Annotated in this window: 48 protein-coding genes and 10 pseudogenes; 27 read left to right on the top strand and 31 right to left on the bottom strand. The window is 69.5% G+C overall.

The window, feature by feature from the left end; all coding sequences use genetic code 11:
- Positions 1-67 precede the first annotated feature (67 nt).
- The gene (locus AB0F11_RS24585; protein WP_362177576.1) at positions 68-385 is read right to left on the bottom strand and encodes a hypothetical protein; all 318 of its coding nucleotides are present in this window, start codon (positions 383-385) and stop codon (positions 68-70) included.
- A 731-nt stretch (positions 386-1116) separates the two neighbouring features.
- Here AB0F11_RS24585 and AB0F11_RS24590 point away from each other — a divergent pair.
- Complete coding sequence (locus AB0F11_RS24590; RefSeq protein ID WP_362177579.1) at positions 1117-1581, top strand: hypothetical protein; 465 nt, start codon at positions 1117-1119, stop codon at positions 1579-1581.
- 39 nt (positions 1582-1620) lie between these two features.
- On the opposite strand, the gene AB0F11_RS24595 is transcribed toward AB0F11_RS24590, so the two are convergent.
- The gene (locus tag AB0F11_RS24595; RefSeq protein WP_362177581.1) at positions 1621-2169 is read right to left on the bottom strand and encodes a histidine phosphatase family protein; all 549 of its coding nucleotides are present in this window, start codon (positions 2167-2169) and stop codon (positions 1621-1623) included.
- A gap of 339 nt (positions 2170-2508) precedes the next feature.
- Between AB0F11_RS24595 and AB0F11_RS24600 the strand changes: the two genes are divergently transcribed.
- Both AB0F11_RS24600 and AB0F11_RS24605 read left to right on the top strand, forming a co-directional pair.
- Positions 2509-3162, top strand: a complete 654-nt coding sequence (locus tag AB0F11_RS24600; RefSeq protein WP_362177584.1) for a response regulator transcription factor — start codon at positions 2509-2511, stop codon at positions 3160-3162.
- On the top strand, positions 3159-4301 hold the full coding sequence (locus AB0F11_RS24605; protein WP_362177587.1) for a histidine kinase: 1143 nt from the start codon (positions 3159-3161) through the stop codon (positions 4299-4301). The genes AB0F11_RS24600 and AB0F11_RS24605 overlap by 4 nt, the downstream gene beginning before the upstream one ends.
- A 336-nt stretch (positions 4302-4637) precedes the next feature.
- On the opposite strand, the gene lepB is transcribed toward AB0F11_RS24605, so the two are convergent.
- From lepB to AB0F11_RS24620, 3 genes and pseudogenes are all read right to left on the bottom strand, one after another.
- Positions 4638-5270 carry a signal peptidase I gene (lepB, locus tag AB0F11_RS24610; RefSeq protein ID WP_362177589.1) on the bottom strand — a complete coding sequence of 211 codons (633 nt, stop codon included), beginning with the start codon at positions 5268-5270 and terminating at the stop codon, positions 4638-4640.
- A 282-nt stretch (positions 5271-5552) separates the two neighbouring features.
- A pseudogene (locus AB0F11_RS24615) lies at positions 5553-5718 on the bottom strand (IS701 family transposase); the annotation flags it as partial.
- Between the two features lie 760 nt (positions 5719-6478).
- Positions 6479-6895, bottom strand: a complete 417-nt coding sequence (locus tag AB0F11_RS24620; protein WP_362177591.1) for a CBS domain-containing protein — start codon at positions 6893-6895, stop codon at positions 6479-6481.
- A gap of 504 nt (positions 6896-7399) precedes the next feature.
- On the opposite strand from AB0F11_RS24620, the gene AB0F11_RS24625 reads away from it, so the two are divergent.
- The gene (locus AB0F11_RS24625; RefSeq protein ID WP_362177594.1) at positions 7400-8110 is read left to right on the top strand and encodes a hypothetical protein; all 711 of its coding nucleotides are present in this window, start codon (positions 7400-7402) and stop codon (positions 8108-8110) included.
- A 25-nt stretch (positions 8111-8135) separates the two neighbouring features.
- On the opposite strand, the pseudogene AB0F11_RS24630 reads toward AB0F11_RS24625, so the two are convergent.
- The 3 genes and pseudogenes from AB0F11_RS24630 to AB0F11_RS24640 form a co-directional block, all read right to left on the bottom strand.
- Positions 8136-9002 (bottom strand): annotated as a pseudogene (locus AB0F11_RS24630) (IS5 family transposase); the annotation flags it as partial.
- 92 nt (positions 9003-9094) lie between these two features.
- A complete protein-coding gene (locus AB0F11_RS24635; RefSeq protein ID WP_362177596.1) occupies positions 9095-9493 on the bottom strand; it encodes a VOC family protein in 399 nt (132 codons plus the stop codon).
- Positions 9494-9613: 120 nt separating this feature from the next.
- On the bottom strand, positions 9614-10024 hold the full coding sequence (locus AB0F11_RS24640) for a VOC family protein (RefSeq protein WP_362177599.1): 411 nt from the start codon (positions 10022-10024) through the stop codon (positions 9614-9616).
- A 79-nt stretch (positions 10025-10103) separates the two neighbouring features.
- Here AB0F11_RS24640 and AB0F11_RS24645 point away from each other — a divergent pair, with 79 nt between their 5' ends.
- Entirely contained in the window at positions 10104-10982 is an 879-nt protein-coding gene (locus tag AB0F11_RS24645) for a sigma-70 family RNA polymerase sigma factor (RefSeq protein WP_362177602.1), read from the top strand.
- 190 nt (positions 10983-11172) lie between these two features.
- Here AB0F11_RS24645 and AB0F11_RS24650 read toward each other — a convergent pair whose 3' ends face one another.
- Positions 11173-11784 (bottom strand): amidohydrolase family protein, encoded by a 612-nt coding sequence (locus AB0F11_RS24650; protein WP_362177605.1) that lies wholly within the window; start codon positions 11782-11784, stop codon positions 11173-11175.
- Between the two features lie 52 nt (positions 11785-11836).
- Here AB0F11_RS24650 and AB0F11_RS24655 point away from each other — a divergent pair.
- Positions 11837-12254, top strand: a pseudogene (locus AB0F11_RS24655) (helix-turn-helix domain-containing protein); the annotation flags it as partial.
- A gap of 283 nt (positions 12255-12537) precedes the next feature.
- Here AB0F11_RS24655 and AB0F11_RS24660 read toward each other — a convergent pair.
- Both AB0F11_RS24660 and AB0F11_RS24665 read right to left on the bottom strand, forming a co-directional pair.
- On the bottom strand, positions 12538-13167 hold the full coding sequence (locus AB0F11_RS24660) for a class I SAM-dependent methyltransferase (RefSeq protein ID WP_362177608.1): 630 nt from the start codon (positions 13165-13167) through the stop codon (positions 12538-12540).
- A gap of 121 nt (positions 13168-13288) precedes the next feature.
- Entirely contained in the window at positions 13289-13669 is a 381-nt protein-coding gene (locus tag AB0F11_RS24665; RefSeq protein WP_362177611.1) for a hypothetical protein, read from the bottom strand.
- On the opposite strand from AB0F11_RS24665, the gene AB0F11_RS24670 reads away from it, so the two are divergent.
- Together AB0F11_RS24670 and AB0F11_RS24675 are read left to right on the top strand one after the other, a co-directional pair.
- Positions 13653-14381: an SDR family oxidoreductase gene (locus tag AB0F11_RS24670; RefSeq protein WP_362177613.1), complete on the top strand. Its 729-nt coding sequence runs from the start codon at positions 13653-13655 to the stop codon at positions 14379-14381. The two genes, AB0F11_RS24665 and AB0F11_RS24670, sit on opposite strands and share 17 nt — an antisense overlap.
- A gap of 200 nt (positions 14382-14581) precedes the next feature.
- Positions 14582-14785: a YozE family protein gene (locus AB0F11_RS24675; RefSeq protein ID WP_362177616.1), complete on the top strand. Its 204-nt coding sequence runs from the start codon at positions 14582-14584 to the stop codon at positions 14783-14785.
- 73 nt (positions 14786-14858) lie between these two features.
- On the opposite strand, the gene AB0F11_RS24680 is transcribed toward AB0F11_RS24675, so the two are convergent.
- Positions 14859-15239: a helix-turn-helix domain-containing protein gene (locus tag AB0F11_RS24680; RefSeq protein WP_362177618.1), complete on the bottom strand. Its 381-nt coding sequence runs from the start codon at positions 15237-15239 to the stop codon at positions 14859-14861.
- 139 nt (positions 15240-15378) lie between these two features.
- Here AB0F11_RS24680 and AB0F11_RS24685 point away from each other — a divergent pair, with 139 nt between their 5' ends.
- On the top strand, positions 15379-15786 hold the full coding sequence (locus AB0F11_RS24685) for a Rid family hydrolase (RefSeq protein WP_362177621.1): 408 nt from the start codon (positions 15379-15381) through the stop codon (positions 15784-15786).
- 41 nt (positions 15787-15827) lie between these two features.
- Here the strand turns inward: AB0F11_RS24685 and AB0F11_RS24690 are convergent.
- The 3 genes and pseudogenes from AB0F11_RS24690 to AB0F11_RS24700 all read right to left on the bottom strand — a co-directional run.
- Positions 15828-16684: pseudogene (locus AB0F11_RS24690) on the bottom strand (IS5 family transposase).
- Positions 16685-16706: 22 nt separating this feature from the next.
- Positions 16707-17255, bottom strand: coding sequence for an SMI1/KNR4 family protein (locus tag AB0F11_RS24695; protein WP_362177624.1), 549 nt, complete (start codon positions 17253-17255; stop codon positions 16707-16709).
- 133 nt (positions 17256-17388) lie between these two features.
- Positions 17389-18335: pseudogene (locus AB0F11_RS24700) on the bottom strand (IS481 family transposase); the annotation flags it as partial.
- Between the two features lie 1006 nt (positions 18336-19341).
- Between AB0F11_RS24700 and AB0F11_RS24705 the strand changes: the two are divergent.
- Both AB0F11_RS24705 and AB0F11_RS24710 read left to right on the top strand, forming a co-directional pair.
- The gene (locus AB0F11_RS24705; RefSeq protein ID WP_362177627.1) at positions 19342-20223 is read left to right on the top strand and encodes an SDR family NAD(P)-dependent oxidoreductase; all 882 of its coding nucleotides are present in this window, start codon (positions 19342-19344) and stop codon (positions 20221-20223) included.
- A 66-nt stretch (positions 20224-20289) separates the two neighbouring features.
- Positions 20290-20871: a helix-turn-helix domain-containing protein gene (locus AB0F11_RS24710; RefSeq protein WP_362177630.1), complete on the top strand. Its 582-nt coding sequence runs from the start codon at positions 20290-20292 to the stop codon at positions 20869-20871.
- A 492-nt stretch (positions 20872-21363) separates the two neighbouring features.
- Here AB0F11_RS24710 and AB0F11_RS24715 read toward each other — a convergent pair whose 3' ends face one another.
- The 3 genes and pseudogenes from AB0F11_RS24715 to AB0F11_RS24725 all read right to left on the bottom strand — a co-directional run.
- On the bottom strand, positions 21364-21840 hold the full coding sequence (locus AB0F11_RS24715; protein WP_362177633.1) for a hypothetical protein: 477 nt from the start codon (positions 21838-21840) through the stop codon (positions 21364-21366).
- Positions 21841-21913: 73 nt separating this feature from the next.
- Positions 21914-23050 (bottom strand): PP2C family protein-serine/threonine phosphatase, encoded by a 1137-nt coding sequence (locus AB0F11_RS24720; RefSeq protein ID WP_362177636.1) that lies wholly within the window; start codon positions 23048-23050, stop codon positions 21914-21916.
- A 204-nt stretch (positions 23051-23254) separates the two neighbouring features.
- A pseudogene (locus AB0F11_RS24725) lies at positions 23255-23470 on the bottom strand (integrase core domain-containing protein); the annotation flags it as partial.
- Positions 23471-23690: 220 nt separating this feature from the next.
- On the opposite strand from AB0F11_RS24725, the gene AB0F11_RS24730 reads away from it, so the two are divergent.
- The gene (locus tag AB0F11_RS24730; protein WP_362177639.1) at positions 23691-23894 is read left to right on the top strand and encodes a CsbD family protein; all 204 of its coding nucleotides are present in this window, start codon (positions 23691-23693) and stop codon (positions 23892-23894) included.
- Positions 23895-23944: 50 nt separating this feature from the next.
- On the opposite strand, the gene AB0F11_RS24735 is transcribed toward AB0F11_RS24730, so the two are convergent.
- Positions 23945-24340, bottom strand: a complete 396-nt coding sequence (locus tag AB0F11_RS24735; RefSeq protein ID WP_362177642.1) for an STAS domain-containing protein — start codon at positions 24338-24340, stop codon at positions 23945-23947.
- A 264-nt stretch (positions 24341-24604) separates the two neighbouring features.
- Here AB0F11_RS24735 and AB0F11_RS24740 point away from each other — a divergent pair, with 264 nt between their 5' ends.
- The 3 genes from AB0F11_RS24740 (at position 24605) to AB0F11_RS24750 (ending at position 25481) form a co-directional block, all read left to right on the top strand.
- Positions 24605-25012, top strand: coding sequence for an ATP-binding protein (locus AB0F11_RS24740; RefSeq protein ID WP_362177645.1), 408 nt, complete (start codon positions 24605-24607; stop codon positions 25010-25012).
- Positions 25013-25130: 118 nt separating this feature from the next.
- A complete protein-coding gene (locus AB0F11_RS24745) occupies positions 25131-25307 on the top strand; it encodes an STAS domain-containing protein (protein ID WP_362177648.1) in 177 nt (58 codons plus the stop codon).
- Positions 25308-25346: 39 nt separating this feature from the next.
- On the top strand, positions 25347-25481 hold the full coding sequence (locus AB0F11_RS24750; RefSeq protein WP_362177650.1) for a hypothetical protein: 135 nt from the start codon (positions 25347-25349) through the stop codon (positions 25479-25481).
- Here AB0F11_RS24750 and AB0F11_RS24755 read toward each other — a convergent pair.
- The gene (locus AB0F11_RS24755) at positions 25453-25689 is read right to left on the bottom strand and encodes a hypothetical protein (RefSeq protein ID WP_362177653.1); all 237 of its coding nucleotides are present in this window, start codon (positions 25687-25689) and stop codon (positions 25453-25455) included. The two genes, AB0F11_RS24750 and AB0F11_RS24755, sit on opposite strands and share 29 nt — an antisense overlap.
- Positions 25690-25857: 168 nt before the next feature.
- Between AB0F11_RS24755 and AB0F11_RS24760 the strand changes: the two are divergent.
- Positions 25858-26273: pseudogene (locus tag AB0F11_RS24760) on the top strand (transposase); the annotation flags it as partial.
- Between the two features lie 67 nt (positions 26274-26340).
- Here AB0F11_RS24760 and AB0F11_RS24765 read toward each other — a convergent pair.
- A complete protein-coding gene (locus tag AB0F11_RS24765) occupies positions 26341-28623 on the bottom strand; it encodes an MMPL family transporter (protein ID WP_362177656.1) in 2283 nt (760 codons plus the stop codon).
- A 175-nt stretch (positions 28624-28798) separates the two neighbouring features.
- Between AB0F11_RS24765 and AB0F11_RS24770 the strand changes: the two genes are divergently transcribed.
- From AB0F11_RS24770 to AB0F11_RS24785, 4 genes are all read left to right on the top strand, one after another.
- Positions 28799-29971, top strand: a complete 1173-nt coding sequence (locus AB0F11_RS24770; RefSeq protein ID WP_362177658.1) for a histidine kinase — start codon at positions 28799-28801, stop codon at positions 29969-29971.
- On the top strand, positions 29946-30608 hold the full coding sequence (locus AB0F11_RS24775) for a response regulator transcription factor (protein ID WP_362177661.1): 663 nt from the start codon (positions 29946-29948) through the stop codon (positions 30606-30608). The genes AB0F11_RS24770 and AB0F11_RS24775 overlap by 26 nt, the downstream gene beginning before the upstream one ends.
- A 457-nt stretch (positions 30609-31065) precedes the next feature.
- Positions 31066-32097, top strand: coding sequence for a hypothetical protein (locus AB0F11_RS24780; RefSeq protein WP_362177664.1), 1032 nt, complete (start codon positions 31066-31068; stop codon positions 32095-32097).
- A gap of 941 nt (positions 32098-33038) precedes the next feature.
- Positions 33039-33320: a GlsB/YeaQ/YmgE family stress response membrane protein gene (locus AB0F11_RS24785; RefSeq protein ID WP_362177667.1), complete on the top strand. Its 282-nt coding sequence runs from the start codon at positions 33039-33041 to the stop codon at positions 33318-33320.
- A gap of 219 nt (positions 33321-33539) precedes the next feature.
- On the opposite strand, the gene AB0F11_RS24790 is transcribed toward AB0F11_RS24785, so the two are convergent.
- A complete protein-coding gene (locus tag AB0F11_RS24790; RefSeq protein ID WP_362177670.1) occupies positions 33540-33788 on the bottom strand; it encodes a chaplin in 249 nt (82 codons plus the stop codon).
- A 455-nt stretch (positions 33789-34243) separates the two neighbouring features.
- On the opposite strand from AB0F11_RS24790, the gene AB0F11_RS24795 reads away from it, so the two are divergent.
- Entirely contained in the window at positions 34244-35113 is an 870-nt protein-coding gene (locus AB0F11_RS24795; RefSeq protein WP_362177673.1) for a helix-turn-helix transcriptional regulator, read from the top strand.
- Between the two features lie 468 nt (positions 35114-35581).
- Positions 35582-36292: a hypothetical protein gene (locus AB0F11_RS24800; protein WP_362177676.1), complete on the top strand. Its 711-nt coding sequence runs from the start codon at positions 35582-35584 to the stop codon at positions 36290-36292.
- 117 nt (positions 36293-36409) lie between these two features.
- Here AB0F11_RS24800 and AB0F11_RS24805 read toward each other — a convergent pair.
- Positions 36410-37000: pseudogene (locus AB0F11_RS24805) on the bottom strand (transposase); the annotation flags it as partial.
- Positions 37001-37221: 221 nt separating this feature from the next.
- Between AB0F11_RS24805 and AB0F11_RS24810 the strand changes: the two are divergent.
- Together AB0F11_RS24810 and AB0F11_RS24815 are read left to right on the top strand one after the other, a co-directional pair.
- Positions 37222-38025 (top strand): polysaccharide deacetylase family protein, encoded by an 804-nt coding sequence (locus tag AB0F11_RS24810; RefSeq protein WP_362177679.1) that lies wholly within the window; start codon positions 37222-37224, stop codon positions 38023-38025.
- A 293-nt stretch (positions 38026-38318) separates the two neighbouring features.
- Positions 38319-38459: a hypothetical protein gene (locus tag AB0F11_RS24815; RefSeq protein ID WP_362177758.1), complete on the top strand. Its 141-nt coding sequence runs from the start codon at positions 38319-38321 to the stop codon at positions 38457-38459.
- Here the strand turns inward: AB0F11_RS24815 and AB0F11_RS24820 are convergent.
- The 8 genes and pseudogenes from AB0F11_RS24820 to AB0F11_RS24855 form a co-directional block, all read right to left on the bottom strand.
- Entirely contained in the window at positions 38456-38758 is a 303-nt protein-coding gene (locus tag AB0F11_RS24820) for a hypothetical protein (protein WP_362177760.1), read from the bottom strand. The two genes, AB0F11_RS24815 and AB0F11_RS24820, sit on opposite strands and share 4 nt — an antisense overlap.
- 58 nt (positions 38759-38816) lie before the next feature.
- Positions 38817-38999 (bottom strand): annotated as a pseudogene (locus AB0F11_RS24825) (ATP-binding protein); the annotation flags it as partial.
- 184 nt (positions 39000-39183) lie between these two features.
- The gene (locus tag AB0F11_RS24830; RefSeq protein WP_362177682.1) at positions 39184-39477 is read right to left on the bottom strand and encodes a pentapeptide repeat-containing protein; all 294 of its coding nucleotides are present in this window, start codon (positions 39475-39477) and stop codon (positions 39184-39186) included.
- Positions 39478-40605: 1128 nt separating this feature from the next.
- On the bottom strand, positions 40606-41028 hold the full coding sequence (locus tag AB0F11_RS24835) for a hypothetical protein (protein ID WP_362177685.1): 423 nt from the start codon (positions 41026-41028) through the stop codon (positions 40606-40608).
- A 428-nt stretch (positions 41029-41456) separates the two neighbouring features.
- On the bottom strand, positions 41457-41771 hold the full coding sequence (locus AB0F11_RS24840; protein ID WP_362177688.1) for an Imm21 family immunity protein: 315 nt from the start codon (positions 41769-41771) through the stop codon (positions 41457-41459).
- Positions 41711-41941, bottom strand: coding sequence for an Imm21 family immunity protein (locus AB0F11_RS24845; RefSeq protein ID WP_362177691.1), 231 nt, complete (start codon positions 41939-41941; stop codon positions 41711-41713). Before AB0F11_RS24845 ends, AB0F11_RS24840 begins: the two co-directional genes overlap by 61 nt.
- Before the next feature lie 138 nt (positions 41942-42079).
- Positions 42080-42415: a hypothetical protein gene (locus tag AB0F11_RS24850; RefSeq protein ID WP_362177693.1), complete on the bottom strand. Its 336-nt coding sequence runs from the start codon at positions 42413-42415 to the stop codon at positions 42080-42082.
- A gap of 370 nt (positions 42416-42785) precedes the next feature.
- Entirely contained in the window at positions 42786-43814 is a 1029-nt protein-coding gene (locus AB0F11_RS24855; protein ID WP_362177696.1) for a hypothetical protein, read from the bottom strand.
- On the opposite strand from AB0F11_RS24855, the gene AB0F11_RS24860 reads away from it, so the two are divergent.
- From AB0F11_RS24860 to AB0F11_RS24870, 3 genes and pseudogenes are all read left to right on the top strand, one after another.
- Positions 43752-45647, top strand: coding sequence for an amino acid transporter (locus AB0F11_RS24860; RefSeq protein ID WP_362177698.1), 1896 nt, complete (start codon positions 43752-43754; stop codon positions 45645-45647). The two genes, AB0F11_RS24855 and AB0F11_RS24860, sit on opposite strands and share 63 nt — an antisense overlap.
- Before the next feature lie 324 nt (positions 45648-45971).
- Positions 45972-46666: pseudogene (locus AB0F11_RS24865) on the top strand (dienelactone hydrolase family protein).
- A 217-nt stretch (positions 46667-46883) separates the two neighbouring features.
- Positions 46884-47186 carry a chaplin gene (locus AB0F11_RS24870; protein WP_362177701.1) on the top strand — a complete coding sequence of 101 codons (303 nt, stop codon included), beginning with the start codon at positions 46884-46886 and terminating at the stop codon, positions 47184-47186.
- Positions 47187-47379 lie beyond the last annotated feature (193 nt).

Raw genomic sequence — 47379 nt, forward strand, 5'->3', positions numbered from 1 at the left:
GCCTCCCGATTGGGTAGGGCGGGGGGACCCTACGCGTGGCTTCCGGGAGCCGTCCCGGTTTCAGGGCTCAGAGCGAGTCGAAGAAGGCGAAGGCGTTCGACTGCGTCACGTCGGTGCTGGAGGTGCTCGCGGCGGAGTTGTTGTCCCCGTTGACGCAGGTCTGCTGGATCGAGTTCGACTGCGCCGAGTTCGACTGCGTCACGATCGACTGCGTCACGGTGCCGAAAACGGCGACTGCGACGTTCACCGGGACATTGACCTCGACGGACGTGTTGCTGGCAGCGGCTGCCTGCGTGCACTCCCTCTCGGCAGCATCCGTGCCGTAGCCGTGGGCAGAGGCCGCTCCCGCCCCGGCCATGCTGAGGCTCCCGATGATGGCAGCCACAAGAGCAGCCTTGCGAAGCATGCGCATTACATCCCTTCCTGTCGTATTGGCATGTTTCGTTTTCTACCGAAACAGGTTCAGTACTCTAGGTGATGATCATCCCTTTTGTGCCGAAACGCGCCGATGTGCCGCCTGTGGTGGCCCTGGCCTTCTTTAGCCGCACAGAGGCCCCGGGTCGGCAGCAACCGCTCGCGAGGCCGCGCCCGGCCTCTGCGGAAGACCCACCAAGACCGGTGCGGGCCTGACCGCCGTGCCGGACGTCACCTCGAGAGGTCCGCGCGGACGTCGCGCCATGTGAGGGGGCGGCGCACGAGGGTGAAACGACCCGTTGATGGTGCGCTTCGACCGGCACCGCTGCCGACGTAGTGCCTCTTTCACTGCATCCGCCACCCGTTCGTCTCTCCGTCCTGCAGGGGCGGGTCCGAGGGTGGTGCCGTGGTCGACCAGCCCCCACAGGCCCTGCTTGCGGTAGGCCAGGCGCATGCGCCTCACCGTCGCCCGGCACCCACCTGCTCAGCCTGCGCCCCTGCCGGCTTGAAGCCAGGATCGTTGTCCGGTTCCTGCGGTACGGGCGGAGCCCGGGCCGGCGGCCAGGGTGAGGCTGTGCTCCGGTGGTGCCCAGGAGCAAGCGCGCTCAGCTTCTTTATGGTCGGGACCGGGCCGGCGGCGACATGCGGCAGACGGGTCGGCAACCGCCCCGAGTAAACCCGATGGCACCGACAGCTTCGGGTATGAACACCTTCAAGCGTGGACTCGCGGTCGCCGCTCTCGGAACGACCGCCCTTCTCGGAGCCGTCTCACCCGCCGTCGCTGATGGCGGCGAGATGTGGCGGAATTGGTCGCCGGGCTCTGCCTCCGTCTCCACCAGCACTCCGAACTGGGAGTGGACGGTCAGCAACCAGTACGACTCCAACGTCCAGCACTCCAACGGGCTGGCCAACATCGCAACGGGCGGCAACATGTGCCTGGGCACGCTGGGAGTGCTGGCCCCCGACAACAACTGCCCCTCCTCCTGGAAACCGTCCGTCCAGCCGGGGGTCGTCCGAGTTGTTTTGTATGAAGTCCTTGATGCGCAGGGCCAAGGTTCGGCGGTGCGTCTCCGGGGTCAAGGACCGGTCGGCGTCGAGCACTCCGGCGAAAGGGAGGCGACGAGGTCGGCCAGCACCGTGCTCAACCGCGGGTTGCCGCCCGGCTGATGGGAGTAGTCCTTCGCCAGCTGGGTGAGGAACGTGGCTTCACAGCGTGATGCCGTTGAGGTTGACGTCCCAGCGGTCGGCGTGTGAGGTGACGGTCACGGTGGACAGGGGAGGCACCTTGATGTGCCAGAAGGCCGTGGCCGGAACGGACAGGGCGTGCAGGATCGTGGCGCGGATGACGCCCGGTTCGGTGATGGCCAGAGCGTCCTCCTCGTCCTGCGGCAGCTCGTACAGCCATGTGGCGGTCCTGCGGCAGAGTTGCCGGACGGATTCCCCTCCATGCGGTGTGGCGTCGGGGTCCGTAAGCCATGCGCTGAAACCGTAGGGGTATGTGGCGGCGATCTCGTCTATCCGGCAGCCGCCCCACTCGCCGTAGTCGAGATCGCGCAGGGCCGGCTCGGGTCTGGCCTTCAGTCCGAGCTCGTCGGCAGTGATCGCGCAGCGGCGCGAGGGAGCCCGGAGGGGGGACGAGAGGGGTGGCGGGGCCATGGTCGCCGAGTACGGCGCCCGCGAACCTTGGGGCCGCTCGCCGAAGATGCCGGCGGTGCTCCCCACGGCCGCACACACAAGTGTCAGGCGGACCGTCATGTGGCTGCCCTCCTTCTGAGCCAGGCGTGGCGCCGGAGCGTGACCGCTGCACCGGCCGGTCGACCGGTGCGGCGGGAGTGGTCGCGGCGTATGGGCCGTACGCCGTCGCTCCTCGACAGAGTCACCGGTGCGGGCTCGGTCCCGGGGGGCCCCGGGATGTGCGCGCACGCTCAGGTTCGGCGACCCTTGCCGCCGCAACCATCCGCCACAAGTCCCGAATGCCCCCGCCGATCGGCTGGTGGGAGCCTGCTGAGCGGTGGGTCCTGCCGCGGGCACCTGCGCGAAACCTCTCGGCGTGGTACGAATCGGACCGTGGTCCAGACGTCGAATGGAGCACGCGTGATCCGGGTTCTGGTGGTAGACGACGAAGCGCTGATCCGCATGGGCTTTCAGCACATCCTTGACGCCGCGGACGGTATCGAGGTCGTGGGGGCCGTTTCCGGCGGCCAGGCACTGCAGGCGGTGCGCGAGACGGCGCCCGATCTGGTGCTCCTGGACATCCGGATGCCGGATGTGGACGGACTCACCGTCCTGGCCGAGCTGCGCCGGCTGCACGCTCCGCCGGTGGTGGCCATGCTGACGACATTCGACATGGACGAGTACGTGGAGACGGCACTGCGCTCCGGCGCGGCCGGTTTCCTGCTCAAGGACACCGACCCGGAGGAGCTTCCGTTCCTGGTGCGCTCCCTGGCCGAGGGCGGCACCGTGCTCTCGTCGAAGGTCACGCGGACCGTGGTGGACGGCTTCCTGAACGCCGGGCTGCAGGCCCCCGAGGCGCACCTGCTCGAACGGCTGACGGCCCGGGAGCGCGATGTGCTGGTCCTGATCGGCGAGGGACTCTCCAACGCCGACATCGCCAAACGGATGCACCTGGGTACCGGCACGGTGAAGGACCACGTCAGCGCCATCCTCACGAAGCTCGAGGTGGGAGGCCGCGTCCAAGCGGCCCTGCTCGCCCAGCGGGCCGGCTTCCTGGGGACGGAGACGCAATGATCAGCCGCCGTACACCAGCGTTGCTGGACGCCGCCGTGGTGGCGGTCGCACTGGCGGACGTCTGGGCTCACTGGGACGGAGATGAGCCGCTGCGCATGACCTGCGGCCTCGCCGCGGCCTTCGTCCTGCTCCTGCGCCGTCGCCTGCCGTTCCTGACCTTCTTGCTCACCCTGCCCGCCGTCCTGTTCTCCGACGCGGTCTTCGCCTGCCTGGTCGCGCTGTACACCCTCGCCTCGCTCAGCCGCCACCGCATCCTCCTGGCGGTCTGTGCCCTGGCCTTCACGTTCGGTAACATAGCTTCGACGCCGGAGCTGCTCGCACCGACCCTTGACCTGACGAGGGCCGCGACACTGATCACGTTCGGGTACACGGCGGCGACGGCGGCCGCCCCGGTCTTCCTGGGCCAGCTCGTCCAGACCCGGCGGGACCTGTCGGCGCGACTGGCGGAGATCTCGGAGGCGCGCGACCACGAACAGATGCTGACCGCCCAGGCCGTCCTGGCCAAGGAGCGCGCGCAGCTTGCGCGTGAGATGCACGACGTGGTGTCCCACCAGGTCGGCCTGATCGCCGTACGGGCCGGTGCACTCCAGGTGGGCACGCGCGACGCGCAGGTCAAAGAGGCGGCGGCCACGATCCGGCGGCTGAGCGTCCAGACCCTGGACGAGCTGCGCTACATGGTCAGCGTGTTGCGGGCGTCCGGCGGACGGCCCACGGAACTCACCCCGCAGCCCTCCCTCGCCGACATCGAGCAGCTGGTCAACAGCAGCGGCATCGAAACCGAGCTGAGCTCGCAGCTCCCCGACGGACTCCCGCCGACCGTGCAGCGGGCCATCTACCGCACCATCCAGGAAGCGCTGACCAACGCACGCAAACACGCCCCCGGCGCCACCGCGAAGGTCGACCTGCGCCACGAGAGCGGCCTGATCCGCGTGACGGTCACCAACACCGCGCCCAGCCGGCCCGCGCTGCCGCTGCCCGGTGCCCACTACGGACTGGTCGGCCTGAGCCAGCGCGCCGCCCTCCTCGGCGGAAACGTCACCTCGGGACCGACGGCCGACGGCGGCTACCGCCTCAGCCTGGAGCTGCCAGTCGACGGCGTACCGCGGTCCGCCGGGATCTCCCGCGGGCATGCAGGGTAGCGGACGGGAGCGTGAGCAGGGTTTTCGTGGTCAGGACCACGTGGCGCGTGTGCCGTGGCGCGTTGGCAGGGAGCACGGCACACGGCACACCTGGTGCTCACCCACGACGGCCTGACGAACCACCCCCGCGTCGGCGGGGAGCACTCTTCCTGACCTGCGTGTTAGAGAGGGCTTTGCGCCCGGCTTTCGCGTGCGTGCGCTCGGCGGCGGCCATTTCGCCACCGACGCCGACCTGCCGGGTTGCGGCGGCAGCGCAGGAACACGATCCGAACGAGGCCGTTTGGCGAGCGCCGTCCGACCAGGCCGTGACCGTCCTGGCGCCCGAACTGCGCCGGGCTACCCGCCCAGACGGCTCTGTTCCACCGGCACGGGTACGGGCTGCCTCCGCCGAGCCAGCAGACCTATCACGTATCCCGCCACGCCGCACCCGAAGCCGACTAGGGCCAGCAGGCAACCGCCGGCCAGGACGAGCACCGCGATGATGGCGACCGCGGGCCCGTCGAACGCCCGCTCACGGACCGCGTCCGCTGGGATGGTGCCGCTCTGTCCGTCCGTGAGGAAGTAGCGGGAGTCATGCGAGGTGGCCCGGTTGTCGCCCATCATGAAGAGCCGGCCCTCGGGCACCAGCACGTCATAGGTCTTGCCGTCACCGACCGCGTTCCCGCCGGCGACGTACGCTTCGTGCAGGGGCCTGCCGTTCACCAGCACCTGCTTCCCGTCACAGGCCACCCGGTCGCCGCCGACCCCGATGACGCGCTGGAAGACGAGGTCCGCGTCCGTGTAGCGCCCCGGCAGGTAGTAGAAGACGGCGTCACCCCGACGGACCTCGCTGCCGTCGATCTTCGCCGTGAAGACGATGTCGCCCTGCTCGTACGTCGGCCGCATTCCATCGGAGTCGACGGTGTGGCCGTCGAAGGCGGAGTCGGCGAACCGCCACGTCCCCACCGCCAACAACAGCCCCAGGGGCACCAAAATCAGCCCCGTGATCCACAGTCTTCGCCCTGTTCCCATTCCTCAGCCCCTCCGGAAGTTCGGCCCGCACGCTACAGGCACGGGCCAGCGCTACCGGCCCCGGGGGCCTGTGCGGACCGGAAGGGGGAGGGCCGTGGTGTTCGCGCCGGGATGAGACCCGGCACATAAGCAGTGCTTTGTCAGGTGGTGTCGTAGGGCTGCCGAGGGACGGTATGTCGGCAGACGGGGCAGGTCCCGGTCCAGGCGGCAATGAGGTGTTCGAGGAGGTCCGGGGCTTGGTCACGCCCTGGCAGTGGCTTTTGGGCTGCTCCGCCGTTCGGTCAGGAACAGGCGGACGGCGGTGACCAGGGTGACGTGGCGGTGCCGGCCGGTGGACGAGCAGCCCTCGAAGTGGTCCAGCCGCTTTCGGTTCGCGGTAGTCGTGCTCGACCCGCCACCGGGTCCTTGGCGGGAACGAGAGGACCTTGCGGCCATCGGCAAGTTCGCCGCCGCCTGCGGGTGACCGGCGCGGGGCAACACCCGCGCCGTCGACGTCAGCGCCGGACAGGACCCGGCTTTCGCACCGCACGGCTGCTCGCCGGCAGCGACTGCGGGTGTGCCGCTCGGCCGGCCCGGAGTCCAGGGCCGTGGCTCGGCGGCCCGGGCTGCCGAGCCACGGCTCAGCGGAACCGGCTGGCTGCCCTGACCACGAGGGGGTCCGGGGTGTCGGTGGACCGGCTGACAGCGCCGGGAACGGGCCCGTTGGCGGTGCTGGACCAGTTGCGGGGGGTCAGTGGTTCCGTTCGTGGTCGAGTGGCCTGCGGGTGACGCTGGTGCGGCCGGCCTGCGGGGCACCACGGAGGGGACACGGGCAGGGTGGTCCGTCACGGGTGCCGTACGACGGCCTGGGGGAGGGGCGCGTGTGCCGGCTGCGTCCAGCCCACCTGAGGGCGGGACGCAGCAGCCGCCGGGCACATTGAGCAACTGCTGCACGGACTCCGCGCGCGGCACCGCCAATAGGCCCCGCCGACGGACTCCCAACCCGGTGCCGTCACTTCTCATGAACATCGAACAGACGAGAACCGGGCAACCTCGAAGTGGTGAACAACTGCTGCCGGAAACTCGTGAACAGAACCACGTGACCGAGTACCGCCACCAGCGGGCTGCCCAGCGCGCCCACGCCGTACTCGACGCTGCACCTCGCGGGCGTGCTGGCGGGCGTGGTGTCAGTCGGTGGACAGTGCCTGCAGCAGGTCTCCGACCTGGGGGTCGGGCAGGGCGCGGGCGACGTCCGCTTGGGCGACGATGCCGACCAGGCGGTGGCCGTCGATGACGGGGAGGCGGCGGACCTTGTGTTCGGTCATGGTGCGCAGGATCTCCGCGGCGTCGTCGTCGGCTCCGATCGTGACCGCTTCGCCTTGGGCGAGCTCGCCGGCCTTCACGGTGGCCGGGTCCTTGCCGACGCCGAGGACCTTCACCACGATGTCGCGGTCGGTGAGCATGCCCTTGAGTCTGTCGTCGGTGCCGCAGATCGGCAGCGCACCCACTCCCAGCTGCGTCATCTTCTTCGCGGCGTCGAGCACCGTCTCCTCGGCACCGACGCACTCTGCGCCTTCAGTCATGATCTCGCGCGCGGTCGTCATCCGGTAGCACTCCTTCGTCCCTAGCCGATGGGTGTACGCACCCCGTCGGGTGTCTCTCGGATATGGGTGCCGCGGCAGTGCACGGGAATAACGCCGTGTGCCGATCCTCCACCCACACGCCAGGACCGCATCGCAACCCAGCGCGACCGAGGCCGCCGCGCGCTCCTCCCCCTCCGTGCGCCCCGTGCGGTGCCCCTGCCGAGCGGGGGTTCAGGGCTTGCTCCAGGGTCGCGCGCGGGGAGTCAGGTGAGCCCTGCCGCGCCCCCAGCAGCCACGGCTGATGTCGGCGTCCCACAGACGGCCACGATGCCCTCGCTCACCCGTTCACGTGTTGAGGGAAAGACCCCAAGCGCATCTGCTCTGCAATGGACCCGTCGAGCAGCTCGCGACCGGAACGCCTACCTAGCCTCCAGATAGCCCTTGTCATGTTCTCGGGGTGCTGCAGCGGAGCCGCTGGTCATGCGGTCACGGCCGCCCTAGCAGACCACCGGCTACCTTCCCCACATGAAACGGGCCATCCTCCTGAGCAGCCTCGCCGCGAGAAGAACTGATGCCACCCCGCAGCAACTCACCGAACTGGCCGCCGACCTCGACATACCGGCGGCGGACCTTCTCGTTGTCGCAGGCCACCCGGTGCCGACGGAGCTTCTTCCCCCGAAGCGCGACACCACGGTCATGAGGCGGTTCGCATATCGTGTCAGCCACTGCGACCACCTACAGCTCGCCGCGCTGGAGGCGTTCATCCGCTTGCTGCCTCGCGACACCGCTCCTGAGCCCGTCGTGCAGCCGACGTGGCCCGGCCGCCGCCCCGCTGAGACGAGGTTTGCCGCGGTGCTCGGCGCGCTGATCCTTAACCGCGGCTTCAGCATTCGCGACCTGCCGTTCATGGGGTTGTCCCTCAGCACGCTCCACGGGATGGTGTGGCGCTGGGACGCGAGTCCGCATCGTCGGCAGCAGCTATCTGCCGTGGCCGGTCCATTGGGCTGGAGCCTGCCCGATCTCTTCGCGGTCGCAGATGAGCCGTACTCGCAGGGACTCCGGCCGATGGTGCACTGCCGCCACCTCGGGCGGGTCTTCGCGGCGGCTGTGCCCTTGACCACCGCTCAGCTGATCGAGACCGCGGAGGAAGCGGACCAGCTGAGCGCGCGTGAGGACCACGGCGCATGGCAGCCCGTCCCGCAGGGCTTTGCTGCGGAATGCCCGGACTTTCCGTGACAGCAAGGACCGCCTCGGGGCTCTAGCTGTTGGGCGCCGAAGACGGCGCTGGCGAGGAAATCCGTCCACCTAGAGCTTGTCCGGTCGATCGTGTGCGGAGCCAGATGACGAGGGCGGCTTCGGTGACGGTGCCGAGGTAGACGTATCCGCGTTTGTCGTATCGGGTTGCGACGGCTCTGGCGTGCTTGAGCTTGTTGATGGCCCGTTCGACGGCGTTGCGCTTCCTGTACCGCGCCTCGTCGAAGCTTGGTGGCCGTCCACCGTGTGATCCCTTACGGAGGCGTGCAGCCTGACTGTCGGGCTTCTTCCGTGGCCTGCCCGGTCCGATCCGCGGGACGCGGATCTTGTGCAGCACGGGCTCGAACCGGGTGCAGTCCGCCCGCTGTCCCGGCGTGATGATCAGGGACAGCGGGCGGCAGCGGTCGTCCGCGCTCAGGTGGATCTTGGTGGTGAAGCCGCCGCGCGAGCGGCCAAGGCCCTCACCTCCAGCACCACCTCCGCCAGGCGGGCGACAAGGCTCTGCCAGGGCGTCTTGTCCTGGTCTGCCGGTCCGCCCCCCTTTGGGGCGGGGGCAGGGGCTGGTGGCGGGTCGGTCCGGGCGCCGGCCGCGTGCTGGTGGGCCCGCACGATGGTGGAGTCGACCGAGATGTCCCAGTTGATGTCGCCAGCCGCGTCCGCTTCCGCCTGGACCCGCTGGAGCAGACGCTCCCAGGTCCCGTCGGCCGACCACAGCCGATGGCGTTCATAGACCGTCTTCCACGGCCCGAACCGCTCGGGCAGGTCACGCCAGTGCACACCGGTCCGCACCCGGTGCAGAATCCCGTCGATCACCTGTCGGTGGTCCCGCCAGCGGCCACAACAGCTTGTTGCTGACCGGCAGGAACGGCCGCAGCCGTTCTCACTCGGCATCCGTGAGATCTCCCCGCCCCATGCCCGATCCAACGACCACAGCGGGCAATAGTCACATGATCGACCGAACGGAACCTAATAGGCCATCGGCGGGTGGGACGCCTTGCCTCCCACCTGCTGCGCTGGCTCAAGGCCGACGTATTCGTACACGCCCCCGTGAGGGTGCCGCAGCACGGCTCGGTGGCCGTTGGGGGTGGGTTGCGCCGGCATCACCACGGTGGCACCGGCGGCGATGGCTTCATCGACGGCGGCGACCAGATCTGAGACCGCCAGGGTGGCACTCACTTGGGCGACCCTGTGCACTGCCTCGTCCGGACCGCAGAACAGCAGGAAGGGCCCAACGCTCGCCAGGCGTACACCGGCGAAGTCGAAGCGGTCGGCCGTCCGGCCGGTCAACCGCTCGTAGAAGGGGATGGCCGCCTCCAGGTCGTCAACGCGCTGTCGCGTGACCACCGAGTCGATCGTTATCGGCATGAAGGAGCACCTCGTCCGTCAGAGTCAGATTTTGACATCGCCGCGCGTCGCGCGGTCATCGTTCCGCACCCGGTGTGGCCGGCACCAGCGCGATGCCGGCCCCACCGGGTCGACGCACAGTCAGTTGCCGTCGGAATTCTGCCAGGCCGCGCGCTGGCGCAGCGAGATCCGGTTGCCGTCTGGGTCCACCGCCTCGACGCGGACCCCGTACCCGTAGTCCTCCGGTTCGGGCTGATCGAACGTCACGCCGCGGTCGCGGAACACCTTGAAGTCTGCGCGCAGGTCGTCCGATTCGAGGAAGACCGGACCGGGTGTGGTGCCCGGCCGCAGCTCGGCGGGCTGCCCCGCAGCCGCGGCGCGCGGCCAGAGGATGATCTCGAGCGGGCTGCCTGGGACGCCCACCGTGAGGAAGCGCCCCTCGGGACCCGGGTAGTCGACGCGCTTCTCCAGACCGAGCTTTTCCGTGTAGAAACTCAGCGCGCGCTCCTGGTCGGTGACATAGAGCGTCACGTACATGATGTTCGTCAGCATGGTGCTCCTTCCGCTGTTACCCGGGCCTCTCCGGGCCCGTCATCACTCATGACGGAGCGGATTCGGGGAAGGTAACAACATGTTCGAAACCGGAACGACGGACCCGGTGGCCCAGGCGTTCGAGTCCCAGCGGGACCGGTTGCGTGCGGTCGCCCACCGCGTGCTCGGGTCGCACGCCGACGCCGAGGACGTGGTCCAGGAAGCCTGGCTGCGGCTCGCCCGCCAGGACGCGACCACCATCGAGAACCTGGCCGGCTGGCTCACCACCGTGGTCGGCCGGATCAGCCTCGATGTCCTGCGCTCGCGCCAGACCCGCCCCGAGGCGTCCCTGGACGACCGTCTGCCCGAACTCGTGGTCACGCTCGACGACGCCCCTGCCCCGGATGACGACGCGGTGCTCGCGGACTCGGTCGGACTCGCGCTCCCCGTCGTCCTGGATTCCCTCCGTCCCGGCGAGCGGCTGGCGTTCGTGCTGCACGACCTGTTCGCGGTGCCCTTCGACGAGATCGGCCGCATCCTCGGCAAGTCCACCGACGCCACCAAGATGCTCGCCAGCCGCGCCCGCAGAAAGGTCCAGGCAACCGAGCAGCCAGCCAGAGCACGCCGGGAACAGCGCCAGGTGGTCTCCGCCTTCCTGGCAGCAGCCCGCGACGGCGACTTCGAGGGTCTGCTGCGCGTGCTCGACCCGGAGGTGCGGCTCACCGTCGACATCCCCGGCGGCGTGGTCGTCACCCTCGGCGCCACCAAGGTCGCCGCTGGCGCGCAGCTGGCCGCCAGCGCGGCCACCCTGGGCCGGGCAGCCCTCGTTGGCGGCCGTCCCGGAGTCATCTCCTGGCGCGAGGACGGGACCCTTCTCTCCGTCCTCGCGTTCACCGTCACAGACGGCCGGATCACCGCTATCACAGCCGTGGTCGACCCGGCCAAGCTTGCGCGGATGAACCTGCCGGAGCCGACATGAGCAGCTGCGTCACGCCGCCCCGCGACGCTCGACCAAGGCACCGCATCCGGCTTCGCGCATGAGCGGCCGGACAGCTCCTAGGGTCGCGCTGGTCACCGCGTTCGCCACAGATCTGGCGTGCGCCGAGGTCCGTGGGGTCGAAGGGTCGGCCGGAGCGCGTGGTGGCGTTCCGGTCGGGCCCCTGGGGGTTTCAGGCTGTCGGGCGCTTGGCGCGGGCGGTGAGACGTTCCCAGTTGCGGTAGCCGATGTCGGCCTTCTGCTCGTCGGTGAAGGGCGAGCTTTCCAGGAAGGAGCGGGCTTCACCGTTGCTGGTGTCGACGTAGGGGAAACCGCCGGGGCGGAAGCCGTAGGTGAAGGGGTAGTCGGTGGAGGACAGCATTCGGTCGGTGCCCATCACTTCGGCGGTCCAGCGGAGGTAGCGGGGGCTGTTGGTGCCGCTGCCGGCGACCCAGAAGTTCTGCTTGAAGTAGTCCGCCAGGGGCTGGCGCAGGCGGCCTGCTTCGCCGAAGAAGCCGGTGTGGTCGAGGTAGAACAGCGCGACCTCGCCCCAGTGCCCGGCGATCACCTGCAGGTCGGGGAACCGGTCGAAGACTCCCGAGAAGATCATGCGCAGGAATTGGACACCGAGGTCGTAGTACCAGCCGAGCCCGGCTCCGGACAGAACGGGGCCCATGAGGTTGGAGTAGTAGGCGTCGATGACGGGCTGGACCGGTGTCTGCGGGTGGAAGTGCAGCGGCACGGCCAGACGCTCGGCCATCGCGTACAGCCCGTCGTTGTCCGGGTGGCCGGAACCGACCCTCACCCGGCGCGCCGCGGAGCCCGGCACTGCCGCGCGAGAGCAGACGCGGCGCCGGATCATCGAGGCCGCGACCGGCCTGCTGGAGCGCGGGGGCCGCGACGCGGTCACCACCCGGGCGGTCGCCGACGCCGCCGGACTGCAGCCGCCGGCCCTTTACCGGCTGTTCGGCGACAAGGAGGGGCTGCTGGACGCAGTGGCTGAGCACGGCTTCACCCGGTTCCTGGCAGCCAAGCAGCAGATCGAGCCCGCACCGCAAGATCCGGTCAAGGAACTGCGCGACGGCTGGGACACCGTGGTCGAGTTCGGAGTGGCCAACCCCCGCGCTGTACACACTGATGTACGGCGAACCCGCCCGCTCCACGACTGTGTTCCGGATCGGCCTCGAACATCTCATGGACCGAATCCGCCGCACCGCCGCCGCGGGGCTCCTGCGCATGGAAGAGGGACTCGCGGCCCAGATGGTCCATGCCACCACGGGTTTCTTGATCTCGATCGCGGCATCCTCAGAAGCAGAAAGAGGAAAATACCGTGCATGTGCTCCTAATGAGGGACTCCGGAGGCTTCAGGCTCGTCAGCTGCATGGAGCCGGACATGGCCGACGCCGCCCTCGGCGGCACTCGGCCAAGAGAACGGCGTCCCGTGGTCCCCGGACCAGCTCATCTGAAGGTGGGACGCTCGCACTGGAGCTGACCTGGTAGCTGGGAGCGAGGGGCGGCCGGGAGGAAAGTCTCGGCCGCCCCCTTTTCGGCGTACGCATCAGCTCGCTGGCTTGCGGGCGGAGACGCGTTCGACGATGCCGAGCTTGAACCGGTTCTGCTGTTCGATCTCCAGCCCTTCGGACTGCACGAGCTGGAGGGGACGGCGCAGCAGATGCTCCCCGCCTACTGCAACGGTGATGCGCTCGACGAGCCACTGCAACGCGCGGACGGCCCTGGCGGAACTTGCTACGTGGTCCAGCAGGAGGAGCCGGCCGCCGGGCCTGAGTACGCGGCTCATCTCGGCGACGGCGCGCCGGTCGTCGGGGATCGCGCACAGCGACAGGGTGGAGACCACGCTGTCGAAGGATGCGTCGGGAAACGGCAGGGCTTGTGCGTCAGCTTCGCGCAGGTCAGCGGTCTGGCCGAGCATGCGGGCGCGGCGACGGGCGAGGGCCAGCATCTCGGGGCTCCACTCGATGCCGGTCAGCCGCACGCCGGGTGGGTAGAGGGGGAGGTTCAGGCCGGTACCGATGGCAACCTCAAGGACGTCGCCGGTGGCCCGGGAGCATACCCAGGAGCGGCTTTCGCCGAACAGGGTTCGGTCGAAGAACCGCATCTGCCGGTCGTACGAGCGGGCGTGCTTGTCCCAGTAGCGGCGCAGCCGCTCGTTGTCGCTCGCCTCGGGCATGGGCCCATCCTCACCGCCACCCGTGCCCCGCGCACGTCAGGGGCTGCCAGGGCCCGGGCAGGAAGGACTTCCCGGCCGGGCCAAGCTGTCGGAGCTGCTGCCGCTGAGGGGCGGTTCCGTGTCAGTCGGCGGGTCGGGCCGTGTAGTCGCCGGCCCGCTGCATCGCCGCGACGAGATCGGCCGTGTCCACGCCGGCACACTCATGAAGGCGGACGGCGGTTCGCCCGGACTTCATGTCGGTGCCGGATGAGCGGACCCCGTGGATGTTGACGGACAAGGCCGGCCGGTGGGGCGGTTCGCGGAGCCGTCCGACGTGCGGCTGGTATGTCGGGTCGTGACCGCTGTCTTCGTTGCCTGAAGTGGGCGGCATCCACAGGGTGATCAGCTCGAAGGCCCAGATCGGTCGATCAGCGAGCCGTTTCATGCAACGCTCAGATAGCGTTGCATATGCCATATTGCGTAGTGATTCCGTTGAAAGGCGCGTCATGAAGATCGCAGTCATTGGCGGTACTGGACTGATCGGTTCGCAGGTCGTCAAGTGCCTGAACGCCGCCGGACATGAGGCCGTACCGCACGCGAAGTCCACCGGAGTCGACGTCATCGGCGGCCAGGGGCTGGACGAGGCGGTGGCTGGAGCCGATGCGGTCGTCAATCTGACCAACTCCCCGACTTTCGACGAAGCCTCGCTCGCCTTCTTCCAGACCTCGATGGACAACCTCCTGGCCGCGGCGCAGAGGGGCGGCGTCGGCCACTTCGTCATCCTCTCGATCGTCGGCGCGGACCAGGTGCCGGAGCTGGACTACTACCGTGTCAAGGTGCTTCAGGAGAAGATCCTCGCGGCCGGGCCGATCCCCTACTCGATCGTGCGCGCCACGCAGTTCATGGACTTCATGGACGCAGTCCTGTCCTGGACGGCCGACGCCGACACCGTCCGGCTGCCCGCTACGCCCATCCAGCCCATCGCTTCCAAGGACGTGGCCGACGCGGTGGCGGAGGTCGCCGCCGGGGCTCCGCTGAACGGCATCCGCAACATCGCAGGACCCGAGGTCTTCCCCCTGGACGAGCTGGGCCGGATCACCCTGTCCCACAAGGGCGACAGGCGTACAGTCGTCACCGACCCCACCGCCGGCATGTTCGCCGTCGTCAAGGGGGACGTCCTGACTGACAAGAACGCTCGCCTCGCCCCCACCCACTACGCCGACTGGCTCTCCTGACATCCCTGCCTCCTGCGTGTCCATGGAGCAGATGAGAGCGGTAGATGATCGAGGGAGGTGGATGATCGTGGAGTCTATGAGGCGCCGACCCGACGGGCGGTGCGCGGGTTCACCGACCGGCCCGTCCCGCGAGGGGTGCTGGAGCGGGTGCCCCTGGCGTGAGCCGTGGCCTGCGACGTCGAAAAGACAGGGATGGCCCGATGGGCGGGTTCAGGGAATGGCTGCTCGCGCACCTGAAGAATCAGGACGCTATTGGCGAACTCGCCAGGAAGGCAGCCTCCGATCCCGACTGGCCAGAGGGTCCGGACCGCTTGAAGACGTCCGACCACCTGGAGAGCAGCGGCGCCACTCGCGCCCTGCTGGAGGACCTCCCGGACGCCTGGATCCGCTGTGCAGCTCGCTGACGGCCCCTGAGCCCTATGCCGCTTGATCGTTACGCGGCACCTGTCCTTCCGCCCTGCTGTCACGTCGTTGAGGTCAGGCGTCGAAGCGCTGGCGGGCGACGTCGATGTGGCGGAGGTACCGGTGCGTCCAGTCGCACATGACGTCGACGGTCTTCCGCAGGGCTTGGCCCGGCTCGGTGAGGGAGTACTCGACCCGGGGCGGCACAGTCGGGTGCACCACGCGATCGACCAGACCGTTGCGCTCCAGCATGCGCAGGTTCTGGGTGAGCATCTTGTGGCTGACCCCCTCGACCTCGTTTCGCAATTCGGTGAAGCGCAGTGTGCGCTCACCAAGGGCCTCGATGATCAGAAGCGCCCACTTGTTGGCGACGTCCGAGAAGATCTCGCGTGCCAGCGAGTCCGCTCGCCGCAGGTCTGCATCGGCACCTGAGTCGTTGAGCTGCTTGGTCACCATTTGGTTCCTCCGTCACCAAAAAGTGCGTTCTTCCACGTCGTTGCACACTCTCCTACGGTTACCCAGTAACCGCAAGGGACCACGAGGAGCCCGCTTCCGTGGAGCTGTTGCCCTCGGGTCGTGACGACAAGGAGTGGGCGTGGCGATCGATTTGATAGACCCCGCCGGGCTGGTGAAAGTCGACCTCTACCGGCAGGTGGCTGTCGCGACGGGGACGAAACTGATCTTCATCGCAGGGCAGGTTGCCTTGGACGCAGACGGGGCCATCGTCGGCGAGGGCGACGTCGCCGCCCAGGTCGAGCAGTGCTATCTCAACGTGGCTGCCGCACTCGCCGGGGTCGGTGCTTCCTTCCGCCACGTGGTGAAGCTGACGGTCTACGCGGTCGACCTCGCGCCCGAGAAGATGCCCCTGTTCGCCGAAGGTGTCGCGCGGGCGGTGGAGAAGCTCGGGATCACCCCGGCTCCGCCGCTCACCGGCATCGGCGTCGCCGCTCTGGCTGCCCCCGGCCTCCTCGTCGAGGTCGAAGCCACGGCGGTCGTCGACTGACTGGCTCGCTGCTCCACTGAGGCTAGGCCGTTTCCTTCGGATCATCTGGCTGACCAGATAAAGATCGCGGCGAGCTGGAGTCCGGCAAGGAAGATGGTTGCGGTCTTGTCATATCGGGTGGCCAGGCCGCGCCACTGCTTGAGCTTGTTGATGCAGCGTTCGACGGTGTTCCGTCGTTTGTAGGCCTCGCGGTCGAAGGCCGGCGGTCTCCCGCCACGGCTGCCGAGTCGCTTGCGGTTGGCGGCCTGACCGACGGGCTGCGGGATCACCGCCCGGATGCCGCGGTGGCGCAGGAGACGGCGGATGCCACGGGATGAGTAGGCATTGTCCGCGAGGATCACGTCCGGCGTGGTCCTCGGTCTGCCGACCGGCCGGGGAACCCGGATGTGATCCATAACCTGGGTGAAAGCTGATGCATCACCAGCCTGGCCGGGTGTGATGACGAAGGCCAGAGGGCGGCAACGGCCGTCGGCTGCGAGGTGGACCTTCGTGGTCAGTCCACCCCGGGAGCGTCCAAGGGCGTCGGCTGGCTCGCCTGCTGGAGCCCCTTTTTACGGGCTCCTGCGGCGTGCTGATGGGCTCGGACGATCGTGGAATCGACCGCTACAACCCAGTCCACATCGCGATCGGCGTCGGCCTGGGCGAGAAGAGCGGTGAAGACCTTCTCCCAGGTCCCGTCCGAGGCCCACATCCGCAGCCGGCTATACGCACCCTTCCACGACCCGAATTGCTCGGGCAGGTCCATCCACGGCGTGCCAGTGCGGTACTTGAAAGCGATCGCGTCGATCACCTGCCGGTGGTCCCTCCAGCGCCCGCCCCGCCGCGGCGTCCGCTCTGGCAGCAACGGCTCGATCCGTGCCCACTGGGCGTCAGTCAACGACACGCATCGTTCAACGATCAGATGATTCGAAGGGGACGCCTTATCTGTTCCGCCAGTTCACGAAAGACACCTCGTCCTGGAGGACCACGCTGATCGTCTCCTCTCGAAAGGCCGTGTCGCTCAGGAGCCTATGAAGGAACCCGGCCATCCCGAGAGAGTGCAACTGCATCTCGGGACTGGTGTGCCTTCCGCATATCAGGACAGGCCATTGATCCGGGTCGTCATCCGTGGTCACCCAGCAGTAGATGTCTGCGCCCGACGTCACGCCCCACGCCAGAATAGACCCGGGGTCCACGTCGAAGTCGGCGTCGTCGCGGCACATCTCCCAGGTGTAGCGGGCGTTCTCCGTCTCGTCATGCAGGCCCGGCCCTGCCGTGTACGGGTACCCATCCGCTCGCAACGCTGGCAGCAGGATGTCGATCCCGTCGCTGATCACACCCGACCCATACAGCTCCATGAAGCGGACGTAGTCTGCGGGGAACCGGGTTCCCCAAGCCGCCTCAACCTCGGCCCAGTCGACCCGCTCGTCTACCCCGTGAGTCACTGGCATGAGCTCCGCCAGTGCCGCCACTGCGTCTGTCCCGCGCATGTCCTACCCCTTGTCCCGCCGACCGCACTATGCGGCACGACGCATCCGAGGACCCAACCTACGAGGACGGACTGTGTAGCGAATCTCCGGGGCGGAGCCTCCGGAGCTTCAAGATCCGAAAGAGACGGCCGGTGTATTGCCCCGGGAGGTTGGGGACGCGGCTGGCGGGTGGTTTGCCTGCGAGGGCGGTGTGTCCGCGGTGGTGATTGTAGGTGTGCAGCCACTCGGGGAAGGCGTCGCGTCGTTCCTGCTCTGACCGGTAGGGGCGGGCGTAGGCCCACTCGTCCAGGAGGGTGCGGTTGAGACGTTCGACCTTGCCGTTGGTCTGGGGCCGGTAGGGCCGGGTTCGCTTGTGGGCGATCCCGGCCGCTGCCAGCAGGTCGCGCCAGGCGTGGGATTTGTAGCAGGAACCGTTGTCGGTCAGGACACGCTCGACGGTGATCCCGCAGCTCGTGAAGTAGGCGTGTGCCCGCTGCCAGAAGTCGGTGGCGGTCTCCTTCTTCTCGTCCGTGTGGATCTCGCTGTAGGCGAGGCGGGAGTGGTCGTCGACGGCGGTGTGGATGTAGCTGTAGCCGGTGCCGGTCTTCGTCTTGCGGCCGGCCTGGCGGCCGAGGATTCTGTGGCCGCCGCCGTCGGGGATGTTGTCGAGTTTCTTGATGTCGACGTGGACGAGTTCGCCGGGCCTGTCGCGTTCGTAGCGGCGTATGACAGGGCCGGTTGCCCGGTCGAGATGGGTCAGGCGGGCGATCCGGTAGCGAGTCAGAACGCGGTGGACGGTGGAGGCGGGCAGGTTCAGCATTCCGGCGATGCGGGCTGGACCCCACCGGCGGGTCAGGCGGATCTGATGATCCGGCGTTCGGTGCGGGTCGGGGTCCGGCGTGGGCTGTGGTGGGGGCGGGAAGAGCGGTCGCTCATGCCGGTTTCACCGGTGGCCCGGTAGCGGGCGGCCCACCGCTGAGCGGTGGTCGGTGAGACCTGGAAACGCTCGGCGGCCCGCCGCAGCGGCCAGCCGTCCTCCACAACGCAGCGGGCCAGGCGCAGGCGTCCGGTCTCGGTCAGGGGTGCATTACGGTGGGGCACGAGGGCCTTTCTGGTCGCCGGTGCAGATGTCGCAATCCACACCAGGCCAGAAGGCCCTCACCCATTTCAAGATCCGTCAGTCGAGACCTGCATCACCCGTCCACAACCTCCCGGGGCAATACACCTAGGCCCAACCACGCTGTTGCTGGCCCGTGCTGTGCGGGTTGAGCGAGACGAAGCGCTGGGCACCGTCTCACTCAACCTGAAACACCGCAGGTCACGGCTTTGCCATGGTTCATCTCTGCTGAGACAGGACAGTCGGTCTCCCCGTTCCGCAGGTAGTGGTTGCCGACATAGGCGGCGTGCGCGGGAGCTGGAAGGCGATCAGGGAGAGTGCGGGAGCGGCGAGGGCGGCCAGGCCCGCGAGGAGGCGGTGACGTTGCCGCCCGGCTCCGCCCCTGGGCGGCATGTGTCCGCTTTCGCCCCCGGCCCCGGCGTCCGCTCGTCCGTCCCTGTGCCTCGGTTCATTTCTGAGGTTCCTTCCGGGAATCGAGATCGTGTCCGACGGCCTCTGTCTGGTGCTCAGTGCATCGAGCGGCCGCGAGCGCCACAGCCGACCTTCTGGATCGGGCGACGGATCAACCGATGTCAGCGCGGGCCGTCAACCGGCGGCGCCGCCCCCGCCACCTTGTGCACCTGGCCTTAACGGACCGGGCCATCAACGCCCGGTACTTCGTTACTTCGTCGAGCCGCCCCGCCACTGTGGCGCAACAACTCCAACACCCGGCATTCGGCACCCACCTCTCGGCTCTCGCCCGGCACCTCACCGGTCGCCGCCCCCGAGTTGGAGCACGGCCGCCACGTCCGCGCCCTCTGACGGCTGGGACAAAGGCCAGTTGCGGCCGTCGCCGAACCGCGGTGCCTGGGTGCTTCCTCCGCGTTCGCCGAGGTCGAAGGCGGCGGCGTGGTCGGCCGACGGGGCTCAACCGGATAGTTCATCCGGATTCGTGTTACGGTCCCTCCAAGCGGATGGGTTATCCGGATACTTGCTGGGGGTGGATGTGCCATGAAGAGGACTGCTGTGGTCACGGCCGGAACGGCCGGCATCGGCTTGGAGACGGCGCGGGGACTGGCTGCCGCCGGATTCTCCGTCACCGTGATCGGACGCAACGCAGACCGGGGCGCCCAGGCGCTCGACCGCATCAACGCGATGAGCCCGGCGCACCCTGCCCGGTTCCTGTCCGCGGACCTCGCCTCGCTCGACGAAGTGCGCGACCTCGCAAAGCGGATCGCCGCCGACCGCGCCGCCTCGGGCAAACCGCTGACCGTGCTGGTCAACAACATCGGGGCGATGTTCCCGGACCGCCGGGATGTGGGCGGTGTCGAGGCGTCGTTCGTCGTCAATCACCTCTCGCCATACCTGCTGACCGAGCTGCTCCTGCCCACGCTGGCAGCCGGCGCCCCGAGCAGGATCGTGAACGTGACCTCAGGTGCGGTCGGGGTCGCGAAGCGGGTGTTCGACGCCGTCGAGCCGCCGGGCGGCTACTACGGCTTCCACTGGTACGGCCGCGCCAAGCTCGCCAACCTCGCCTACACGCTCGACCTGGCCACGCGACTGGACGGTACAGGCGTATCGGTGTTCGCCGCCGACCCCGGAGGCGCCGAGACCGACATGACCAACGGCACCATGGGCGACCCGAAGATCGTCTCGCCCGCCCTGCGGCTGCTGTGGCCGCTGGTACGCCGCAAGTTCGAACGCTCGACTTCCGGTCCGGCGTCCGCCGCGGCCATCCCCTCGATAGTCGCCGCCACCGACGGCGCTCTGGCGGGGCGGACGGGCGTCGTCATCGGTCCCCAGGCCAGCCCGGTGCCGGCGCCGCGGGCCGCGACCGACCCCCGCGTCGCCGAGGCCGTACGCCGGCTCAGCGAACGGCACGCGGACGCCTGACCTGCCAAGCGGTGACGGAACGGGCGGCGGGATCATCCGGATGGGCCATCCGATTAGCATGTCCTTATGACGACGACACCACTGCGCAGGGACGCGGCCCGCAACTGGGACCGGATCGTCGCCGTCGCCCGTGCCCTCATCGACGAGGGCATGCCTCTGCAGCTCAACGACGTCGCCCGGCGCGCCGGACTCGGAGTCGGCACCGTCTACCGCCACTTCGCGACGCCCGAGGCGCTGCTGGAGACCGTCGCCACTCCCTGCCTGGAAACCCTGGCAGCACACGGCGAGCGCGCACTGGCCGACGCCGACCCATGGCGCGCGCTGGAAGTGTTTCTGACCCGCACCGTCGAAGCGCAGGTGACCGACGCCTCCCTGGCCCCGGTCACCGCCGCACGCGCGGACGCCCTGCCGCGCACCACGGAGCTGAAGCAGTCGCTGTGGTCGGTCGGCGACGCCCTCCTCGGCCGGGCCCGCGAGGCAGGGGCCGTCCGCCCCGACCTGGCCTCGGCCGACCTGGTCCCGCTCATGTGCGGCATCGCGTACGCCGTGCACGTCCACGGAGGGCGTGACGCCGACCGGGTCGACACCGCTCGCCGCTACCTGGCCACACTGCTCGGGGGCCTGCGCGCCACACCGCCGAAGGCGTGAGACGCGTCCCCCTTCCCGGCAACCGGCATCCAGCCCTCATGGGACGGCTGCCCGATGCCCGCCGGGCAGACGGGTGTGTGGACGGCGAGTCGAGTCTCAGGGCCGGTTGCAAGATGCGACGGGCGACGCACCGTTCCAGCGGTGACTGGCCGTGTACCGGAGAACGGGTTCTGGTCCCGCTCTTGTTGAGCGGTGACGTTCGGTGTTGTCTGACGGCTCTGTACATGGTGATGTGCGACCACGGTCGACGGTGGTGTCGCTGGGACGGTCTACAACGTCGGTCATGGCAGATCGCAGGCCGGTTCTCCCGCTCGTCACCTCGGCGGCGCGGGACTCCTTGAAACCTCGGCCTGGCCCAGCGCGGGTCTCAACTCAGCCCGGTGAACGGCCCGATCGAGGACGGCTTCGACGCAGTGATCACAGCAGTCAAGTCGAGATCACTCCAGCGGCTTCCGGTTCTTCCAGCCGCCGCCCGGCGGGCGGGTACGACCGTCACTCTTCGCGGCGGGTCATATGCATGTGCCAGTTGGTGAGCCAGGTCCGGCCCTCGTCCACGGAGAACGCCTGCTCCCAATGAGCGGTCGTTCCGCTGATTTCCGACCATGTGAAACGGACCTTCACCGGGCGGCCGTCGTGCTCGTCGTCGCCGTGGAAGACGCCGGTGCCGTCGGCCTGGAATCGCCCGGTGACGGGAGGGAAGAGGATGCCGCTGCGCTTGCTGGCCCAGTACAGGGACCAGGCGTCGGCGGCGGGATCGTACAGCCGGAGCGTCAGCCCCGCGAAGTTCTTGGTCGGGAACTCGATCTCGTCGAAGCTCGCACGCCCGTCGAAGTAAGCCGACGCACGGGTGAGGCCTGGGAACTCCTCCCATCGGTCCTCTCCCTCGGCGGGGTCGAGGAAGTCCTTGCGCCAGCGGTTGGCGACGTCGTAGGTGCCGGTGAAGAACGCGAATGCGGTGCTGTGGTCCATGGACCGAACGCTACGAGTGCTTCACTGACACCTCATGTCAGTGAAGTTCGACAGGAATGGCCCCCGGAGGACGTCAGAGTGGTTGGTCGGCAGAGGACAGGCGGCGAATGGCGACGACGGCCGCGTCGTCGTCGAGGTGTCCGTGGACGTGGGCCAGCAGGTCGCCCTGGAGATGGCACAGCAGTTCGTCGGGGTCGTCCGTGGTCCACTGGGGTGCCCGCTCGGTGAAGGGGTAAAAGCGTCCGCCGGTGTCGCGGGCCTCGATGACGCCGTCGGTGTAGAGGAGCAGCAGGTCGCCGGCCTCGAACGGGAAGGTCTGGACGCGGTAGTCGGCGATGCCGAAAGCCCCGCCGAATCCGATCGGGAGATGGCTCGCCTCGGCCACGAGCGGGATGACCCGATGTCCGCGGAGGATGAGCGGCGGCGGGTGACCACAGCTGATGAGGTGGACGACGGGCTCGTGGTCGGGGATGTCGAGCAGCACGGCGGTTGCGAAGTCCTCCATGGCGTCCTGCTCCGTCGGCGGCCGCCACTGGCTGGTGTCCCAACGGAAGGCGGCGTCCAGGTGGATGGCGAGACGGGGAAGGGTGGCCTGCCGATGGGCGGCTGCTCGGAAGGCACCGAGCAGCAGGGCGGTGTTGCTGATGGCGCCCAGGCCGCTGCCGCGCACATCGCCGATGAGGAGCCGGGTGCTGTGGTGGGCGGTGCGTGCGGCCGCGTACAGGTCTCCGCCCAGGTCGGCTTCCTCCTCGGCAGGGATGTACAGGCCGGCGATCCGCAGCGGGCCGGAGCGCGTGGGCAGTGGCTGCAACAGCACGCTCTGCGCCGCCTCGGCCACCGACCGCACCTGGTGCAGCTGCCGCTCGCGCCGACCCCGCACCACACAGACGGTGACGCAGACGGCCGAGACGACGATCAGTGCGGCGATCTGAGCCTGGACGTTCGCCGTGTCCCAAACCCCTCTGAGCACGCCGATCAGCACTTGGGCCGCCACCGCAAGGGCCCCTATCAGCGCCGTCACGCGGGCGCCTGCCAAGGCCACGGTAATAGCGGGCGCTGCCACCAGCAGTGGACCGAGGTGGATGTGCGGCGGAGACAGCACGTCGACGACGCACACCGTGACGATCAGCCCCAGGGGAATCACCAGCAGCGCGGGAGCGTGCCCCGGCCGCCAGGAACGCCGGACGTCCAACGATGCTCGAAAGGCCATGCCCCAAGCCTTCCACCGGTCTCCGCAGGACGGGCAGGCGCCGCTCCGAGACGGGTCCGTGGCTGTATGACAAGTCCATGGCGTGTAAGTGCCTCTACCTGGCCGTCATGACCCTGGATCCCACCTGGGAGGGCCGCAGACGCTCGACCATGCGTGGGAAGCCCTGAGGTTGTTCCTGTTTGGCGGACAGGTTCTATGTGTTGGTCAGGCTGCGGTGGTTTCGTAGTGGGCTGGGCTCTGGTAGCCGAGGCTGCTGTGGAGTCGGCGGGTGTTGTACCAGCCTTCGATGTAGTCGGAGATCGCGGTTCGGGCGGCGGCGTGGGTGTGCCATTGGTGCCGGGTGACGAGTTCGGTCTTCAGGGTGGCGAAGAAGGATTCGGCGAGGGCGTTGTCCCAGCACACGCCGGTGCGTCCGACAGAGAGCCGGATGCCAAGGCCGGCGGCCAGGCTGGTGCCGAGGTGGTCGGCCGTGGCCCAGCCGACCACCCGCGGGAGGCGATGTCGATGACGGTGGCCAGGTAGAGCCAGCGCTGCTTCGGGGCTGGCCGCCCTGCCGGCCCGGGGTCTCGTCTCGCCGCGCGGAACCTTCTGATCTGGCCTAGCTTGTGGGTTGATGTGCTCTTCAGAAAGGGAGTGAGTCATGGCGGAGAAGGCCAAGGGCAAGGCGGAGCAGGCCAAGGGAAAGGCCAAGGAAGCCGCTGGGAAGGTGACCGGTAACGAGCGGTTGCGGGCCGAGGGCAAGACGGATGAGGTCAAGGGCAAGGCGCGGGAGGTCGCGGGCAAGGCGGAGGAGCAGGCCCGCGGCGTCAAGGACTCCCTGCGCGGGCGCCGCGAGGAGCCGTGATCAGGCTGCACCCGGCAAGGCCCCCGGCGTCTAGACGCCGGGGGCCTTGTTCATGCCGACCGGGGCCCTACCCACCCTGGAGGGCTCCCTCCAGGGTGGCGGTGATGGGTGAAGGCGCTGGTGTTCTGGGTGGCGTCCAGGAGGGCGGTGAGGGGGTGGGGGAGCGGGCCGGCCAGGACGAGGTCGCTGTGAGCGGCCTCGATCAGCGCGTGGAGGAGGGAGAGGCCGGCGAAGGTGATGCCGGTGCAGTCCACCACCGCCTTGCTCCCGGCGCGGGCGGCTTTCTCGAAGGCGAAGGTGAGCTCTTTGGCGTTGTCGGCGTCGAAGTCGGCGACCAGCGTGATCACCGATACGCCGTCGGTGCTGGTCCGGCAGGTCGCTGCGCCGTACTGACCGGTCGGCGTGCCGCCGGGGGCGGCGGCTGGGTGTTCGTCTTTGTTCAACATGCGGGGTGGGGCGCCTTCGGCTGGATGGTGGGGCCCGGCAGCGGCGGGCAGGGGACCATCCCAGGCGAGGCGGTGGCCGCTGCCTTCAGCCTGGCACCATCGCGGGCGCGAGGCCAGGCGCGAACTGCGGCCACCCGGACGCCCAGGGCGACAACCCGCACCAGGGCGACCCCGCCGTACCAGGGCGGCACCGGGTGCATGCGGCTTCCGGGTGGGGGCAGGCGCGATATGCCAGCGAAAGGGGCGAGCGCCGAAGGAGAGACGATGGATCCCCCTCAGCGCAGGCACTGCGACTGCGCCGGCGACGGCGCGCCAGCCCGTGCCCGTGAAGAGGTACGCCGCTTCCTTGACGATGCGCTGCTCACCGGATGCCTGGTACCGGACGCTGTGCAGGATGAGGTCCTGCTGGTCGCCACGGAGCTGGTCACCAACGCCGTCCGCCACACTCCCGGCCCCTGCGCGCTGGAGGTCTCCTGGGCCGAGGACGGCATCGACATCGACGTCACCGACCCCAGCCCCACTCCTCCCCGCCTGCGCCCGACGGATCCGACGGGCTCTCCCGGCGGGTACGGCTGGCCCCTGGTCCGCCGCCTGGCCTCCGAGATCGACGTCCAGCCGACCGGCGACGGCGGGAAGACCATCCACGTCCACCTCCCCGCCGCCGCTCGCTGACGCCGGGGTGAGGCAGACCCGGCCTCGGCCCCCGGGTGGGGGGAGGCCGGTCGGTGCCGCGCTGGCCGCCGCCCGCCGCGTGTGCCTACGGTGGAGCGACCGCAGAAAGGATCACCACGTGCGCAGCGGCGGCGGGAAGGGCAGCCCGGGTATCGAGGTCGACGCCCCTGGCGGCACGGCCGTGGTCCGCCCTTACGGCGAGATGGACATCACCCGCGCCGCCGCCTTCCGCCAGGCCATCTTCGAGGCCCTGGCCGGCGAACCGCGCCTGAGTGACGTGGTTGTCGATCTGTAGCACCTGGTCTTCTGCGACTCTTCGGGCCTGAACGCCCTGTTGGATGCCCGCACCGCGGTCGCCGCCACCGGCCAGCACCTGCACCTGGCCGAGCCCCGGAGCCAATTCCTGCGCCTGCTGGAGCTGACCGACACCAGGGAGCTGTTCAGCATCGAGCCGGCCCCACCGTTCTGACACCCGCCCCGTGGGAACGGGCCCGCCACCCGCCGCTGGTTCGAGCAGCCGGTCTGGTGTGCAGGCGGCTGTTGGCGCCGTCGTGGCCGTCGGCGTGGTCGTCGTCGAACCAGTAGTCGCCGACGACGCTGACGGGGCCGTCGGGGGTGTGGTCGGGCAGGACGAAGGTGATCTGGGCGCGGCCTTTGAGCTTCTTGCGTTCGAGCACAGGGGGCTCCTGCCGTCGTGGGCTGGTGTGGCTGCTGCATCCTCGGGCTGTCCGCGTCGGTGTGCTGGCGTCCATTGCCGATGCACTGCTTGCGGCTTCAGCCTCAGCAACTCACCTACCGGCCGATCCACTCAGTAACACGACGTCATCGACAGATCCCAAACAGGTACGACAGGCCAGGCGGCGGATAGCCCGCAGTTCATCCCCGTCCTGAAGAAGGTACGGGTACGCGGGCCCGTCGGCTGACCCCGCATCCGGCCGGACGCGGTCGCCGGGGACAAGGCGTACTCGTCCCGCGGAAACCGCGCCCACCTGCGTAAACGCCGTATCAAGGCGGTCATCCCGGAGAAGAAGGACCAGGCCCCGCCAACCGGAAGAAGAAGAGCTCCAGAGGTGGCCGACCCGTCAGCCACGACGCCGATCTCTACAAGGAGCGGAACACCGTCGAACGCCTGATCTACAAGCTCAAAGCATGGCGAGGCATCGCCACCCGATACGACAAGACTCCCGACAGCTACCTCGCCGGTCTCTACCTGCGCGCCTCGATGATCTGGATCAAGGACCTCACCAGGACCACCCGATGATCACGACTCGATATGCCCCTACGCGACGCGCTGAGGTGCCGGACGCCAAGGGCGGGCAGGAGTTGAGTCAACGGTCAACCAGCCGTGGACGCGTGGCCTCACCCGTGGATTCCGCGTCGGTATCGTCGGTGCCGACCGGGCCGCGGGGAAGCGTCCGGTCCAGCCACTTCGGCAGCCACCAGTTGGTCCGGCCGAGGAGTGTCATGGTCGCCGGTACCAGCACCATGCGTACGACCGTGGCGTCGATGAAGATCGCGGTGGCCAGGCCGAGCCCGAACATCTTGGTGGAGGGGTCCTCGGCAACGGCGAAGGACAGGAAGACCGCCACCATGATGAGGGCGGCCGAGGTGATGATCCGGGCGGTGCGCGAGACGCCCTCAACGATCGCCGTGCCGTTGTCGCCGGTGCGCAGGTACTCCTCGCGTACGCGGGAGAGGAGGAACACCTCGTAGTCCATCGACAGGCCGAACAGGATGGCGAAGAGGAACATCGGGATGAACGACACGACCGGAACCGTCGCCTCCAGCCCGATGAGTGCGCCTCCCCAGCCCCACTGGAAGACCGCGACCATGATCCCGTAGGCCGCGCCGATGCTCAGCAGATTCAGCAGCACTGCCTTGAGCGGTACGACGACCGAGCGGAAGACCAGCATCAGCAGCAGGAACGACATCGCCAGCACGGCAGCGACGAACACCGGCAGGCGCTGGCTGGTGCGTTGGCCCACGTCGGACAGGCTCGCGGCGGCGCCGCCGACGTGGGCCCTGGCCGGGCCCTCGCCGATCGCCGCGGGCAGCACCTCGGTGCGCAGCCGGGCGATGGTGTCGGCCGTGGCCTTGTCCTGAGGGCTGGTGGTCGGGAACACCACGAGGGTCGCGATGCCGGTGGCCCGATCGATGTGCGTCGGCGCGACGGATGCGATGCCCGGATCCGCCGCGACCGTGGTGGCGAGACGATCCACCACTCCCTGATCGCCGGAGGGGTCCGCGGCGATGACCAGGGGACCGTTGGTGCCCGGGCCGAACCCCTCGGCGACGAGGTCGTAGGCGCGGCGCTCGGTACGGCTGGGCGGCAGTGAGCCGTCGTCGGGCAGGCCGACGCGCAGGCCGAGCAAGGGCAGCGTCGCCGTCAGCAGCAGCCCCGCCGCGCCGACCGCGTACGGCACCGGGCGCCGGCTGACGTGGCCGATCCAGCGCCCCCACCCGGTGGCGGAGGCGGCGCCCGCCGCCGTGTCCCGCCGCCGGTCGATTCGGCCCGACGGCCTGGCCCGAAGAGCCCGGACGATCCGGCCGGCCTGGCCCAGCCGCGGGCCGGCCGCGCCGAGGAAGGCCGGCAGTAGCGTCACCGACGCGAGCACCATGGTCAGGACGACGATCGATACTGCCAGGCCGCCCACCGTCATGAACGGCACGTTCGCGACCGCCATGCCGAGGATCGATACGACGACGGTGCCGCCGGCGAAGACCACGGGCCGCCCCGCCGTTGCCACCGCCCGTCCGGCTGCCTCGTGGGGATCGAGCCCGCGCGCGAGGTACTCCCGGTGTCTGGCGAGCACGAACAGCGCGTAGTCGATGCCCACTCCGAGCCCGACCATGCTGCCCAGGACCGGTGCGAAGGTGGGGACGTCCGTCACCCCCGCCAGTACCGTCATCGTGGCGACTCCGATGGTCAGCCCGAAGACCGCCATGCCGATCGGGAGCGCGGCGGCGACGAGCGAACCGAACGCCAGGAACAGGATCGCGGCGGCGGCAAGGATGCCGATCAGCTCGCTTGCGCCGCCGTCGGGGTCGGAGAAGGCGTAGAAGAGGTTCCCGCCCATCTCGATGCGCAGGGGTAGCTCGGCGCGCAGCCGGTCGCCGAGATCGACGAGGGCGTCGAGGTCTTTGGCCGACAGCCGGCTCTGGTCGGGGTACTGCACCCGGACGACTGCGATCCGCCCGTCGGCCGAGACAAGTCCGCCGCGCACGGCGGTGTCCCGGCCTGCGTCGAGTGCCCCCGCCGGGTCGCTCGTGCCGAGCACGTGCGGCAGCCGCCTCACCTCGGTCTGCAGCCGCGTGAGAGCGGTGCGCGCGCTGCCGCTGCCGCTGTTGCTGTCGAAGAAGGTCGCACCGCCGTCGCGAGGGGTGACGACGACCTGGGCGGTCATACCCTCCTGACCCGTGCCGGCCCGCTCGATCAGTTCCGCGGCCCGTTGGGAGTCCAGTCCCGGAGCGGTCATCGAGTCCGCGGTCCGCCCGCCGAAGGCGACGGCGGCGAGGACGGCGAGCGTGGCGGCGAGCAGCCATGCCGCGATCACCCGCCAGGGATGCCGGGCGGCGCTTGTGCCCAGGCGCAACAGGGCTTTCGAGAGCATCGGGTCCTCCAACCACCTCGTCGGCCGTCCTTGTACGGCCGCCGCTGCCGAGGTTCGTCGCCACGGCGCTCTGCGGCATCGGCTCGAGGGCCGCGGATCCGTCGGCCTCAAGTCGGAGTGACGCCCCGTCCTTTCGGCCGATGCGCGGCACTGCGCGGTCCCTAGGCTGGGAACCGTGCTCCGAGACGACCTGCGAACCCTGTGGACCGAGCCCCGGCCGCCCGACGCGCCCGCCCGGGTGCGGCGGGACTGGGTGCTGCTCGCCGCGGGCCTTGCCGGTGTGGCGCTGGAGGCCACCCTGCGCGAGGACGTCGTGTGGCGGCCGGTGGCGGTGGTGTTCGCCGTATGGCTGTGCCTGCTGCCCCTGTGGCGCCGGACCCGCCCGCTGGCGATGGTGACGCTGGCGTTCGGCTCGATGATCCTGCTTCCGGTGGCCTCGCTCGTCGCCGCACCGCGCGAGCCTGTCGGCCTGTACACCGGCGCGGTCGTGCTCGTGCTGGTCTACGCGCTGCCCCGGTGGGGATCGGGACGCGAGATCGTGCTGGGCGGCGCGGTGATCCTCGCGACTGGCGCGCTGTGCGTCGTCACGGACGGGACCCCGGTCGTCGAAAAGGTAGTGGGCTTCGTCTTCCTGCTGCTGCCCGGCGTGGTCGGGGCTGCCGTGCGGTTCCGCGTGACCGCTCGCGAGCGGCAGTTGGATCAGGTGCGCTCCCGCGAGCGCGAGCAGCTCGCCCGGGAACTGCACGACACGGTGGCCCACCACGTGTCGGCCATGGTGATCATCGCCCAGGCGGGCCGGGTGCTCGCGGGCACCGACCCGTCCGCCGCCGTCGAGGCGCTGGAGGGGGTCGAGGAGGAAGGGGCGCGCACGCTGGAGGAAATGCGCGCCATGGTCGCCGCGCTGCGCGACCGCGGGGTCGGCGCCGAGCTGGCGCCGCCTGCCGGTGTCGCGGATCTGGAGCGCCTGGTGCGCACCCCGGGTGGTCGCCTCAGGGTCGACCTGGGGCTCGACGGCGAACTGGACGCGCTGCCCCCGGCCGTGGACGCGGCCGTCTACCGGATCGTGCAGGAGTCGGTGACCAACGCGCTGCGCCATGCGGTCGACGCGACCGAGCTAGTGGTCCGGGTCGCCGCGGAACGGCACACGGTACGGGTGAGCGTGCGCGACAACGGCCGGCGCACCGGCCGGGGTCGCGACGGATACGGACTTACCGGACTGCGCGAGCGCGCGACCCTACTCGGCGGCACACTACGAGCCGGCCCGGGGACCGACCGGGGCTGGCATGTCGACGCCGAACTGCCGAGAGCGAGGAGCGAGAGCGGTGTCCATTCGCGTCCTCGTCGCTGACGACCAGACGATCATCCGCACCGGGTTGCGGATCATGCTGAACGCCCAGCCCGGCATCGAGGTGGTCGGCGAGGCCGCCGACGGGCGGGAAGCGGTACGTCTGGCCTGCGAACTACGCCCCGACGTCTGCCTGTTCGACATCCGCATGCCCGTACTCGACGGGCTCGGGGCCACCCGGCTGGTCGCCGGCCCGGGCGTCGCCGACCCGCTGGCCGTGGTCGTCATCACCACGTTCGACCTCGACGAGTACGTCTACGGCGCGCTGCGGGCCGGCGCCCGCGGATTCCTCCTCAAGGACACGGGACCGGACCTTCTGGCCCAGGCCGTACGGTCGGCATCCGACGGTGAGGCGCTCATCGCGCCCAGCGTCACCGTCCGTCTGCTCCAGGCATTCGCGGACCTGCCCGCCGGCCGGCCCGTGGCCCAGCCGGTCTCACCCGTCACCGCCCGCGAGGAGCAGGTGCTCCTCGCCGTCGCTCGCGGGCTGACCAACACCGAGATCGCCGATGCACTGCACATCAGCCTCAGCACGGTGAAGACGCATCTGGCCAGCCTGATGGCCAAACTCGGCGCCCGCAACCGGGTCGAGATCGCGATGTGGGCCTACGAAACGCGCCGTATCCTCCCCGGAACCTGAGCCGGGTGCCGGGCCATGTCCCATGAGTCCCCGCCCGGACATCAGTGCACCGGTCGGCTCACGTCGGCTCCACGTGCCGCACCCGCCCCAGAGTGTGACGTACCAGGAGGCCGGAACTGGGACGGTGAGACACCCGATACGACAAGACTCCCGACAGCTACCTCGCCAGTCTCCACCTGCACGCCTCGTCAGAGATCGTAGTAGTCCCAGGCCACGGCCGCCGTGAACGGCAGGACGGTCGTTCTACGAGCACGCCCGGTCCGCTGACGGTATTGAGAGGCTGGGCAGTCACGGTGGTGGACAGGTCTGCGACTGGCCGGGTAGGCCATCGACGAGAACGATTGTTTGCGGCGTCCGGAAAGGGTAGGAACACCTCCCGACCATCGGGGGCGGCCCCCTCGGCCCGGCGACCGGCCGGCTGAGGGCCAGGCCGTCCGCGGCGTTGGGGTTTGGGATCATGACGAGGACCACGCCACCGCGCCCGCTCGACGTCGAGGAGCTCTTTCCCGGGCTCGCCGCCCACCGCGGCACGACCACGCGGCTTCACCCGCGGCCGGGCAGCCCCGACGCGTCGGTGAGCTCCGTGGGCGGGCCGATGCTGTGGCCGGCGGACGAGCCGTGGCCGGTGTGCACCGATCCGCACCCCCACGGGCGTGGCCGGCGCCTCGCGGACATCCACCGGGAGCGGCAGCTCCTGGCCGCCGCGTGGGCTCGGGACCCGGACTTGGGCCCCACGGAGGAGGAGCGGCGGCTTTTGGAGGAGCTCAGGCGCAGGCACCGGGCGGCGGGGGAGAGCGAGGAGACGGATCCACTCCCGATGATCGGTCTGGCCCAGCTGTACCGCCGGGACGTGCCCGACCTGCTCGCGGGACCGGAGGACTGCGATCTGCTCCAGGTGTTCTGGTGCCCCTTCGACGCGCACGGCGAGAACCGGACCGGCATGCTCCTGGACCTGCGCTGGCGCCGGTCGTGGGAAGTCGCCACGGCGATGGCGCAGCCGCCCGTGCCGGAGGTCGTGGGCTTCGAGGGTTACATACCCGAGCCGTGCGTGCTGCACCCCGAGCAGGTGGTCACGTACCCCTTCGCCGGGCTGCTGCCCGAAGAGCTGTGCGCCCGGATCGAGGCCAGGGAAGAAGCCCTCGAAGAGGAGGCTGAGGAAGCGGATGCGGAGGAATGGGACTGGCCGACCTACCAGTTCGACCTGTCCATGCCGCCCGGCTGGCGCGCCGGGGGCTACGAGTCCTGGAACCTGACCGACGCCGCCGCCATGGACTGCACGGCCTGTACGGCCCCGATGGAACTGCTGCTGACCATTGACAGCTCGGAGTGGGACGGCGGCAGCGGCAGCTGGATGCCGCTGGAGGAACGGGACCCGGCCGTCGGCGGGCGCGGGGCGGCTACCGGGGTCACGGTGGGCAACTGGGGCAAGTTGAACGTCTTCGCCTGCCCCGCCGACCCGGGACACCCGCACCTCAGGAGCATCCAGTAGCTGCCGCACGGACCACCGCAAAGAGGGACCACCGTGGTGGTTCAAGGGTTACCGGTTTGTGCCTTCTGAAGTGAGCAGCAGTTCACGCAGGCATGCGAACGCCAGGACCGCGTCGTCGATCTGGTTCGAGGGACAACGCCTCCACGCTCTGCGGTGCCCCCGCAAGCCACTCCGACGTCGCCAACAGTTCCGACGCCAAAGCCTGATCCGCGCCGGTGACCTGCCGCTCCTGGGATTCCAGCAGGTGCTGCGCACGGCGAACAGCCTGATCGGAATCGGCGTGCATCGATCGACATGGGTGTCATGCTATCGAACGGTGGTGGGGGAGACGGGTATCGTCTGACGCGGCTCCGGTCCTCGCGTCCCAGTCGGCCGGTGCGGGCCACCGGAACGCACAGCCGTCACGCGGCCTGCACGGCCGGATTTGTCCGTACGCGCCCTCCGAGCGACTGACCGCCAGCGTACGGAGCCCCGTGAAGTGCAGGGGCAGGGTACGGGCCGGAATCTCGGGCAGGCGGAACCGGCCCCGATCGTCCGGGTGGCCATCTGGCCGCAACCCACGATCCGGCGCTGTCCCTCGCACGCCCAGGTCCCGCCGACGCGCCCCCACGGCGGCGGCTGGGCCGTGACCCCCGAGCGCTGGGCGAGGGCGGTGTCGATGTGGGACCTCAGCGCGCGGCGCTGGGGCCCCGCCCCCTACGTCCGCTGACCCACAACTCCCGGGTCGTCGTCCATACCGCAGAACGAGCGAGACGCCGCCCGCTGTCGAGGCCCGGCCCCGGTGGGGAGAACTGGCTGCTCCCAAAGCGCGGAAGCGAAGGGCTTGTCTCAGTTCTCTGCCATCGCGGGCGGCGGATCCGAAGAAGGGGACGTTTGAAAACGCTGTCTCGGTGCAGACGATCGCTGACACAAGCTGCATACATCGGGGTAGGAGACGCATCATGGGCATTCTGGCTTGGATTCTCATAGGGCTGCTCGCGGGCCTCATCGCCAAGGCGATCATGCCGGGCAAGGACCCGGGCGGCATCATCATCACCATGCTCATCGGGATCGCGGGTGGCCTGCTCGGCGGCTGGCTCGGCAAGGTCATCTTCGGCGTCGACTCCATCGACGGGTTCTTCGACCTCTCCACCTGGATCGCCGCCATCGTCGGCTCCGTCATCCTGCTGGCCCTCTACCGCCTGTTCACCGGCAACAAGCGTCACCACCACAGCCACGCCTGACCCGCGCCTCCCACTGCATACGGCAAACGGCTCCCCCTGCCCGAGAGCGGAGCCGTTTCGTTCATCGCGGAAACTGGAGCGCACAGCCCGGTACGGAAGCCGGCCGCCCTTGAAGATGAGGGGGAGGCCAGTGAGTACCGGGCTGTGCGCTGCGGCTGGTTCACACGGCGGTCTGGGGTGACGGCGCGAAGTGCGCCGGGTCCAGGGCCCTTTTGTTTGTCAGTACTCGCCGTGCTGCTGGCCCTTGTAGTGGCCGCCGTCGTGTCCGCTGGCGTTGATGCAGGTGTTGCCGAAGCCGGGGTTGAGGAGGCCGACGATGTTGATGGTGTTGCCGCAGACGTTGACGGGGATGTGGATGGGGACCTGGACGATGTTGCCGGACAGCACGCCGGGGGAGCCGATTGCGGCGCCTTCGGCGGTGGCGTCGGCGGTGGCGGTAAGGGCTACGGCCTTGATGACACGGAACATCAAAATCTCCTTGGCTCTCACAATTTGCCGGGGAAACGGCACGGACGACGCACCCCACAACGCCCTGAGCAGCGCGCCCGGGTCCGCCAGTTCTTGAGGTAGGCGAAGCCGTGCTCGACCGGCGCGCGTCCGACGGCGAGGACGCGGTTGGCCGTCTTCTGGTCGGGGGTGAGCTTGTGGGCGCGAGTGGCGGTGAAGCCGGTGGCGTCGATAGCTGGCGCGCCCTGCAACCGGCCACGTCCCCACGCGGAGCTGAACAGGTAAGCGGACTCTTCCAGCGGATAGGTGAAAGGTCATGGCGTCTGGGTGAATCCTGCTCGGGCTGTGCACGCGCCTGCTTTCACGTGACGTGACACTCACCGGCAGGGCCCGTTGATCGTCACCGCACGGTGAGTCCGCCCGGCCCGGCCCGATTCCCAGGCTGGTAGAAAGTCCCGAGCCGGAGGTAGACCGCCGTGGCGGGGAATGGAAATGCGACCGTCGGAAGACGTCGGCTGGGCGCGGAGCTGCGTCGGCTCCGGCAGGCCAGTGGCCTGACCAGTACGGAGGTGGCCGAGCGCCTGTTGATCTCCCAGCCCAAGATCAGTCACTTGGAGAACGGCCGCCGAGCCATCAAGCCTCGTGATGTGCGGGAGCTGTGCGGCCTCTACGGAGTTACAGACCCGCAGGTCATCGACTCGTTGATGCAGATGGCAACGGAAGCGGACCGGCAGGGCTGGTGGGTTGCCTGCGGCGAAGTCCCGTACGGCGTCTACATCGGCCTGGAGACGGCAGCCTCCTCAATCCACTCCTACGAGCCCCTGGTGATCCCCGGCCTGCTGCAAACACCCGCCTACGCCCGAGCCGTTATCGAGGAAACGATCCCTCTGGCCACCGCGGAACAGATCGCCGTGCGCCATGAGGTCCGGCTGCGCCGCCAGGCCCGGGCCCACCACCCGGCCCGGCCGTTCCGTTTATGGGCCGTGCTGGACGAGTCCGCACTGCGCCGTATGGTCGGCAGTCCCACGATCATGCGCGAACAGCTCGAGTACCTCAACCGGCTGGGCATGCAGCCGCACATCACCGTGCAGGTCCTCCCGCACGAGGCGGGAGCCCACCCGGGCGTCTCCGGGCAGTTCTCCATCCTCCGCTTCCCGGACAGCGCGGCGGGGACGGTCTATCTGGAGCGGTTCACCAGCGATCTCTATCTGGAGAAACGATCCGACGTACAGCACTACAGCGTCATGTACGACCACCTCCAGGCCAAGGCACTGAACCCGGAGAACACCCGCCACTTCATCGCCCGCGCCGCCCAGGAGCTGCTGACTGCCACATCGCTGTCCTAGACCCAACAGGGCGCCGGCTCCGTGACGGCGGTCAGACCGGCCAGCAGCGTACGGATGGGCGCGTCGTCGCGGACCGCCTGTAGGAACTGCTCAGAGTGCCGACGCCGGCCATGGCCGTGCCGATGGTGACGACCTCGTTCACGATCGTCTCCGAGCTCTGCGCCGCACCCGGCGAATGACCGCGTCTCGATAACGGGTGTCACACCTTCAACGTCCCCGGCACCTGTAGCAGGTGAATGCGGGATTCTGTCCGGAGCCCCGCGCCACCAGCGTGAGGAGCCTGACCATGACGTACCCCAGCAGCGCCGGGCAGCCGGAGCGCGTCAAGGGGTGCTGAGCGCCCTCCGACGGCCCGGAAGCCAGTGCCGCGTCCAGTTCTGTGAACGACTCCAACGTCGTGCCCACCACCGCAGCTCACACCGCCCGCAAGGGGGCCCCGGCAAGCCAGATCAGAAACAGGCACTGAACTTGTTCTTTAAGGCCCGGCGACGCGTCGATGTACGTCATGAGCGCGATGGAACCTCCCGCGAGCTTATCCGGCACTCCTACTACCGGTGCGAGTTCGCCACCGTCGCCGTCACGCATTCCCTGTTCGCCCTGGAGCACGTTCTCGCCGAGCGTCTGGCCGCGAAGGAACCGATCCACGTCCTCATCGAGCGGGCCAGTGACGCAGGGCTCTTCACGGCCGGATTCGCCGCCGAACTCGACCGCAGCCGACAGCTGCGCGACAAGCTCATCCAGGGCTCCGAGTCGAGCGCCGCCATCCACCCGCTCCGGGCCGTCGCAACGGTGCGTGCCGTCTTCGATGCCGTCTCCCTGCTCCTTCGCCCACCGTCCACGACAGAGGCGACAGCCGCCGACGTGGGCGGAGCACAGCCCGACGGCGGCCTCGCCCGGCTGTGGGAGGACCACCTGCACGCACTGTTCCCCCACGGCTTCCGCGGCGTGGACTTCGACGGCGTAGACCTGGTCCTCCTGGACGCCGACGTCGCCGGCCTCGTGCAGAGGGAGCTGAAGGGCGGACTCGACGACAGCGCCATCGCCTACCTCCGGGGCTTAATCGCCGACCTCGACAAGATCCTTCCTCTGATCAACGAGGAGTACTGCGCCTCCTACTTCACGAGACTTCGGACTATGGCCCAGGTCGCAGCAGCGCCCTACCTACCCCCCGCGACCTGACCACCGGGGTTGAAACAGACCAGGGGTCTCCCACGGGCTCGGCCGCGTTCTGTGATGCTCTCCGGGTCGTCCGACGGTTTTGCCCACGTCGTAGCGGGTGGCGGGCCGCTTGTTCTACGAGCCGAGGCGCCTGCCTGGGCCGGGCTGGTTCGGTTTCGGTGCACGGGCCGGGCATGGCAAGTGAACGCGGAGGCTGTGAAACCCCCGCCGGACTCGGGCCGGGGTGAGCCGGCCGGGCACCGCCGGTCGCTCCCAGGGCGATGAAGGGCCTGAGCAAGGGGACGGGCCAGACGGAGCTGGGTATGCGCAGTGATGACCAGCCAAGTCCAGCGGTCCGCGGACTCCGGGGTCCGGATCTTCGGCCGGGTCCAGCCCAGGTCTGCTTCATCATCCGGAACGTGTGCTCCAGATCGAACCTGCGCAGGAACGCCTGCCGGGGCAGGTCCACGTCGGTGCCGCCCATTCCGGTTTTGGAGGACCGCAGCCACAGAGGCAGCGGATCACCGCCGCCGGGCAGGCGGTCGACCTCCAGGCGGATCAGGGTGCCCTCGATCAGGGGAAGCTCGCCGTCGTGGTCGATCCAGGCCGAGCGAGTGGTCAGGCGGGGATGATCCGGTCCCAGCTTACGGCTCGGGCAGCACCGTAGCGGTCGGTGACCTGCACCGTCGCCGCGTCCGGGTCGCCCCAGCTGTCCGGCTTGGTGAAGCGGATGCCGGCAAGGACCGTGCCACCAGCCGCAATCGACGTCTTGCCTAAACGCCTACCAATCCTTGCCGGTGATCGTCCGGCGGACGACCAGCCCGCTCAGGCATCGGCTGACCGTTCGTGCTTCCTGCCAGGCCTCGGCACCACGTTCACGTCGGCGGCGTACAGGTGCAGCCCGGCCGTGTCGGGTGCCATGCGTTCGTGGCTTTGGTATTGGTGGCAGGGTGCGCGCTCTCCACAGGCTTGCGTGGTCGTTGACCGGTCTTGCCACAGCCTTCGCCATCGGCGGCTGTGCCTCGGCGCAGCCGTCTGCCGTCCCCCGTGCCAAGCCCGCCCCTGCCTCCTCCGACGTTGCGCCGGCAGGCCGGAGCGCGGCGCCGACACCGGTTCCTGCGCGGCCGGTACCCGTCGACTGCCGCAAGACCCGCTGCGTCGCCCTGACGTTCGACGCAGGACCGGGCCCCGACACGGCGCGCCTGCTGGACATTCTCAGGGCGAAGCGCGTCAGCGTGACGTTCTTCCTCCTCGGCAAGAACACTCGCGTCCGTCCCGAGCTCGTACGAAGGGAGGCGTTCGAGGGGCATGAACTGGCCAACCACACGTGGACACACCGACGTCTGACGCAGGCCTCGGAAGCCGAGATCCGCAGGGAACTCGTCACTCTCCAAGAAGAGGTCAAGCAGCTCACCGGCCGTGCTCCGTCCCTGATGCGCCCGCCCCAGGGACTGACCGACCCGCGGGTCGCCGAGGTCTGCCGCTCCCTCGGACTCGCACAGATCCTGTGGTCGGTAACGGCGAAGGACTACCGCGACCACGACCCCGAGGTCATCACGAGCCGTGTCCTCCAAGGCGCCCAGCGCAACGGCATCATCCTCCTCCACGACGTCTACCCGGGGACCGTTCCCGCCGTGCCGGCCATCATCGACGGGTTGCGGCGGCGCGGCCTCACGCCCGTGACCGTCTCCCAGCTCTTCGCACCACGCCGGCCCGAACCCGGCAGGGCCTACGGGAACGCCCCCTTGCCCTGACAACGCCCCGCCTGGCGGAGGCCGGGGCCCTCCGCCGCACGGCTGATGCCTGGTGGCTGGCATGCCGCTCCCGCCCGATGCTGCTGTCATGCGCCGATCGCCCCGCCCACCGTCAGGGCACGCCGGCTGCCAGCGCTGCGGCGGCGCTCGCCGGCCGGGGCCGCGCCGTCCCGGGCGCGGCGGCACGCTCTCCGCCGGGAGCTGGTTCCCTGGGCGACGGCCCTGTCGGCTCTCACGGCGGCGATCGGCCTGCTCTTCGGCGGCATGGTGGCAATGTCGAGCGTGGATACGTCGTGCAAGCAGCTGGAGCGGGACCGGGACTGCAGGCCGGCCGGATCGGCTACCGGACCCAGGAGGCCGGCGGGTACGGCGAGACGGTGATCATCGCGAACCGCTCCCTGGACGCGGTCACCCGAGTCGACCTGTGGTTCTAGGCACCGGGCGCCGGCATCGACACGTACGAACGGGTCTTCATGGGCTTCGATGTCATCCCGCCGTTCACCCGTTCGCTTTCGCACCCCGCGCCATCGACGACTTCCTGCAGCGGCGCTTCGGCATCGCGCCGGGCGGGGCGCCGATCCGGGCGATCCAGTTCTTCGACAGCGACGGCCGGCAATCGCTTCGCGACGTAGACGGGCTGCGGCCGACCGAGCACGAGAGAGTGGACGGCGAGGATCTGCTCTACGCGCCGGCAAAACAAAGCCGGCCGAGCACTGTGAAGGCTGAGCACCATGCGGCCGACCGCACCCGGAATGCGCGGTCGGCCCGCGCCGGGCAGGGTGGTGCACCCACGTCCTGGGCAGTCCTGGCTGGATGTCCATGAGTGTCTCGCCGACCTTCTCGGCGTCGAACACCCGTGAATCCGGGATCAGCTGCTGCACGAGTGCACTCGTCGTCGTCTTGCCCGCGCCGTGCGTACCGTTGAGCCATACGATAACGGGACCCGATGCTAGCGCTGTGCGGCCCAGGGGCATGCGTGGTACACCGGAAATCCTGTACGGCGTCGGGATTCTTCTCGCGCGGTCCGCCGTTGTCGTGGGCCAGCTGCTCCGCGCCAGACACCCGGGCCTGCCGCTCATGGAACGGGCGGCCCGGGTGGACCGGCCCGACGTCAGCCGGGCGCGTCGTGCGACTCGGTGGTGCGGGTCGCGAGCCGCCTCAGTTGCCGATGCCGGAGCTGCCGAGACCGGAGTTTCCGATGCCGTGGCTGCCGATGCCTGTGTTGCCAAGGCCCGCGTTGCCCAGACCCGAGTTGGCGATGCCCGCGTTGCCCAGACCCGAGTTGGCGATGCCCGCGTTGCCGGCGCCGTCGTTGAAAGCGCCCGCGTTCCCGAGGCCCGAGTTCGCGAGGCCTGAGCTGCCCACGGAATGGCCCGGCCCCGTGTCGTCGGCGCCGGCCGCGCCGGCGCCGCAGACAGCCAGCACCGTCGCGGCGCCCAGCGCGGTCGTCACACGGAGAAGAGTTGTGCGCATAGCCATATACCTCCCATTTCGGACATCTTTGCTTGTTATCCTTAGCACACGCCCATGTCGAATACGGGGAGGAGTGCCCCGAAGTGGCCGTGTCGTCCAGAGGTCCCGTCCGGCGGCGTGCGTCGCTGGTGTTCCCCTGTGGCCGGACCCGGCCTCCGGCGACACCCAGACCATCAGCGCGAGGTCCCGGCGATGGCTGGTGACTCCCGTTGTCGTGAACAACGGCTCGGTGCCGACGGCCAGGCCAGTTGTCGCACATTCCACCTGAGTTGGCCGCCGGGCATACGGTGAGCGCATGGACCCGCAGCCTGGCCTGCTGGAGGCCGCCAGGGAGAGGGCTCTCCGGCTCGGGCCGTCCCCAGCACGTGACCGAGCCGAGGGTCCCGGCACCGGAACGATGGAGGACGGTCGGCGAAGCGGACCCCGCTGGTCTTCTCCCTCGCTCCGGGCAGCAGACCATCCGCAAGCGGCTGGTCACTTCACGATGCGGGCCAAGACCTCTCCGAGCACCCCAGGGAGGCGGGAACGTCACCAGGGACCTCCAGGCCGTGATCCGCTACCTCGAACTTGTGACCGCCTCCCGTGCGCACGATCCCGCCCAGTGCGGGTCGCGGCCACCGCCGATCAACAGCGTGCGGGCGCGCTGCTGGCGCAACGCGTGCCGTACTTCGGGGACGTCCCGCATGGGGGTCAGACAGATCCCGGGGATTTGGCCTGCCGCCGCGACGGGCAGTGCCCGCGTTCTCATGCACCAGACGGTGAAGGCCAGCCAGTGCCACGCTGTGCATCGTGTGGAGAGCGACCCTGCGCCCTTCGACTGCGTCAAGGTAGTGCTGCGGCAGCCGCGACGGGAGATCATGACCGTGCGGTCGCAGACGTGTCCAGCCCCGGGAAGCGGGCGGCGTAGGCGACGCCGGTCTTCGCTCCCATGGCCCTTCCTTGTCCCTTGGCAGTCAAAGCCTGGGGACGAAGGCCACCTGGGACGTCGGATGGTCCCGTTTGCACCGGGACCATCGTCCGCGGGCAACGCAAACGGGGCCTCCTGCTCGCGTCGGGCGGCGCGCGTGCGCGTCTTGGCGAGGTCTGCGGAACATCCGGCCGATGTCGCTACTTGAGCTCGATCACCAGCTCGAAGTCGTCGCCCTCCCGCCAGCCCGAGGCGATCAACCCACTGGGATGCTTGTCATCCCCCCAGGCGTAGAAGTGCTCCCAGGTGACCTTGTCGCCGTACCAGTGGTTGTAGTCCGTCCTTGCGTACGCCTGGACGGACCTGCCGTCGTGCTTGGTGTCCCACAGTTGGAACGTGCCGTTGACCTGTGGCTTGCCCTTCTCCGTCCGTGTGCACTCCCGGTACTTGGCGCGGCCCCCAGTGATGTGGATCTCCTTCCAACCGGAGCATGTGGCGGCCGCGACCGCCGCACTGCCGGTCGACCGCGCCGACGGCGCGGCGTTCGCGGCCGGGACGACGGCGAGACCGCCGGCCAGAGCCAATCCGGCAATGGTGAGGACGATGCGCTCGCGTAACAGCACAGCGGTTCCTTTCCGTCATACGGCGGACGGTTCCCCCATCAGGTCCCTGATTGCCCGCCGAGACCAGACCACGGTGCCCACTCCTGTGTCTCTCTTCAGCCTCCTTGGGGCAATGCCACCCTTTCGGGAACTCTCCCGCCCAGGCCCTCCGACACGGCGGCCGCCGGGAGGTGCGGACTCGATGGACCACTGCGACCGCGGGGGCCGCTCAGGGACGGGGAGCCGGCATGTACAACAGGGCACCAGCAGACACGGCATAGAGCAGACCGCACCGGCTCCACCGCCGCCTGGCTCAGGTCCGCCGCCGGTCAGTACCCCCGGCACGGCTGCCAGGCGTACGCCCCGGCCAACAAGGACCCGTTCGTCTTCGAGGAGTACGCCGCCACGTCCAGCCGTCTTCGCCCGCCGGAGCCCGGCGGACTACTTCCCTACGCGCGGCCCGGCGGACCGTGCTCGGTCGGCAGGAGTTGGACCACGCCGTCCCGGGGGAACTCACCGGTCTTGTGGCACGCACGGACCTCCCACCATCCCTGGGGGCACGGCGACGGGGGCTTCCTCCGGTTGCCCTCCGCCGTCCGGGTAGGGGACGCCGAGGTCCTTGCCTGCTCGGCCGAGTCCATGAGCACAGCAGGGCCATCGGTCGCCCAGACCCCGCACTCCTCCCACCGCGTCGCCGGGTCGTTCAGTACGGTCTGGGCAGCGGCAGCGAGAAGCTCCGTGTCCGAAAGTCGGCGGCGAGCCACCGCAGGAAGATCCTCTGCTCGGACAGGTAGCAAGTGCCGGCGGGCTCATCGCCGAGCACCAGCGCGGACCCGGCTTTCCGTCCTGCCGGGCACGTCCCGGCCCACCGCCCGGTCCGCCTCAGGGCCGGGCGGTTGCGGTGCCCGGTGCCGGACTTCCACGTCGATCGCACCGCTGCCCTGCGAGGAGTGCCCGGTAGGAGTGGGCGCCGCCGAAGCTCCGGCCTCGTCGCCGACCGTCGGGGGGCTTCAGGACCCCGTGCCCTCCTCAGACTGGTAGCCGGGGCTGGGTGATCCTGTTGACAAGTTGTTCAGCGCGCTCGGGGTGCCCGGTCTCGGCTGACTCCGGTGCGGGCGACCGCCTTGTACGCGCAGTACAGCTTGCCGTCGTAGACCGCCAGGGCGGGGCCGTTCGCACTGTAGTGGCTGGGGAAGCGGGTGTCCGGGCTCCAGCCGGTGCCGGGGTCGTAGACGGTCCACCACAGACTGCTGTCCCCGTCGCCGCGGTGGACGCAGTACAACTTGCCGTTGTAGACGGCCAGGGCCGGGTGGGACTTGGAGCGGTGGTCGGTGAGCTTCTCGTCCGGGCTCCAGTCGTGGGAGGAGGTACCGAGGACGGTCCACCACAGGGGGACCTGGGCCGGCACCGCGGGGATCGGGAAGCCGGCCCCGCCTCGACGCGGCCGGCCTCGCGGCCGGGCTGCTCCTGGCAGCCGCCCCGTTCGCGGTCGCGGACGGCCCCGGCGGCGGCGTCGCGTACCCACCGCGAGACCTCGCCTGCCAATCACAGCTCAGGACCCGCGCAAGCCCGGCCGGGCAAGCATGCCGGAGGGCCGGGCAAGCCCGCCTCCGAGGCAGGCTTGCCCCCGCGTGCGATCGACGGGCAGGAGGTGCCGTGCTCCACGCCGGAGATGCGCCGCTTCAGCTCGGCGGTTGGCAAGTGGTAGTTCCAGGTCCCTCGCCTTCAGTCCGGCGGTCCCTGTGGCCTCCGCGGTGCGAAGGCCACAGGTTGTGCCGTCAGCGGCGGCCGATGACGCCCGCGAAGAGGGCGAGGGAGACGGTGCCGGTCCGCTTCGCTGCGGTGCCGACGGCCCCCCAGCTGCCGATGGACTGCCCGTAGTTGGCCGTCAGGGCGGTTCCGGTGGCGGCGGTCTTCGGGTCGGACATGTCGGTGCCGGCTGCCAGTTCCACGACGAGGGGGACTTGGGTGGAGAGGTTGACGGAGCCCTGGAGGACCTTCCCAGCGATCTTTCCGCTGCTGGTGGACGTGCCGACGACCTTGGCGCCCTTGGTGCCGATGTAGTTGAAGACAGCCGAGGCGTCGGAGGCGGCGCTGCCGCCCGTGGTGGCGAGGAAAGTGCGGCCGGCGGTCTTGGAGACGACGCTGGCCTTGGAGACCGCGCCGGTGGCGGTGCCGATGGTCTTCATGGCGGCGCGTCCTGCTTTGAGGCTCTTGGCGACCGCGCGGATGCCGGGCAGGGCGGCCAGAGCGCCAGCGCCGAGGCCGACGAACGTCATGGCGTCCCAGTCACCCTTGATGGACGCGTCCACCGTGTGGGAGCCGAGCGAGGCGACGGCGGTCACAACGGCGATCGGCCCCGCGATCGGGGTGAGGACGGGGATGAGGGCCAGGACTCCGGCGACGGCAGAGACGATGCCGAGGATGTCACCGAAGAGCCCCCAGAAACCGCTGCCCTGCTCGGCGGCCGCTTTGCGTGCGGCCTCGGCCTTGAGCCACTCGAATTCCCGGCCACGGGTCTCGATGATGCGGGTGAACTCGCGGTCGGTGAGCAGGGACTGGTTTGCGGCAGGCGCATAATCGATGATCGTTGCGGGGCCTGAGACAGTGGCCGTCGTGCAGTATGCCGGGCAGGCCGGGAAGGGTTGATGGGGGCTATGAGGAATGCGAACGAGCCGGTGATGCCGGAGGTGGTGGACAGTCCGGCACTTCGGACGCAGCCCGCCGGGAAGGTGGCGCAGTGGATGCTGCGCCACCAGGTGCAGCCGGTGGGGCCGGCCGCCGGTGAGGCCCATGCCGAGCCGCATGCCTGGTGGAAGGTGATGTGCCTGACCGGGGTGGACTATTTCTCCAGCCTGGCCTACGTGCCCGCGATCGCCGCCCTGGCCGCCGGGGCGGTCTCGCCGCTGGCGACGCTGCTGATCGTGGCGCTGACCCTGTTGGGGATGCTGCCGATGTACCGAAGGGTGGCGAAGGAGAGCCCGCACGGTGCCGGGTCGGTGGCGATGCTGGAAGACCTGCTGCCGTTCTGGTGGGGCAAGCTGTTCGTGCTGGTCCTGCTCGGCTTCGTCGCCACCTCGTGGATCATCACGATCACCCTGTCCACCGCGGACGCCTCAGTCCACGTGGTGGAGAACCCCTTCTTCCCCGCAGTGCTGCACGGCCACGAGGTCGCCCTCACCGTGGCGCTGTTGCTGGTCCTGGGCGGCGTGTTCCTGCTGGGGTTCAGCGAAGCGGTCAGCGTGGCCATCCCCCTGGTCGCCATCTTCCTCGCACTGAACGCGGTGGTCATCGCAGTGGGCCTCGTCCAGGTGTTCACCACCCCCGGCGCCTGGTCGGCGTGGACCGACGCCCTGGTCGGGAGCGGAGGCGGCTTCGGCGACCTCCTCGCTCCGGCCCTCCTGGCCTTCCCCCTGCTGGTGCTGGGCCTGTCGGGTTTCGAGACCGGCGTGAGCATGATGCCGCTCGTCGCCGCCAAGGGAGCCGACGAGGAGCAGCGGCTGCGCTCCCGGATCCGCAACACCCGCAAGCTGCTGACCACCGCCGCTCTCATCATGAGCGTCTACCTGCTCGCCGCAAGCTTCGTCACCACCGTCCTCATCCCGCACGAGGAGTTCGAAGCGGGCGGGGCGGCCAACGGCCGCGCGCTGGCATATCTGGCGCACGAGCAGGTCGGGGAGGGGTTCGGGACCGTCTACGACATCAGCACCATCCTCATCCTTTGGTTCGCCGGTGCCTCCGCCATGGCCGGGCTGGTCAACATCGTCCCCCGCTACCTGCCCGACTACGGCATGGCCCCCGAGTGGGGACGCGCCGTACGCCCCGTCGTGCTCGTCTACACCGCCCTGTGCATCCTCATCACGATCGCCTTCAACGCCGACGTCGACGAGCAGGCCGGCGCCTACGCCACCGGCATCCTCGCCATGATGGTCTCCGGCGCCTTCGCCGTCACCGTCTCCGTCGCACGCCACCGCCGGCGCGCCACCACCATCGGCTTCGCCCTCCTGACGGCCGTCCTGCTCTACGCCCTGGTCGCGAACATCATCGACAAGCCCGACGGCATCGTCATCTCCGCCTTCTTCATCGCCGGCATCATCATCGTGTCGCTGATCTCCCGCGTCTCACGCACCACCGAGCTGCGCGCCGACCGCATCGTCTTCGACGCCGACGCCCGCCGGTTCATCGACGACACCCTCGCCCACGACAACGCCATCAACATCATCGCCAACCGCCGCCAGGCAGGCGACGTTGCCGAGTACAGCGAGAAGGAACGGGAACAGCGCGGCGTCAATCCCGTGCCCGGCCGCGCCGACGTCCTCTTCCTCGAGATCGACGTGGTCGACCCCTCGGACTTCAGCGACACCCTCACCGTCCACGGAGCCGAGGTCGACGGCCACCGGATCCTGCGCGCGGCCGCGCCGGCCGCGCCGAACGCCATCGCCGCGGTCCTGCTGGCCCTGCGCGACGCAACCGGGGTGCAGCCGCACTGCTACTTCGCCTGGGCCGAGGGCAGCCCGCTGGTGCACATGGTCCGCTACTTCCTTCTCGGCCGAGGCGACACCGCTCCGGTCACCCGCGAGATCATCCGCAGTCACGAACCCGACCCCGAGCGCCGCCCCGGCATCCACGTCGGCGGTTGACCGCCGCAGCCGTCCGCAGCCACTGCCGAGGATGCCCTGGCAGGGATACCGCAAGGCGTGCCATGACCTCTGCTGCGGATCACCGAATGCGCATCACCATCGTCGCTCTCCCGCTCTGAGCAACCGTCGTGATCGTTGCGGGGGCGGCCACTGGACGGAGGTGGCTGCTCGGTATCGGCGTGTGGGCCCTGATCGTGGCGTTCCTGGCGGAGATGGCCTATCTACCGCCCGTAGGCCGGTGACGCCTGCGCTGAGGGCCCTACGTTCTTCCGGGTCGATCGGGCGCTCGCGCTCCCGGCCGGTGTCGACCGCCGGCCCGCAGCGCTGCTTGGACCAGAGGGCATGGGGCTCAGCGACGTCGAGCGCCGCCGGACCGATGCTCTCGCCGAGCTTGGGATATGTAGCGCCGGCCTTCGATCTTCACGGCGGGCGCTATTTGGGTGACCCGAGGAGATGCTGGCCCGTTGCATGCCACTGCTCGCTGATCCCGACCGGATGCGGCGCATCGGCCACGCGGCACTCGACGAGTTGCGCAGCGAGCCCCGGACCGACCCCGACCGGATCGCCGCCATCGGCTACGGCACCGGGGGCGCCATCGCGCTGGAACTCGGGCGAGGCGGCGTCAACCTGCGGGCGATCGGGACAGTCAACGCAACTACCACGGGCCGATCGGGCGAGGCAGCGCGCATCCGCTGCCCGGTGTGGGCCGGGGCCGGATCGGATGACCCGATCATGCCGCCCGCGCAACCAAACGCCTTCACCGCTGAGTTGCAGGCCGCGGGCGTCGACTGGCGCCTCGCGGTCTATGGCGGAGCCATGCACGCCCTCCACCACCCGCCGGTCGACCACCTCCTGGTCCCCGGTGCCGGCTACCAACCCCAGCACGCGCAGCGAGCCTGGCGCGACGTCGTCGAACGCTCGCCGAGTGCCTGCCCGTGACACACCGCAGCACCGCCACGTTGCCGGCCTCGGGGAACATCGGTACAGCGGTTATCGGTGAGACGATCATGGTCGTCTAGCACAGTGATCCTCGGCGAGGCGGGCGTGAGCGAGTGGGCCCTTGAGCCCGCACCACAGCCCCCGCCGAACCGCGACCCGCCTTGCCGACAGGGCCGGAGAGGTGGCCTGGGTCACCGATCCGGCCCAACGGCCGTAACCGGTTGCCGGCCCGTGCGGTTTGAAGGGTCGCACGTGCCGTACTCCCAGCGGCGAGTCCACATTCACTAGGAGATCTTGATGTCGCGTATTGCAAAGGCCGTAGCGGTTACCGCCTCAGCCGCTGCCATCCTCGCCGGCGGCGCCGGCCTGGCCGCCGCGGACGCCACGGCCGAGGGCGCTGCCATTGGCTCCCCCGGCGTCCTGTCCGGCAACCTCGTCCAGTTGCCCATCCACATCCCGATCAACATCTGCGGCAACACCATCACCGCCGTCGGCGTCCTCAACCCGGCCTTCGGCAACACCTGCATCAACGACGGCGTGCTTGACAAGGACGACCACTACAAGGCTGAGCACCACAAGGACCAGCACGGCGAGTACTGAGCACCACAGGCCCCTGGCCTGACGGCAGCCGCAGTGCCGGAGACGACAGAGCACGCGATCCTCTGAACCAGCCGCACAGCATGGAGGCGGGGGGCCCGGTGGTGGCCCCCCGCAGGGATTGCAGGGGCGCGATGGGGGAAACCCCCCACCCCCCCGGGGGGGCGCGGACGGGCGGGGCACCGGGGCCCGCGCC

Source organism: Streptomyces sp. NPDC032472 (assembly GCF_040636955.1).
Lineage (GTDB): Bacteria > Actinomycetota > Actinomycetes > Streptomycetales > Streptomycetaceae > Streptomyces.

What these genes read in the sequence shown, in the direction of transcription:
- AB0F11_RS24715 (WP_362177633.1), bottom strand. Translation starts at nt 21,840, where the DNA reads ATGGACCACAGCACCGCATTCGCGTTCTTCACCGGCACCTACGACGTC.
- AB0F11_RS24695 (WP_362177624.1), bottom strand. Translation starts at nt 17,255, where the DNA reads ATGCGCGGGACAGACGCAGTGGCGGCACTGGCGGAGCTCATGCCAGTG.
- AB0F11_RS24870 (WP_362177701.1), top strand. Translation starts at nt 46,884, where the DNA reads ATGTCGCGTATTGCAAAGGCCGTAGCGGTTACCGCCTCAGCCGCTGCC.
- AB0F11_RS24660 (WP_362177608.1), bottom strand. Translation starts at nt 13,167, where the DNA reads ATGCCCGAGGCGAGCGACAACGAGCGGCTGCGCCGCTACTGGGACAAG.
- AB0F11_RS24670 (WP_362177613.1), top strand. Translation starts at nt 13,653, where the DNA reads ATGAAGATCGCAGTCATTGGCGGTACTGGACTGATCGGTTCGCAGGTC.
- AB0F11_RS24710 (WP_362177630.1), top strand. Translation starts at nt 20,290, where the DNA reads ATGACGACGACACCACTGCGCAGGGACGCGGCCCGCAACTGGGACCGG.
- AB0F11_RS24680 (WP_362177618.1), bottom strand. Translation starts at nt 15,239, where the DNA reads ATGGTGACCAAGCAGCTCAACGACTCAGGTGCCGATGCAGACCTGCGG.
- AB0F11_RS24765 (WP_362177656.1), bottom strand. Translation starts at nt 28,623, where the DNA reads ATGCTCTCGAAAGCCCTGTTGCGCCTGGGCACAAGCGCCGCCCGGCAT.
- AB0F11_RS24735 (WP_362177642.1), bottom strand. Translation starts at nt 24,340, where the DNA reads ATGTTGAACAAAGACGAACACCCAGCCGCCGCCCCCGGCGGCACGCCG.
- AB0F11_RS24740 (WP_362177645.1), top strand. Translation starts at nt 24,605, where the DNA reads ATGGATCCCCCTCAGCGCAGGCACTGCGACTGCGCCGGCGACGGCGCG.
- AB0F11_RS24790 (WP_362177670.1), bottom strand. Translation starts at nt 33,788, where the DNA reads ATGTTCCGTGTCATCAAGGCCGTAGCCCTTACCGCCACCGCCGACGCC.
- AB0F11_RS24605 (WP_362177587.1), top strand. Translation starts at nt 3,159, where the DNA reads ATGATCAGCCGCCGTACACCAGCGTTGCTGGACGCCGCCGTGGTGGCG.
- AB0F11_RS24705 (WP_362177627.1), top strand. Translation starts at nt 19,342, where the DNA reads ATGAAGAGGACTGCTGTGGTCACGGCCGGAACGGCCGGCATCGGCTTG.
- AB0F11_RS24665 (WP_362177611.1), bottom strand. Translation starts at nt 13,669, where the DNA reads ATGACTGCGATCTTCATGACGCGCCTTTCAACGGAATCACTACGCAAT.
- AB0F11_RS24730 (WP_362177639.1), top strand. Translation starts at nt 23,691, where the DNA reads ATGGCGGAGAAGGCCAAGGGCAAGGCGGAGCAGGCCAAGGGAAAGGCC.
- AB0F11_RS24720 (WP_362177636.1), bottom strand. Translation starts at nt 23,050, where the DNA reads ATGGCCTTTCGAGCATCGTTGGACGTCCGGCGTTCCTGGCGGCCGGGG.
- AB0F11_RS24820 (WP_362177760.1), bottom strand. Translation starts at nt 38,758, where the DNA reads ATGGTGCTCAGCCTTCACAGTGCTCGGCCGGCTTTGTTTTGCCGGCGC.
- AB0F11_RS24620 (WP_362177591.1), bottom strand. Translation starts at nt 6,895, where the DNA reads ATGACGACCGCGCGCGAGATCATGACTGAAGGCGCAGAGTGCGTCGGT.
- AB0F11_RS24595 (WP_362177581.1), bottom strand. Translation starts at nt 2,169, where the DNA reads ATGACGGTCCGCCTGACACTTGTGTGTGCGGCCGTGGGGAGCACCGCC.
- AB0F11_RS24855 (WP_362177696.1), bottom strand. Translation starts at nt 43,814, where the DNA reads ATGCGGCTCGGCATGGGCCTCACCGGCGGCCGGCCCCACCGGCTGCAC.
- AB0F11_RS24635 (WP_362177596.1), bottom strand. Translation starts at nt 9,493, where the DNA reads ATGCCGATAACGATCGACTCGGTGGTCACGCGACAGCGCGTTGACGAC.
- AB0F11_RS24640 (WP_362177599.1), bottom strand. Translation starts at nt 10,024, where the DNA reads ATGCTGACGAACATCATGTACGTGACGCTCTATGTCACCGACCAGGAG.
- AB0F11_RS24860 (WP_362177698.1), top strand. Translation starts at nt 43,752, where the DNA reads ATGCTGCGCCACCAGGTGCAGCCGGTGGGGCCGGCCGCCGGTGAGGCC.
- AB0F11_RS24590 (WP_362177579.1), top strand. Translation starts at nt 1,117, where the DNA reads ATGAACACCTTCAAGCGTGGACTCGCGGTCGCCGCTCTCGGAACGACC.
- AB0F11_RS24785 (WP_362177667.1), top strand. Translation starts at nt 33,039, where the DNA reads ATGGGCATTCTGGCTTGGATTCTCATAGGGCTGCTCGCGGGCCTCATC.
- AB0F11_RS24625 (WP_362177594.1), top strand. Translation starts at nt 7,400, where the DNA reads ATGAAACGGGCCATCCTCCTGAGCAGCCTCGCCGCGAGAAGAACTGAT.
- AB0F11_RS24675 (WP_362177616.1), top strand. Translation starts at nt 14,582, where the DNA reads ATGGGCGGGTTCAGGGAATGGCTGCTCGCGCACCTGAAGAATCAGGAC.
- AB0F11_RS24780 (WP_362177664.1), top strand. Translation starts at nt 31,066, where the DNA reads ATGACGAGGACCACGCCACCGCGCCCGCTCGACGTCGAGGAGCTCTTT.
- AB0F11_RS24645 (WP_362177602.1), top strand. Translation starts at nt 10,104, where the DNA reads ATGTTCGAAACCGGAACGACGGACCCGGTGGCCCAGGCGTTCGAGTCC.